The 56965-nt window shown below is 72.2% G+C and carries 50 protein-coding genes and 1 pseudogene (1 of these 51 cut by a window edge); 36 read left to right on the top strand and 15 right to left on the bottom strand.

Features of this window, described 5'->3' with window-relative positions:
- The 4 genes from ACZ3I3_RS39660 to ACZ3I3_RS39645 all read left to right on the top strand — a co-directional run.
- Positions 1-241, top strand: partial view of an HAD hydrolase-like protein gene (locus ACZ3I3_RS39660; protein WP_467372649.1) — the end only. It extends 791 nt beyond the left edge of the window; 241 of the gene's 1032 nt are visible here — the last part of the coding sequence; the start codon falls outside the window, past its left edge; it ends in the stop codon at positions 239-241.
- A 131-nt stretch (positions 242-372) separates the two neighbouring features.
- Complete coding sequence (locus ACZ3I3_RS39655; protein WP_467372648.1) at positions 373-1416, top strand: FecCD family ABC transporter permease; 1044 nt, start codon at positions 373-375, stop codon at positions 1414-1416.
- Positions 1413-2453, top strand: a complete 1041-nt coding sequence (locus tag ACZ3I3_RS39650) for a FecCD family ABC transporter permease (protein WP_467372647.1) — start codon at positions 1413-1415, stop codon at positions 2451-2453. Before ACZ3I3_RS39655 ends, ACZ3I3_RS39650 begins: the two co-directional genes overlap by 4 nt.
- Positions 2450-3322: an ABC transporter ATP-binding protein gene (locus ACZ3I3_RS39645; protein ID WP_467372646.1), complete on the top strand. Its 873-nt coding sequence runs from the start codon at positions 2450-2452 to the stop codon at positions 3320-3322. The genes ACZ3I3_RS39650 and ACZ3I3_RS39645 overlap by 4 nt, the downstream gene beginning before the upstream one ends.
- On the opposite strand, the gene ACZ3I3_RS39640 is transcribed toward ACZ3I3_RS39645, so the two are convergent.
- Positions 3306-3653: a sterol-binding protein gene (locus ACZ3I3_RS39640; protein WP_467372645.1), complete on the bottom strand. Its 348-nt coding sequence runs from the start codon at positions 3651-3653 to the stop codon at positions 3306-3308. The genes ACZ3I3_RS39645 and ACZ3I3_RS39640 overlap by 17 nt on opposite strands.
- A gap of 42 nt (positions 3654-3695) precedes the next feature.
- Here ACZ3I3_RS39640 and ACZ3I3_RS39635 point away from each other — a divergent pair, with 42 nt between their 5' ends.
- From ACZ3I3_RS39635 to ACZ3I3_RS39615, 5 genes are all read left to right on the top strand, one after another.
- A complete protein-coding gene (locus ACZ3I3_RS39635) occupies positions 3696-3983 on the top strand; it encodes a hypothetical protein (protein ID WP_467372644.1) in 288 nt (95 codons plus the stop codon).
- Positions 3984-3990: 7 nt separating this feature from the next.
- Entirely contained in the window at positions 3991-4806 is an 816-nt protein-coding gene (locus ACZ3I3_RS39630; RefSeq protein ID WP_467372643.1) for a TlyA family RNA methyltransferase, read from the top strand.
- On the top strand, positions 4803-5708 hold the full coding sequence (locus ACZ3I3_RS39625; RefSeq protein ID WP_399412561.1) for an NAD kinase: 906 nt from the start codon (positions 4803-4805) through the stop codon (positions 5706-5708). Before ACZ3I3_RS39630 ends, ACZ3I3_RS39625 begins: the two co-directional genes overlap by 4 nt.
- 160 nt (positions 5709-5868) lie before the next feature.
- Positions 5869-7587: a DNA repair protein RecN gene (gene recN, locus ACZ3I3_RS39620; protein WP_467372654.1), complete on the top strand. Its 1719-nt coding sequence runs from the start codon at positions 5869-5871 to the stop codon at positions 7585-7587.
- Positions 7588-7840: 253 nt separating this feature from the next.
- Entirely contained in the window at positions 7841-8986 is a 1146-nt protein-coding gene (locus ACZ3I3_RS39615; protein ID WP_467372642.1) for a glycosyltransferase family 4 protein, read from the top strand.
- 31 nt (positions 8987-9017) lie between these two features.
- Here the strand turns inward: ACZ3I3_RS39615 and ACZ3I3_RS39610 are convergent, their stop codons facing one another.
- The gene (locus tag ACZ3I3_RS39610) at positions 9018-10661 is read right to left on the bottom strand and encodes a PucR family transcriptional regulator (RefSeq protein ID WP_467372641.1); all 1644 of its coding nucleotides are present in this window, start codon (positions 10659-10661) and stop codon (positions 9018-9020) included.
- Positions 10662-10753: 92 nt separating this feature from the next.
- Between ACZ3I3_RS39610 and ACZ3I3_RS39605 the strand changes: the two genes are divergently transcribed.
- Positions 10754-11710, top strand: a complete 957-nt coding sequence (locus ACZ3I3_RS39605) for an LLM class F420-dependent oxidoreductase (RefSeq protein WP_467372640.1) — start codon at positions 10754-10756, stop codon at positions 11708-11710.
- On the opposite strand, the gene ACZ3I3_RS39600 is transcribed toward ACZ3I3_RS39605, so the two are convergent.
- Positions 11697-13079, bottom strand: coding sequence for an FAD-binding oxidoreductase (locus ACZ3I3_RS39600; RefSeq protein WP_467372639.1), 1383 nt, complete (start codon positions 13077-13079; stop codon positions 11697-11699). The two genes, ACZ3I3_RS39605 and ACZ3I3_RS39600, sit on opposite strands and share 14 nt — an antisense overlap.
- A gap of 90 nt (positions 13080-13169) precedes the next feature.
- Complete coding sequence (locus tag ACZ3I3_RS39595; RefSeq protein ID WP_467372653.1) at positions 13170-14972, bottom strand: glycoside hydrolase family 15 protein; 1803 nt, start codon at positions 14970-14972, stop codon at positions 13170-13172.
- A 518-nt stretch (positions 14973-15490) separates the two neighbouring features.
- Between ACZ3I3_RS39595 and ACZ3I3_RS39590 the strand changes: the two genes are divergently transcribed.
- From ACZ3I3_RS39590 to ACZ3I3_RS39540, 11 genes are all read left to right on the top strand, one after another.
- On the top strand, positions 15491-17149 hold the full coding sequence (locus ACZ3I3_RS39590) for a CTP synthase (RefSeq protein ID WP_467372652.1): 1659 nt from the start codon (positions 15491-15493) through the stop codon (positions 17147-17149).
- A gap of 96 nt (positions 17150-17245) precedes the next feature.
- Complete coding sequence (locus tag ACZ3I3_RS39585) at positions 17246-17872, top strand: NUDIX domain-containing protein (RefSeq protein ID WP_467372638.1); 627 nt, start codon at positions 17246-17248, stop codon at positions 17870-17872.
- Positions 17873-18055: 183 nt separating this feature from the next.
- The gene (locus ACZ3I3_RS39580) at positions 18056-20140 is read left to right on the top strand and encodes a tetratricopeptide repeat protein (protein WP_467372637.1); all 2085 of its coding nucleotides are present in this window, start codon (positions 18056-18058) and stop codon (positions 20138-20140) included.
- A 136-nt stretch (positions 20141-20276) separates the two neighbouring features.
- Positions 20277-21401, top strand: a complete 1125-nt coding sequence (gene ald / locus ACZ3I3_RS39575; protein ID WP_467372636.1) for an alanine dehydrogenase — start codon at positions 20277-20279, stop codon at positions 21399-21401.
- A gap of 415 nt (positions 21402-21816) precedes the next feature.
- A complete protein-coding gene (locus tag ACZ3I3_RS39570; protein WP_082319718.1) occupies positions 21817-22944 on the top strand; it encodes a ParA family protein in 1128 nt (375 codons plus the stop codon).
- Positions 22929-23516 carry a hypothetical protein gene (locus tag ACZ3I3_RS39565; protein WP_397620502.1) on the top strand — a complete coding sequence of 196 codons (588 nt, stop codon included), beginning with the start codon at positions 22929-22931 and terminating at the stop codon, positions 23514-23516. Before ACZ3I3_RS39570 ends, ACZ3I3_RS39565 begins: the two co-directional genes overlap by 16 nt.
- 504 nt (positions 23517-24020) lie before the next feature.
- Positions 24021-25076 (top strand): segregation and condensation protein A, encoded by a 1056-nt coding sequence (locus ACZ3I3_RS39560; protein WP_467372651.1) that lies wholly within the window; start codon positions 24021-24023, stop codon positions 25074-25076.
- Entirely contained in the window at positions 25073-25759 is a 687-nt protein-coding gene (gene scpB, locus ACZ3I3_RS39555; RefSeq protein WP_467372635.1) for an SMC-Scp complex subunit ScpB, read from the top strand. Before ACZ3I3_RS39560 ends, scpB begins: the two co-directional genes overlap by 4 nt.
- Positions 25759-26820 (top strand): pseudouridine synthase, encoded by a 1062-nt coding sequence (locus tag ACZ3I3_RS39550; RefSeq protein ID WP_467372634.1) that lies wholly within the window; start codon positions 25759-25761, stop codon positions 26818-26820. The genes scpB and ACZ3I3_RS39550 overlap by 1 nt, the downstream gene beginning before the upstream one ends.
- Positions 26821-26892: 72 nt before the next feature.
- Positions 26893-27912, top strand: coding sequence for an ADP-ribosylglycohydrolase family protein (locus tag ACZ3I3_RS39545; RefSeq protein WP_467372633.1), 1020 nt, complete (start codon positions 26893-26895; stop codon positions 27910-27912).
- A gap of 3 nt (positions 27913-27915) precedes the next feature.
- Positions 27916-28665: a nucleotidyltransferase domain-containing protein gene (locus ACZ3I3_RS39540; RefSeq protein WP_467372632.1), complete on the top strand. Its 750-nt coding sequence runs from the start codon at positions 27916-27918 to the stop codon at positions 28663-28665.
- Here ACZ3I3_RS39540 and ACZ3I3_RS39535 read toward each other — a convergent pair.
- Both ACZ3I3_RS39535 and ACZ3I3_RS39530 read right to left on the bottom strand, forming a co-directional pair.
- A complete protein-coding gene (locus ACZ3I3_RS39535) occupies positions 28591-29334 on the bottom strand; it encodes a nucleotidyltransferase domain-containing protein (protein ID WP_467372631.1) in 744 nt (247 codons plus the stop codon). The genes ACZ3I3_RS39540 and ACZ3I3_RS39535 overlap by 75 nt on opposite strands.
- A 22-nt stretch (positions 29335-29356) precedes the next feature.
- The gene (locus ACZ3I3_RS39530; RefSeq protein WP_467372630.1) at positions 29357-29785 is read right to left on the bottom strand and encodes a Rieske (2Fe-2S) protein; all 429 of its coding nucleotides are present in this window, start codon (positions 29783-29785) and stop codon (positions 29357-29359) included.
- Positions 29786-29973: 188 nt separating this feature from the next.
- Here ACZ3I3_RS39530 and aroH point away from each other — a divergent pair, with 188 nt between their 5' ends.
- The 5 genes from aroH to der all read left to right on the top strand — a co-directional run bounded on the left by aroH (position 29974) and on the right by der (position 34436).
- Positions 29974-30336 carry a chorismate mutase gene (gene aroH / locus ACZ3I3_RS39525; protein ID WP_467372629.1) on the top strand — a complete coding sequence of 121 codons (363 nt, stop codon included), beginning with the start codon at positions 29974-29976 and terminating at the stop codon, positions 30334-30336.
- Complete coding sequence (locus ACZ3I3_RS39520; RefSeq protein ID WP_467372628.1) at positions 30333-31418, top strand: prephenate dehydrogenase; 1086 nt, start codon at positions 30333-30335, stop codon at positions 31416-31418. Before aroH ends, ACZ3I3_RS39520 begins: the two co-directional genes overlap by 4 nt.
- Before the next feature lie 116 nt (positions 31419-31534).
- Entirely contained in the window at positions 31535-32215 is a 681-nt protein-coding gene (gene cmk / locus ACZ3I3_RS39515; protein WP_467372627.1) for a (d)CMP kinase, read from the top strand.
- Positions 32212-32862 (top strand): lysophospholipid acyltransferase family protein, encoded by a 651-nt coding sequence (locus ACZ3I3_RS39510; protein WP_467372626.1) that lies wholly within the window; start codon positions 32212-32214, stop codon positions 32860-32862. Before cmk ends, ACZ3I3_RS39510 begins: the two co-directional genes overlap by 4 nt.
- Before the next feature lie 80 nt (positions 32863-32942).
- Positions 32943-34436, top strand: a complete 1494-nt coding sequence (der, locus tag ACZ3I3_RS39505; protein WP_467372625.1) for a ribosome biogenesis GTPase Der — start codon at positions 32943-32945, stop codon at positions 34434-34436.
- A 68-nt stretch (positions 34437-34504) separates the two neighbouring features.
- Here the strand turns inward: der and ACZ3I3_RS39500 are convergent, their stop codons facing one another.
- On the bottom strand, positions 34505-34894 hold the full coding sequence (locus tag ACZ3I3_RS39500; RefSeq protein WP_467372624.1) for a hypothetical protein: 390 nt from the start codon (positions 34892-34894) through the stop codon (positions 34505-34507).
- Positions 34895-34979: 85 nt separating this feature from the next.
- Positions 34980-35762, bottom strand: coding sequence for a hypothetical protein (locus ACZ3I3_RS39495; RefSeq protein ID WP_467372623.1), 783 nt, complete (start codon positions 35760-35762; stop codon positions 34980-34982).
- A 544-nt stretch (positions 35763-36306) separates the two neighbouring features.
- Here ACZ3I3_RS39495 and ACZ3I3_RS39490 point away from each other — a divergent pair.
- Entirely contained in the window at positions 36307-36951 is a 645-nt protein-coding gene (locus tag ACZ3I3_RS39490) for a LysM peptidoglycan-binding domain-containing protein (RefSeq protein ID WP_467372622.1), read from the top strand.
- Positions 36952-37059: 108 nt separating this feature from the next.
- On the opposite strand, the gene ACZ3I3_RS39485 is transcribed toward ACZ3I3_RS39490, so the two are convergent.
- From ACZ3I3_RS39485 to ACZ3I3_RS39475, 3 genes are read right to left on the bottom strand one after another with little or no spacing between them, the layout of a single operon-like run.
- A complete protein-coding gene (locus tag ACZ3I3_RS39485; protein WP_467372621.1) occupies positions 37060-37701 on the bottom strand; it encodes an ATP-binding cassette domain-containing protein in 642 nt (213 codons plus the stop codon).
- Positions 37698-40418, bottom strand: a complete 2721-nt coding sequence (locus ACZ3I3_RS39480) for an ABC transporter permease subunit (protein ID WP_467372620.1) — start codon at positions 40416-40418, stop codon at positions 37698-37700. The genes ACZ3I3_RS39485 and ACZ3I3_RS39480 overlap by 4 nt, the downstream gene beginning before the upstream one ends.
- A 9-nt stretch (positions 40419-40427) precedes the next feature.
- Positions 40428-40904 carry a hypothetical protein gene (locus ACZ3I3_RS39475; RefSeq protein WP_467372619.1) on the bottom strand — a complete coding sequence of 159 codons (477 nt, stop codon included), beginning with the start codon at positions 40902-40904 and terminating at the stop codon, positions 40428-40430.
- A 143-nt stretch (positions 40905-41047) separates the two neighbouring features.
- Here ACZ3I3_RS39475 and ACZ3I3_RS39470 point away from each other — a divergent pair, with 143 nt between their 5' ends.
- Genes ACZ3I3_RS39470 through ACZ3I3_RS39460 form a run of 3 tightly spaced genes read left to right on the top strand, consistent with a single transcriptional unit; the run spans position 41048 to position 43952 of the window.
- A complete protein-coding gene (locus tag ACZ3I3_RS39470; RefSeq protein WP_467372618.1) occupies positions 41048-41611 on the top strand; it encodes an MTB12 C-terminal domain-containing protein in 564 nt (187 codons plus the stop codon).
- Complete coding sequence (locus ACZ3I3_RS39465; RefSeq protein ID WP_467372616.1) at positions 41586-42872, top strand: ABC transporter substrate-binding protein; 1287 nt, start codon at positions 41586-41588, stop codon at positions 42870-42872. The genes ACZ3I3_RS39470 and ACZ3I3_RS39465 overlap by 26 nt, the downstream gene beginning before the upstream one ends.
- Positions 42873-42911: 39 nt before the next feature.
- Positions 42912-43952: a helix-turn-helix transcriptional regulator gene (locus ACZ3I3_RS39460; protein ID WP_467372615.1), complete on the top strand. Its 1041-nt coding sequence runs from the start codon at positions 42912-42914 to the stop codon at positions 43950-43952.
- On the opposite strand, the pseudogene ctaD reads toward ACZ3I3_RS39460, so the two are convergent.
- Positions 43951-45522 (bottom strand): annotated as a pseudogene (gene ctaD / locus ACZ3I3_RS39455) (aa3-type cytochrome oxidase subunit I); the annotation flags it as partial. The gene ACZ3I3_RS39460 and the pseudogene ctaD overlap by 2 nt on opposite strands.
- A gap of 430 nt (positions 45523-45952) precedes the next feature.
- Here ctaD and ACZ3I3_RS39450 point away from each other — a divergent pair.
- Entirely contained in the window at positions 45953-46168 is a 216-nt protein-coding gene (locus tag ACZ3I3_RS39450) for an I78 family peptidase inhibitor (RefSeq protein WP_356926717.1), read from the top strand.
- 120 nt (positions 46169-46288) lie between these two features.
- Here the strand turns inward: ACZ3I3_RS39450 and ACZ3I3_RS39445 are convergent, their stop codons facing one another.
- Positions 46289-47281 (bottom strand): phosphatase PAP2 family protein, encoded by a 993-nt coding sequence (locus ACZ3I3_RS39445; protein WP_467372613.1) that lies wholly within the window; start codon positions 47279-47281, stop codon positions 46289-46291.
- Between the two features lie 227 nt (positions 47282-47508).
- On the bottom strand, positions 47509-48678 hold the full coding sequence (locus ACZ3I3_RS39440) for a hypothetical protein (protein WP_467372612.1): 1170 nt from the start codon (positions 48676-48678) through the stop codon (positions 47509-47511).
- Between the two features lie 287 nt (positions 48679-48965).
- On the opposite strand from ACZ3I3_RS39440, the gene ACZ3I3_RS39435 reads away from it, so the two are divergent.
- Complete coding sequence (locus ACZ3I3_RS39435; protein ID WP_467372610.1) at positions 48966-50573, top strand: MFS transporter; 1608 nt, start codon at positions 48966-48968, stop codon at positions 50571-50573.
- A gap of 291 nt (positions 50574-50864) precedes the next feature.
- The gene (locus ACZ3I3_RS39430) at positions 50865-52055 is read left to right on the top strand and encodes an acyl-CoA dehydrogenase family protein (protein ID WP_467372609.1); all 1191 of its coding nucleotides are present in this window, start codon (positions 50865-50867) and stop codon (positions 52053-52055) included.
- Positions 52056-52092: 37 nt separating this feature from the next.
- On the opposite strand, the gene ACZ3I3_RS39425 is transcribed toward ACZ3I3_RS39430, so the two are convergent.
- Positions 52093-52530 (bottom strand): cell division protein SepF, encoded by a 438-nt coding sequence (locus ACZ3I3_RS39425; RefSeq protein WP_114251168.1) that lies wholly within the window; start codon positions 52528-52530, stop codon positions 52093-52095.
- 289 nt (positions 52531-52819) lie between these two features.
- On the opposite strand from ACZ3I3_RS39425, the gene ACZ3I3_RS39420 reads away from it, so the two are divergent.
- From ACZ3I3_RS39420 to ACZ3I3_RS39410, 3 genes are all read left to right on the top strand, one after another.
- A complete protein-coding gene (locus ACZ3I3_RS39420; RefSeq protein ID WP_467372607.1) occupies positions 52820-54067 on the top strand; it encodes a DUF5685 family protein in 1248 nt (415 codons plus the stop codon).
- A gap of 206 nt (positions 54068-54273) precedes the next feature.
- Positions 54274-55179, top strand: coding sequence for a S1 family peptidase (locus ACZ3I3_RS39415; RefSeq protein WP_467372606.1), 906 nt, complete (start codon positions 54274-54276; stop codon positions 55177-55179).
- Positions 55180-55629: 450 nt separating this feature from the next.
- On the top strand, positions 55630-56712 hold the full coding sequence (locus tag ACZ3I3_RS39410) for a S1 family peptidase (RefSeq protein WP_467372605.1): 1083 nt from the start codon (positions 55630-55632) through the stop codon (positions 56710-56712).
- Positions 56713-56965: the final 253 nt, after the last annotated feature.

The raw sequence follows: 56965 nt of genomic DNA, 5'->3' as shown, positions 1-56965 counted from the left end.
GTATGTGGACGCCGATCTGCGCGGGATGCTCAGCGGCCAGCCGGATGTCGCGGAGGCGGGGGACGGCGGGTTCCGGTGCGGTGGCTGGACGGCGACGGCCGGTACGGACCGGCTGGAGCTCGACGGTGACGGCGAGGCGCTGGACGGGTTGCGCGCGTTGTGCGCCGCGGCGTGGACGGTCGCCGGTGACGGGGTGTGCGAGCTGGACGGGGGGAAGTCGCTGGCGAGGCTGGGTCTTTGAGCGCCCGTTGGATCCGTGGTTCCGAGTACGGGTTGGATCCGCGGTGCGCGGGCACGCTCCGGGCGGGTGTCCGTGGCGGCGGCCGGGCGCCGGATCGATCTCGGATGGCAGGGTAGGCTAACCTAACCTGCGTGTTGGTCGACAGTCCCCCCGAACCGCGCGCGGAGACCGCCCCCGCGCCCCCGACCCGACGGGCGATACGGGCCTTCGGGCTCCTCCTGGCCGTCGCGATCCTGGTGCTCGTCGCGCTGGCGAGTATCGCGATCGGAGCGAAAGAGCTGTCCCTCGGGCAGGTCTGGCACGGCTTGTTCGAGGACTCGGGGACGTACGGCGACGTCGTCGTCGCGGAGCGGCTGTCGCGGACGCTGCTCGGGCTGCTCGCCGGCGCCGCCCTCGGTCTGGCCGGAGCGGTTCTCCAGGCGCTCACGCGCAACCCGCTGGCCGACCCCGGCCTGCTCGGCATCAACGCGGGCGCGTCCGCCGCGGTCGTCACGGCCGTCACGTTCCTCGGGGTCACCTCGCTCAGCGGCTACGTCTGGTTCGCGTTCTTCGGCGCGGCCGCGGTCGGGGCGCTGGTGTGGTTCCTCGGGGGCAGCCGGGGCGCGACGCCGGTGCGGCTCGCGCTCGCCGGTACGGCGATCAGTGCCGCGCTCTACGGCTACCTCCAGGCCGTGATGATCATGGACGACGCGGCGCTCGGCAAGATGCGGTTCTGGACGGTCGGTTCGCTGTCCTCGGCGAGCGAGTCGACCATCCGGCAGGTCCTGCCGTTCCTGCTGGCCGGCGTGGTCCTGGCGCTGGCGTTGTCCCGGCCGCTCAACGCCATGGCCATGGGCGACGACACCGCCAAGGCGCTCGGCGCCAACCTGAACCGGACGCGCGCGCTGTCCATGCTGGCCGCGACCGTGCTGTGCGGGGCGGCGACCGCGGCCTGCGGGCCGATCGTGTTCGTAGGGCTGATGGTGCCGCACGTCGTGCGTTCCTTCACCGGGCCCGACCTGCGCTGGATCCTGCCGTACGCGGCGATCCTGTCGCCCGTGCTGCTGCTCGGCGCCGACGTCATCGGCCGGATGGTGGCCCGGCCCGCGGAACTCCAGGTGGGCATCGTCACCGCGATCCTCGGCGGTCCGGTGTTCATCTACCTCGTACGACGGCGGAGGACGGCTCAGCTGTGAAGACCACCAACCGTGCCGTGCGGACCCCGGGCGGGCTGTCCGTACGCCTGGACGTGCGGGCCCTCACCGTCGTGTTCCTGCTGCTGGTCGCGGCGCTCACGGCGAGTGTCGTGCTCATCGGCACCGGCGACTTCCCGATCCCGGCCGCCGACGTGCTGCGGACGCTGTTCGGCGAGGGCAACGCGGGCCAGGAGTTCATCGTCAACGAACTGCGGCTGCCGCGGGTCCTGGTCGGGCTGCTGGTCGGCGCCTCGCTCGGGCTCGGCGGCGCGCTGTTCCAGTCCATCTCCCGCAATCCGCTGGGCAGTCCGGACGTGCTGGGCCTCGGGCAGGGGGCGACGGCCGGCGCGCTCACCGTGATCGTGCTGTTCTCCGGGAGCGCGAACCAGGTCGCCGCCGGCGCGCTGGTGGGCGGCCTGGTGACCGGCCTCGCCATCTACGTGCTCGCCTGGAAGCGGGGCGTGCACGGATACCGGCTGGTGCTGGTCGGCATCGGTGTCTCCGCGATCGTCACGGCGGTCAACGGCTATCTGCTCACCAAGTCCGACATCGTGGACGCGGCCCGCGCGGTCGTGTGGATGACCGGATCCCTCGACGGCCGTGACTGGGCCCAGGTCTGGCCGCTGCTCGGGCTGTGCGCCGTGCTCGTGCCGCTCGTCCTGTGCAACGCGCGCGGGCTGCGGATGATGGAGATGGGCGACGACGTGTCGTACGCCCTCGGGGTGCGGGTCGAGCGTGTACGGCTGCTGCTGATGGTGGCGGCCGTGCTGCTGACCGCGTCCGCGACCGCCGCCGCCGGCCCCGTCAGCTTCGTCGCGCTCACCGCGCCGCAGCTGGCCCGGCGCCTGACCCGCGCGCCCGGCCCGAACCTGCTGGCCTCCCTGTGCATGGGCGCCGCCCTGCTGGTCGTCGCCGACTGGCTCTCGCAGCGGGCGTTCGGCGCCGAGCAGTTGCCCGTGGGCGTGGTCACCGGCGTGCTCGGCGGTGTCTACCTGCTGTGGCTGCTGGTCACCGAACGCAAGGCGGGCCGGATATGAGCAAGAACCGAAGGAGCACCGTGAACCGTCTGTCCGCCGAGAACGTCACCCTCGCCTACGACCAGCGGGTGATCGCCGAGCAACTGTCGGTGGAGATACCCGACAACTCCTTCACCGTGATCGTCGGCCCCAACGCGTGCGGCAAGTCGACGCTCCTGCGGGCGCTGTCGCGGATGCTCAAGCCCAGTGACGGCCGGGTGCTGCTCGACGGGCAGGTCATCCAGTCGATGCCCGCGAAGAAGGTCGCGCGCACGCTCGGTCTGCTGCCCCAGTCGTCCATCGCGCCCGACGGCATCACCGTCGGCGACCTGGTGGGCCGCGGCCGCTACCCGCACCAGGGCATCCTGCGCCAGTGGTCGACCGAGGACGAGCGGGTCGTCCAGGAGTCGATGCGGCAGACCGGCGTCGCCGAGCTCGCCGAGCGGTACGTCGACGAACTGTCGGGCGGTCAGCGCCAGCGCGTGTGGATCGCCATGGCGCTCGCCCAGCAGACACCGCTGCTGCTGCTCGACGAGCCGACGACGTTCCTGGACATCCAGCACCAGATCGACGTCCTGGACCTGTGCGCGGAGCTGCACGAGGAGCAGGGGCGCACCCTCGTCGCCGTGCTCCACGACCTGAACCACGCCGCCCGCTACGCCACGCACCTCATCGCCCTGCGCGAGGGCCGGATCATCGCCGAGGGCGCGCCGAAGGACATCGTCACGGCCGGCCTGGTGGAGGAGGTCTTCGGACTGCGCTGCCAGGTCATCGACGACCCGGAGACGGGCACGCCGCTGGTCGTGCCGGCGGCGCGGAAGGCACGCGTCGGGGCGGCGGCCGGGGCGGGGACCGGGGCCGGGAAGACGGTCGCTACAGAAGCTTCCTGAGCTGGAGCAGGTCCCGCACGCCCGCGGACAGCTTCACCCGGCCCGAGCCCCAGGCCTTGGCGAAGCTCAGCTCGCCGTCGACCAGGGCGACCAGGTCGTCACCGGTCATGGCCAGCCTGATCTCGGCCCTGTCGGGCGGCGGCCCCTGGACCGTGTCGCGCACGACGATCCGCCCGCCCTGCATACGGCCGACGAAGGTGACGTCCAGGTCCGTGATGTGACAGCTCACCGAACGGTCCAGGGCCGCGGCGTCGCGGACGTCCCCTTCGGCGCGCTGCATGTTGTCGGAGAGCTTGTCGAGTGCGCTGCGGCACTCCTCGATCGTGGCCATCGCGGTCGACGGTACCGCAGCGGTTCGCGGTAGCGTCGGGGCATGAACGACGCAGTTCCCGAGACCCCGGCGGTGGCGCAGGACGAGCCCGCTCCCGATCCCGGGTACGACCCCGCTTCCCCGGCCCCGCTGAACGTGCCCCGCACCCCCACGGGCGACGTCGGCGTGGACGCGGTCCTGGACCGGCTCGGCGACGCCGACCACCTCGCCACGGACGGACACCTCGAGGTGTACGAGGATGTACACCGGGGGCTGCGCGACGCGCTCACCGCGCTCGACGCCCGCCCGGGACCTCCGGTGCCCCCATCGACGCACCGACAGGGGAGCTGAACCGAACGTGGCAGGAGTCGCACGCCGCCGTCTCGACGCGGAGCTGGTCCGCCGGAAGCTCGCGCGCTCGCGCGAGCACGCCGGCCAGCTGATCGCCGCCGGGCGGGTCTCCGTCGGCAAGACCGTCGCGACCAAAGCCGCCACGCAGGTGGAGACCGCGGCCGCGATCGTCGTCACGGCCGACGCGAACGATCCCGACTACGTGTCCCGCGGCGGTCACAAGCTCGCCGGCGCGCTGACGGCGTTCCTGCCGCAGGGCCTGGTCGTCGAGGGACGCAGGGCGCTCGACGCCGGCGCGTCCACCGGCGGTTTCACCGATGTCCTGCTGCGGGCGGGCGCCGCCCACGTCGTCGCCGTGGACGTCGGATACGGACAACTCGCCTGGTCTCTTCAGAACGATGAACGCGTCACCGTCAAGGACCGTACGAACGTTCGCGAATTGACACTTGAAGAGATCGATGGGGAGCCTGTGGATCTTGTCGTGGGGGATCTGTCCTTCATCCCGCTCGGGCTGGTCCTGCCAGCCCTGGTGCGGTGCGTGAAGCCGGACGCGGACCTGGTGATGATGGTCAAGCCGCAGTTCGAGGTGGGGAAGGAGCGGCTGGGCAGCGGCGGAGTCGTCCGCAGCCCCCAGCTGCGGGCCGAAGCGGTGACGGGGGTGGCCCAGAAGGCCTGGGGGCTGGGGCTCGGGGTGAAGGGCGTGACGGCCAGTCCGCTGCCCGGGCCGTCGGGGAATGTCGAATACTTTCTGTGGCTGCGGGCCGGGGCACCGGAACTGGACCCGGCCGATGTCGACCGTGCAGTGGCGGAGGGGCCGCGTTGACCGAGAACCTAGCTCGTACAGTTTTCCTGCTCGCCCACACGGGGCGGCCCGCCGCCGTGCGCAGTGCCGAGCTCGTCGTGAAGGGGCTGCTGCGCTCCGGTCTCGGCGTGCGCGTCCTGGAGGCCGAGGCCTGCGACCTGCCGCTGCCGGACGAGGTGGAGCTGGTCAAGGAGGCCACTCCGCAGTGCCTCGACGGGTGTGAGCTGCTCATCGTGCTGGGCGGTGACGGCACGCTGCTGCGCGGTGCGGAGTTCGCGCGGGCGTCGGGCGTGCCGATGCTCGGCGTCAACCTCGGCCGGGTCGGGTTCCTCGCGGAGGCCGAGCGGGACGACCTCGACAAGGTCGTCGACCGGGTGGTGAGCAAGGCGTACGAGGTCGAGGAGCGGATGACCGTCGACGTCGTGGTGCACCGCAACGGGGACATCGTGCACACGGACTGGGCGCTGAACGAGGCGGCCGTGCAGAAGGTGTCCGCCGAGCGGATGCTGGAGGTCGTCCTGGAGATCGACGGGCGGCCGGTGACGGGGTTCGGCTGTGACGGGATCGTGTGCGCGACGCCCACGGGGTCGACGGCGTACGCGTTCTCCGCGGGCGGGCCGGTGGTGTGGCCGGAGGTCGAGGCGCTGTTGATGGTGCCGATCTCGGCCCATGCGTTGTTCGCGAAGCCGTTGGTGACATCGCCGGATTCTGTGTTGGCTGTGGAGGTTCTGCCACACATTCCTCCGGGGGTTCTGTGGTGTGACGGGCGGCGGACGGTGGAGTTGCCGCCCGGGGCGAGGGTGGAGGTGCGGCGGGGGGCTGTGCCGGTGCGGTTGGCTCGGCTGCATCATGCGTCGTTCACCGACCGGCTGGTGGCCAAGTTTGCGCTGCCTGTCTCCGGGTGGCGGGGGGCTCCTCATTAGCGTGGTTGCGCGTCGTCGGCGGGTGCGGGGCGTCTGTGGCTGGTCGCGCAGTTCCCCGCGCCCCTGAAAAGACGGTCTGTGCCACTCTCGTGGGTGACAGGACCGGGCCAGTCGCAATCCTTGGCTCGGACCTCGTAAGGTCGTGTCCGTGTTGGAGGAGATGCGGATACGGTCGCTCGGTGTGATCGACGACGCTGTCGTCGAGCTGTCGCCGGGGTTCACCGCGGTCACCGGTGAGACGGGTGCGGGTAAGACCATGGTGGTCACCAGCCTCGGGTTGCTGCTGGGCGGGCGCGCGGATCCGGCGCTCGTGCGGATCGGGGCCGGGAAGGCCGTCGTGGAGGGGCGGATCACCGTCCCGGACGACGCCACGGCCGCCGTACGCGCCGAGGAGGCCGGGGCCGAGCTCGACGACGGGGCGCTGCTGATCAGCCGTACCGTTTCCGCCGAGGGGCGCTCGCGGGCGCACCTGGGCGGGCGCAGCGTGCCCGTGGGGGTGCTGGCCGAGCTCGCCGACGAGCTGGTGGCCGTGCACGGGCAGACCGACCAGCAGGGGCTGCTCAAGCTGTCCCGGCAGCGGCAGGCGCTCGACCGGTACGCCGGTGACGCGGTCGCCGTGCCGCTGGCCAAGTACGGCGAGGCGTACAAGCGGCTGAGAGCCGTCTCCACCGAGCTCGACGAGATCACCACGCGCGCGCGGGAACGGGCCCAGGAGGCCGACATGCTGCGCTACGGGCTCGACGAGATCGCCGCCGTCGAGCCCCGGGCCGGCGAGGACGTGGAGCTGGCCGAGGAGGCCGAGCGGCTCGGGCACGCCGAGGCGCTGGCGTCCGCCGCGGCGGTCGCGCACGCCGGGCTCGCGGGCAATCCGGAGGACCCGGAGGGCGTCGACGCCGGGACGCTCGTCGCGGGCGCGCAGCGGGCCCTGGACGCCGTACGGTCGCACGACCCGGCGCTGGCCGCGCTCGCCGACCGCATCGGGGAGATCGGGATCCTGCTGCGCGACGCGGCCGGGGACCTGGCCGGGTACGCCGACGACCTGGACGCCGATCCGCTGCGGCTGGCGGCCGTCGAGGAGCGGCGGGCCGCGCTGACCGGGCTGACGCGGAAGTACGGCGAGGACATCGCCGCCGTGCTGGCCTGGGCCGAGCGCAGTGCCGCCAGGCTGACCGAACTCGACGGCGACGACGAGCGGATCGGGGAACTGACCGCTGAGCGGGACGCGCTGCGGGAGGAACTGGGCGGGCTCGCACAGGCGTTGACGGACGCGCGGACGGAGGCCGCCGAGCGGTTCGCCGCGGCCGTGACCGCCGAGCTGGCCTCGCTGGCCATGCCGCACGCGCGCGTGTCCTTCGACATCCGGCAGGCCGAGGACCCGGAGGGTGTCGAGGTCGGGGGCCGTCCGGTCGCCTACGGGCCCGCGGGTGCCGACGAGGTCGAATTGCTGCTGGCTCCGCACCCGGGTGCTCCGGCCCGGCCGATCGCCAAGGGCGCGTCCGGCGGTGAGCTGTCCCGCGTGATGCTGGCCGTGGAGGTCGTGTTCGCGGGGACGGATCCGGTGCCGACGTACCTCTTCGACGAGGTCGACGCCGGTGTCGGCGGCAAGGCGGCGGTCGAGATCGGCCGGCGGCTCGCGCGCCTGGCGAAGACCGCGCAGGTCGTGGTCGTGACCCATCTCCCGCAGGTCGCCGCCTTCGCGGACCGGCAGTTGCTGGTTGAGAAGACGAACGACGGGTCGGTCACCCGTTCCGGTGTGAAGGTGCTGGAAGGGGAGGAGCGGGTCCGGGAGCTGTCCCGGATGCTCGCCGGCCAGGAGGACTCGGAGACGGCACGCGCGCATGCGGAGGAGCTGCTGGCGACGGCTCGGGCGGATCTGTAGCGGGGCGGATCTGTAGGGAAAGAGCGGATCTGTAGTGGAGGAGTGGAGGAAAGGTCGCCCAGTTGACGGGAGATGCGCCGATCTTCACTCGTGTGGGTGACCCGGCCCGGCGCGTCTCCCCGATGCCGCGCCCCACTGTCACGCCGCTGGGCTCCGGGCGTTCCCGGAACCCGCATATGTCCTGGCATCCTTGGCGGAGTACGCGTGGGAATCCTGCGCGGTGACCCCCGACCCGAACCAGGAGCCCGGCCACGTGACCCCCGTGAGCAGCCACTCACCGCATGGCCAGTCGCCGTTGCGCACCGTGCAGGTGCTGGGCGGAGGCAACGCGGCCAGCAGTGCGCATGTGCGCTCCCTGGCCGCCGGGCTCGTCGCGCGGGGCGTGAAGGTCACGGTGTGCGCCCCCTATGAGGCGGACCGCGCCTATGACTTCAGCGGTGTCGGGGCCGACCATGTGCATGTGCCGCGCAGCAGTGACCCGGTGTCGGTGGCGGCCCTGCGGGCGGCCTGCGCCGACGCCGATCTGGTGCACGCGCACGGGCTGCACGCCTCGTTCCGTACCGTGCTCGCCCTCAGCGGGCGGCGGGTGCGCACTCCGCTCGTCGTGACGTGGCACGACCGGGCGCATGCCGACGGGGCCCGCGCCCATCTGCTGCGGGTCCTGGAACGGCGGGTCGTGAAGGCCGCCACCGTGGTGCTGGGGACGACCTCGGCCCTCGTGGACCGGGCGCGGCTCACCGGCGCGCGGGACGCGCGGCTCGCGGCCGTCGCGCTGCCCGGCCCCCGCAGGCCCGTGGAGCCCGACGACCCCGACCGGCTGCGGCCCAAGGTGCGCGCCGAACTCGGCGCCATCGGACGGCCGTTGCTGATCGCCGTCGGCTCCCTGGAGCGGCACCGGGGATACGACGTGCTGCTGGACGCCGCGCGCGCCTGGCGCCGGCTCGATCCCGTTCCCCTGGTCGTGATCGCGGGCGAGGGCCCGCTGCGCGGTGAACTCCAGGAGCGGATCGAGGGCGAGGGGCTGCCCGTCCGGCTCATCGGGCGGCGCGAGGACATCACCGACCTGCTCGCCGCCGCCGACCTCGCCCTGCTGCCGAGCCGGTGGGAGGAGGCACGCTCCGTCCTCGCCCAGGAGGCCCTCCACGCGCGCGTGCCGCTCGTCGCGACCGACGTCGGCGGCATCCCGGAACTCGTCGGCGACGCGGCCGAACTCGTGCCGCGCGGCGACGCGGAGGCGCTCGCCGGCACCGTCGTACGCCTGCTCGGTGACCCCGAGCGCCGGGAGCTGCTGCAGGCCAAGGGCACGCGGCAGGCGGCGACCTGGCCCAGCGAGGACGAGACGGTCGCCCAAGTGCTCAGCGTGTACGACGAGTTGACCCAGCCCCGGCCCCTCGCCTAGGGCGCGCAGGGTCTCAGGGGTCTCAGGGGTCTCAGGGAACGTGCCTGCGGGCCCGCAGGGCCAGGCTCAGTGCCAGCACCGTCTGCGGGTCGTCGAGGTCCGTGCCCAGCAACTCCCCGATGCGCGCCAGGCGGTTGTAGAGCGTCTGCCGGTTGAGGTGGAGCTCCCGGGCCGTCTCCGCCTTGCGTCCCGCGTGGGCGAGGTAGGTCGACAGGGTGGGCAGCAGCGGCGGCCGGGAGCGCCGGTCGTGCTCCAGGAGCGGACCGAGGGCCCGGTCGACGAAGGCGGCCAGGTCCGGATGGTCGCGCAGCCGCCACAGCAGCAGGTCGATGTCCAGCCGGCGGGCGTCGTACCAGGGGCGGTCCGGCAGGCCCTGGGCCGCCGTGGCCGTCTCGGCCGCGTGCCGCAGGCCCGATGCCGCGGCCGTCCAGCCGCCCGGCACTCCCACGACCACCACCGGCGGCTGCCCGCCCGGCCGCAGCATCCCGGCCCGGCCGGCCCCGGCCCGCAGCGCCGCCGCGACCCGTTCCGCGACCGTCGCCCGCTCCGGCTCCGCGCGCAGCCCCAGCAGCACCAGCACCCGGCCCTCCACCGGCCGCACCCCGAGCAGCACCGGCACGCCCACCGAGGACAGTTCCTCGGACACCGCCCGGGCCAGCACGGCCCAGCCTCCCCCCGGGGACAGGGTGTCCCCGAGCCGCATGACGACCGGCAGCAGCGGGCCGTCGCCCGGCCGGAAGCCCAGCACGCGGGCCTGTGCCGGGGCGTCCTGCGCCGTGACCCGGCCCTCGGCGAGGTCCGTGAGGAAGTCGCCGCGCCCGCGTGCCGCCAGCTCCTCCTCCTGCCGCGCCTGCATCAGCACCACGGCCAGGATGCCCGCGGCCCGCTCCGCCGCCATCCGGTGCACCGGCGCCAGGGGAGCCCGTACGGGCAGCAGCACGAGCCGCGCGCGGACGCCCCCGCTGCCGGGCCCGCCGCCCGGCACGTCCACCAGGACCGAGCCCGCGAGCGGCGGCTCGTCCTTGTGCTGGCCGCGCAGCCCCTCCCACACCTGGAGCGGGTCCGCGCCCTCGGGCCCCGCCCCGGCGGCGTACAGCAACTGCCCGTCCGCCGTCTCCAGGAAGACGGGATTGCCGCCGAAGTCGGCCAGGATGCCGAGGACTTGAGGTACCCCACCGCCGCCCAGCAGGGCCTCCGTGCACCGCCGGTGCACCTCCTCGGCCCGCTGGAGCAGCGCGTAGTGGCCGTTGACGATCTCGGTGTGGATCTCCTCCGTGACCGTGACGAACGGCACCTCGCGGTGCAGCTGGACGAGCGGCAGCCCGGCCGAACGGGCCGTGTCGACGAGGGCGGCGGGCAGCCGCGTGAAGCGCGGGCCGAGCTCCACGACCAGAGCGGTGATGCCGCGCTCGGCCAGCGTGCGCACGAACGCCCGCTGTTCGGCCGGGCGGGTGCCGAGGCCGTAGCCCGTGGTCAGCAGCAGCTCGCCGCCCTTGAGCAGCGAGGCGATGTGCGGCACCTCACCGGCGTGCACCCAGCGCACGGTCCGCCCCAGCCGGTCGGCGCCCGCCAGCACCTCGGGCAGCCCGCTGCGCAGACCCGGCAGCTCCAGTGCCCGCTGCACGGTGATCCCGGCGCCCTGGGTGCCGTAGCCGCTGTCCGTCGCCCTGTCCATGAGCCGGACGCTACCCGCGCCGGTGCCTGTCGGACATCTCAGGGACGACCGAGCCCGGATTATGCTGGAGGCGACCGGGTACGGGCGCGGTCATGGACATCAGCGTGGTCGCCGTGGGGCGGGAGGACGACAGTCCGGTCGAGGAGCCGCTGCGGGTGGCGGTGCTCGCCGACCGGCTCGGGTACCGGGAGGTGTGGGCGGGCGAGGGACCGACGTGGGACTCGTTCGTCCTGGCGACGGCGATCGGCGCGGCCACCGAGCAGGCCGCGCTGACGGCCGGTCCCGTGCCGGTGTCGGTGCGCGACCCGCTCACCATCGTGCGGGGCGCCGCGTCCGCCGCGTCCGTCACCGGCCGGCCCGTCGGCGTGGCTCTGGGCACGTCCAGCAAGCGGGTCGTCGAGGGCGTGCACGGCCGGCCGCGGACCCGGCCCGCCGCCGCGCTGGCGGAGTCGGCGGCGGCCGTGCGTGCGCTGATGGACGGCCGGCCGGGCGAGCCGATCGTGCCCGGCAGCGGCTTCCCGCGCCGGCTGCCGCAGCCCGGAGGCCTGCTCACCGTCGCGGCGTTCGGGGAGCGCGCGGTCGCGGCGGCCGTCGAGCACGCCGACCGGATGCTGCTCGACCTCGTCTCCCCCGAGCAGGTCCGCATGCTGCGGGCCCGGATGCTCGCCGCCGCCGAACGGGCCGGGCGTACGCCGCCGAGGCTGGCCGCCTGGCTGCCCGCCGCCGTGGACCCGGAGCCGGAGACGCTCACGCAGGTCCTGCGCAGTGCCGTCGGCTACCTCGCCGTGCCGGGCTACAGCGACATGTTCGTCGAGGCGGGGTTCGCCGAGGTCGTCGAACTGGCCGCCAAGGGAGCCGACCCGGACACCCTGCTGCGGGCCCTGCCGCCCCAGGCAGCGGACACGGTCGCCCTCGTCGGCGACGCCGGCACCGTCCGCGCCCGCATGGACGCCTACGCCGAGGCCGGCCTCGACGAGATCGCCCTCGTCCCGGCCACGGCGGGCGATCCGGCGGGGGAGCGGACGCTCACGGCCCTCAGGCCGGCGTGATGTTGTGGTTGAAGCGGAACACGTTGTCCGGGTCGTAACGCCGCTTCAGCTCCGCCAGCCGCCGGGCGTTCTCGGCGCCCAGCCCCGCGACGACCCGGTCGGTGCCCTCGTCGCCGATGAAGTTCAGGTAGACGGCGCCGGTGCTCCACGGCCGCACGTCGGCGCGCACGTCCCGCACCCACCGCACGCACCGCTCGTCGTCCGCCGGGTCCTCCCAGATGCCGAACGGATGCACCGCCCACGGCGCGTCCCGGTAGGGCACCGGATACTCGCCCGGGCCGTCGGCGATGGCCCCGCCCTGGGGGAACAGCACGTGCTGGGTGCCGGTCGGCACCGGCATGGAATCGGCCCGGGCGCAGAAGACGTCCACGAAGTCGTCCGGCGCGCTCGCCAGGTACTCGGCCGACCAGTAGTTCCGCATCCCCGGCGGGTCGTCGATCATGCACTGGACGTCGGCGTACGGCATCGCGCCGACGATCTCTGCCTCGTGCGGCAGGGCCAGCAGGGGCTGGGCGACCTTGCGCATGTCGTCCTCGCCGCCGGCGTACGTCAGCAGCACACCGCACACGAGCCTGCCCACGAGGTGCTCGGGTACGAACTCCTCCGGCGGACCGGTGAAGTAGAGGACGCCGCCGCCCGCCTCGGCGGGCCCGTGCGCGATCACCTCGCGGAAGGTGCGCACGACCTCCGGCCCGTGCTCGGGCAGGAACAGCACCAGCGCGATGGAGAACTCGGGCAGTTCGTGCAGCCGCAGCGTCATCGCCGTGGCGACGCCGAAGTTCCCGCCGCCGCCGTGCAGGGCCCAGAACAGGTCCGGGTTCTCGTCGGCGCTCGCGCGGACCCGGGTGCCGTCGGCGGTGACGAGTTCGACACCGAGCAGGTTGTCGACGGCGAGCCCGCACCAGCGGTCGAGCCAGCCGGTGCCGCCGCCCAGCACGAAACCGCCGACGCCCGTCGTGGAGGCTCGGCCGCCGGTCGTCGCCAGTCCGTACGGCTCGGTGGCCCGGTCCAGGTGGCTCATCGTGGCCCCGCCCGCGACCCGGACGGCCTGCGCGGCCGGATCCACGGTCACCTCGTGCATCCGGCGCAGATCCACCACCACGCCGCCGTCGCCCACGGCCATGCCCGCCACGCTGTGGCCGCCGCCGCGGACCGCGACCGGCAGATCCAGCTCCCTGGCGAACCGCACGGCCCGCACGACGTCGTCCTCGTCGGCGCACTGCGCGAGCACGGCGGGCCGCCGGTCGATCATGGCGTTGAAGACGGCCCGGGCCTCGTCGTAGCCCGGGTCCTCCGGGGCGAACACCTCGCCGGTCAGATCGTCGCGAAGCGCGGTGAGGGCCGCGTCCGCCTTCGAGAGGGAAGCCATGGCCGCCCCCTTCCGAGAAGGGGCAATCGTCCGCTTCCAGACTAGGCGGCCACGGCCGGCCGGGCCCGCTCAGCCCCCGGCCGGGCCCGCTCAGCCCCCGTACGCCCCCGAAGCCGTCAGGCGCAGTGCCGTGTCGATCAGCGGCACGTGGCTGAACGCCTGCGGGAAGTTGCCCACCTGGCGCTGGAGGTGCGGGTCCCACTCCTCCGCCAGCAGGCCGAGGTCGTTGCGCAGCGACAGCAGCTTCTCGAACAGCTTGCGCGCCTCGTCCACGCGGCCGATCATCGCCAGGTCGTCGGCCATCCAGAACGAGCAGGCGAGGAACGCGCCCTCGTCGCCGGGCAGGCCGTCGACGCCCTCGTTGTCGCCCTGCGTCGGGTAGCGCAGGATGAAGCCGTCGGGCGTGGACAGCTCCCGCTGGATCGCCTCGATGGTGCCGATGACGCGCTTGTCGTCCGGCGGCAGGAAGCCCATCTGCGGGATCAGCAGCAGCGACGCGTCCAGCTCCTTCGAGCCGTACGACTGCGTGAACGTGTTGCGTTCCTTGTCGTAGCCCTTCTCGCAGACATCACGGTGGATGTCGTCGCGCAGTTCCTTCCACCGCTCCAGCGGGCCGTCCGCGTCACCGGACTCGATCAGCTTGATCGTGCGGTCGACGGCGACCCAGGCCATCACCTTGGAGTGCACGAAGTGGCGGCGCGGGCCGCGCACCTCCCAGATGCCCTCGTCCGGGTCCTGCCAGTGGTCCTCCAGGTAGCGGATCAGCTTCAGCTGGAGCAGCGAGGCGTAGTCGTTGCGCGCCAGGCCCGTCATGTGGGCCAGGTGCAGGGCCTCGGTGACCTCGCCGTAGACGTCCAGCTGGAGCTGGTGCGCGGCGCCGTTGCCGACCCGGACCGGGGTGGAGTTCTCGAAGCCCGGCAGCCAGTCCAGCTCCGCCTCGCCGAGCTCGCGCTCACCGGCGATGCCGTACATGATCTGGAGGTTCTCCGGGTCGCCGGCCACGGCCCGCAGCAGCCACTCGCGCCAGGCACGGGCCTCCTCGCGGTAGCCGGTGCGCAGCAGCGAGGACAGCGTGATCGCCGCGTCGCGCAGCCACGTGTAGCGGTAGTCCCAGTTGCGGACACCGCCGATGTCCTCCGGCAGGGAGGTGGTCGGCGCGGCGACGATGCCGCCGGTCGGGGCGTACGTCAGGGCTTTCAGCGTGATCAGCGAGCGGACCACGGCCTCCCGGTAGGGGCCGTGGTACGTGCAGTGGTCGACCCACTCGCGCCAGAAGTCCTCCGTCGCCTCCAGCGACTGCTCCGGCTCGGGCAGCGGCGGTGGCTCCTTGTGCGAGGGCTGCCAGGAGATCGTGAACGCGATCCGGTCACCCGGGGCGACCGTGAAATCCGCGTACGTCGTCAGCGACTTGCCGTACGTCTCGGCGGATGTGTCGAACCACACGGAGTCGGGGCCCGCCACGGCCACCGTGCGCCCGTCGTGCTTGTGCACCCACGGCACCACCCGCCCGTAGGAGAACCGCATCCGCAGCGCCGAGCGCATCGGCACGCGGCCCGAGACGCCCTCCACGATCCGGATCAGCTGCGGGGCGCCGTCACGCGGCGGCATGAAATCGGTCACCCGGACCGTGCCCCGCTGGGTGTCCCACTCGGATTCCAGGATCAGCGAGTCACCGCGGTAGCTGCGCCGGGCCGCGGTGGGCGGCTGCTGGTCGGAGGCGTACGCCGGTCCGAGCCGCCAGAAGCCGTGCTCCTCGGTGCCCAGCAGGCCGGCGAAGATGGCGTGCGAGTCGAAGCGGGGCAGGCACAGCCAGTCCACCGTGCCGTCCCGGCAGACCAGGGCAGCGGTCTGCATGTCTCCGATGAGTGCGTAGTCTTCGATGCGCCCGGCCACGTGCAACTCCAGTCGAACGGCCACGTCACCCCGCAAGGGGGCTGTCGCTAGTGCGGTCAAGGGGGATTTTCAGCAAGTCTTGCAATGCATCGTTGAGCGATGAAGCAAAACAGGTCGCTTGCCGTGATGCAAAGCGCCAATTGTTGCTCAACGAACTGACGAGCTCACGTTGTTCCGGTTCTTACGGGCGGGGGGTGGTGCCGTTGGGCCGGCGGGCTCGGCAGCGAGTGTCCGAGCAGGATACGACGCACGCCGATGTTCCGGGTGCCCGTCCAGGCAAGGCGAGTACGCCGAACGAGTGAGCAAGGGGTGAGAGACCGGTGAGGGTGACCGTCTCCGTGTCGAGATGTGTGCGGAGCGTGGCCGGAAGCCATCGCCCCGCGGCGCTGATACGCTGGTAGCCCGTGGACCGGTGGGCAGCAAACCCCCGAACCGCAGCGACGGCGACCCCCCGGAAATCTCCGGCAGGCAGCCGTACCGCACCCCCAGACCGCGACCACGGGAGCCCCGTCTTGGCCATGCCGCCCGCCGCATTTCGTAATTCGACGACCAAGCACATCTTCGTCACCGGGGGTGTCGCCTCCTCGCTCGGCAAGGGCCTGACGGCCTCCAGCCTCGGCATGCTGCTCAAGGCCCGCGGTCTGCGCGTCGTGATGCAGAAGCTCGACCCGTACCTCAACGTCGACCCGGGCACGATGAACCCCTTCCAGCACGGTGAGGTGTTCGTCACCAACGACGGCGCCGAGACCGACCTGGACATCGGCCACTACGAGCGCTTCCTCGACCGCGACCTGGACGGTTCCGCGAACGTCACCACCGGCCAGGTGTACTCGACCGTGATCGCCAAGGAGCGGCGCGGAGAGTACCTCGGCGACACGGTGCAGGTCATCCCGCACATCACCAACGAGATCAAGCACCGCATCCGCCGCATGGCGACGGACGAGGTCGACGTCGTGATCACCGAGGTCGGCGGCACGGTCGGCGACATCGAGTCGCTGCCGTTCCTGGAGACCGTCCGCCAGGTCCGTCACGAGGTCGGCCGCGACAACGTGTTCGTGGTGCATATCTCGCTCCTGCCGTACATCGGCCCCTCGGGTGAGCTGAAGACGAAGCCCACCCAGCACTCGGTTGCGGCCCTGCGCAACATCGGTATCCAGCCGGACGCGATCGTGCTGCGCTGCGACCGCGAGGTCCCGACCGCGATCAAGCGGAAGATCTCGCTGATGTGCGACGTCGACGAGGCCGCCGTGGTCGCCTGCCCCGACGCCCGCTCGATCTACGACATCCCGAAGACCGTGCACGGCGAGGGCCTGGACGCCTACGTCGTCCGCAAGCTCGACCTGCCGTTCCGCGACGTCGACTGGACGACCTGGGACGACCTGCTCGACCGCGTCCACAACCCCGACCACGAGATCACCCTCGCGCTGGTCGGCAAGTACATCGACCTGCCCGACGCCTACCTGTCGGTCACCGAGGCGCTGCGTGCCGGCGGCTTCGCCAACCGCGCCCGCGTCAAGATCAAGTGGGTCACCTCCGACGACTGCAAGACCCCGGCGGGCGCCGCGGCGCAGCTCGGCGACGTCGACGGCATCTGCATCCCCGGCGGCTTCGGCGACCGCGGTGTGCTCGGCAAGGTTGGCGCGATCAAGTACGCCCGCGAGAACAAGATCCCGCTGCTCGGCCTCTGCCTCGGCCTGCAGTGCATCGTGATCGAGGCCGCGCGCAGCCTGGCCGACATCGGCGACGCCAACTCCACCGAGTTCGACCCTGCCACCTCCCACCCGGTCATCTCCACGATGGCCGAGCAGCTCGACATCGTCGCCGGTGAGGGTGACATGGGCGGCACCATGCGGCTCGGCATGTACCCGGCGAAGCTGGCCGAGGGCTCGATCGTGCGCGAGGTGTACGACGGCAAGGAGTACGTCGAGGAGCGCCACCGGCACCGCTACGAGGTGAACAACGCCTACCGCGCCGAGCTGGAGAAGCGGGCGGGCATCCTGTTCTCCGGCACGTCCCCGGACGGCAAGCTCGTCGAGTACGTCGAGTACCCGCGCGAGGTCCACCCGTACCTGGTCGCCACCCAGGCCCACCCGGAGCTGCGCTCGCGCCCGACGCGCCCGCACCCGCTGTTCGCCGGGCTCGTCAAGGCCGCGGTCGAGCGGAAGACTTCTCAGTAACACACCAGTTGTACGGTGGCCGGGGTGCATCCCTTCAAAGGGTGTGCACCCCGGTTTCTTTTCAGCAGGTCGTGTGGGGTACGTGGAAGGACAGGCATGACGATCAAGGACACCCCGGAGGAATGGGAGATCCGGGCGACGGACACCCCCTTCGTGGGCAACAAGACCTCCGTCCGCACCGACGACGTGGTCATGCCCGACGGCACCGTGGTCGGCCGCGACTACCAGGTCCACCCCGGTTCCGTGGCCGTCCTCGCCCTCGACGAGGCCGACCGCGTCCTGGTCCTGCGCCAGTACCGCCACCCCGTGCGCCACAAGCTGTGGGAGATCCCGGCCGGTCTGCTCGACGTACCCGGCGAGAACCCGCTGCACGCCGCGCAGCGCGAGCTGTACGAGGAGGCGCACGTCAAGGCCGAGGACTGGCGGGTGCTGACCGACGTCTACACCACCCCCGGCGGCTGCGACGAGGCCGTCCGGATCTTCCTCGCGCGCGGTCTGTCCGAGGCGGAGGGCGAGCGTTTCGCCGTCGAGGAGGAAGAGGCCGACATGGAGCTCGACCGGGTGCCGGTCGACGACCTCGTCCGGGGCGTGCTGGCCGGGGAGCTGCACAACAACTGCCTCGTCGTGGGCGTCCTCTCCATGGTGGCCGCGCGCGCCGGCGACGGTCTGGACGCCCTGCGCCCGGCCCAGGCACCGTGGCCGGCGCGTCCCTTCGAGGCCTGAAGGAGGCCCGCACCCCGCCCTGCATCCCGTGCGGTGTGAAGATCGGCTGATCCGATCGGGGGATGTGCCCGCCGTGCCCGTCGTGCTCCGGCCGGGGCGTTGCAGAGCGTGAACTAGGCTCTGTTCACGCCCGGACCGGAGTCCCGGCGGGCTTGTGCGTGTGGTGGGACGGGAGTGTGGCCCGTGACGGATCAGGTCGTGGAGACAGGCGACGTGCGGCTGACCGGACACGTGTGCGGCGAGAGCCGATTCCTGGGCCGCACACGGGAGTTGAAGGAACTGCGCGCCGACATCGAGCGCGCCGGACTCGACACCCTCGCCGGCCGCAAGCCCCCACGCGCGCGCGTGCTGCTCATCGCCGGCCGGCCCGGCTCGGGGCGCACCGCCCTCGCCGAGGAACTCGTCCGGCAGATCGCGGACCGTTACCCCGACGGGGTACTGCGCGCCCGCCTGAGCGAGCCCGACGGCACCCCCGTACCGGTCGGGCGCACCGCCCGGGACCTGCTCGCCGCCCTCGACCAGGAGGCCCCGGCCGGCGCCTGCGAGGACGACCTCACGGAGGCCCTGCGCACCGCCCTGGCCGACCGCCGGGCGCTGCTGCTGCTGGACGACGCGGCCGACGCCGAGCAGGTCGACGCCCTGCTGCCCGACACCCCGGAGTGCCTGGTCGTCGCGGTCTCCGAGGGCCCGCTGACCGGCATCTCGGACGTCCGCCCCTGCACCCTGGGCGGCCTGGACGCCAAGTCCGGGGTGGAGCTGCTGTCCCGGCACACCGGCTCGGTCCGCATCACCGTCGACCCCCGGGCCGCCGAGGGCCTCGCCGAGGAGTGCCAGGGGCAGCCGGCCGCGCTCATGCTGGCGGGCGGCTGGCTCGCCGCCCGCCCGAAGGCGGCCGTCTCCGACCTCGCCAAGCAGCTGCGCGCCGAGGACGGCGAGGGCACCGCGCTGAACCGGGTCTTCCGCCTCGCTCACGCCGCCCTGCCCGCAACGGCCGCCCGGATGCTGCGCCTGCTCGCCCTCGCCCCGGCCGGACTGGTCGATCCGCAGACCGCCTCCGCGCTCGTCGGCTGCTCGGTCGACAGCGCCCGCACCACCCTCGACGACTTCGTCGCCCTCGGTTTCCTGCACGCGGTGGACTCACCGCTGCCGCAGTACGAGGTGCCGGGCTGCCTGCACGACCGGCTCCGCGTCCTCGCCGAGCACCACGAGCGCCCGGCCGAGCTCCAGCTGGCCCGCGCCCGCATGCTGGAGCGGACGGTACGGCGGCTCCAGGCCTGCCGGGCGATCACCGAGACCGACAGCCCCCAGGCCCGCCAGAAGCTCCTCGACCTGCCGCGTGCCCTGCGCTTTCCCACGCCCCGGGCGGCGGCCGACTGGCTGCGCGTGACCCGGCCCGCCCTGCTGGCCTCGGCCCGGCTCGCGGTCGCCGACGGGCAGCTGGACACCCTGGCCCGGCGGCTGATGTCCCAGCTGGTGCGGGCCATGGTGGCGCATGTCGGCACGCAGGCGGCGGCGCCCGACCTGTACGACATCCACAGCCTGGTCCTCGACGTGGCCGAGCGCCGGAACCTGCCGAGGGAGCGGGCCGCCGCCCTGCTCAACCTCGGCGACCTCGACGCCCGGACCGGCCGCACGGCCGACGCGCTGGCCCGCTACCGGGCCGCGCTGGACGCCGGACGCGAGGTGAACGATCCGTATGCGACCGGCCGCGCGATGGAATCCGTAGGCGGTGCGCATCTGGAGCTCGGTGACTTCGACCGGGCCGCCGACTGGTTCGGCCGGGCCCTGGTCGAGCGGCTCGCCCGGGACGAGCGCGCCGAGGCCGCCCGGCTGTATGGGCGGATCGCCGCCGCCCACACCTTCGCCGGCCGCTACGGCGAGGCCCTGCGGAACTGGCGCGCGGCGATCGCCGGGCACCGCAAAAACGGTGACGTGGCCGCCCAGGCGCGGGCGCTGAGCGAGTTGGCGCGGGTCCAGGAGTATGCGGGCCGGCCCGAGGAGTCGCTGCGTACCTGCCGGGAGGCCGTGGAATGGGCGCGGCGGGCCGAGGACACGCGGCTGCAGGCCGCGCTGCACCTGAGGGTCGCCGACACCCTCGAACACCTCGGCGACCCCGCGTCGGCCCGGCTGCACCGGGGCGCCGCGGAGCGGATCCTCGGCGAGGACCAGGAGGACCAGGAGGGGCCCGTGACCGCCTCCGATGGCGACTCACAGCGGAAACCGGAGCCTGACACCTGCGAAATCCGTGGCACATCGACCGAAGATTGATGCAATGAAAGGCTAGACAGCGGGAACACCTTCATTAGACTGGCTCTGCCGCACGTTCTCCTGCGGTCTCTCCCGGTGTGCCCGTGCGCGCCCGGGTATGTCTAGTAATACGCCCATACCCTCTGAGCCAAGGACCGTGATCGACGTGAAGGTCGGCATCCCCCGCGAGGTCAAGAACAACGAGTTCCGGGTGGCCATCACCCCCGCCGGCGTGCACGAGCTGGTGCGTCATGGCCACCAGGTCGTCATCGAGCGCGGCGCCGGCGTCGGCTCCTCGATCACGGACGAGGAGTACGTCGCCGCCGGTGCGCGGATCCTGGACACCGCCGACGAGGTCTGGGCCGCCGCCGACCTGCTGCTGAAGGTCAAGGAGCCCATCGCCGAGGAGTACCACCGCCTCCGCAAGGACCAGACGCTCTTCACCTACCTGCACCTGGCCGCCTCCAAGGAGTGCACGGACGCCCTGCTGGAGTCCGGCACCACCGCGATCGCCTACGAGACCGTCGAGCTGCCCAGCCGCGCGCTGCCGCTGCTCGCCCCGATGTCCGAGGTCGCGGGCCGGCTGGCCCCGCAGGTCGGCGCCTATCACCTGATGCGCGCCAACGGCGGCCGCGGCGTGCTGCCCGGCGGCGTCCCGGGTGTGCCGGCCGGCCGGGCCGTCGTCATCGGCGGCGGCGTCTCCGGCTGGCAGGCGGCGCAGATCGCCATCGGCCTGGGCTTCCACGTGACCCTGCTCGACAAGGACGTGAACAAGCTCCGCGAGGCGGACAAGATCTTCGGCACGAAGATCCAGACCGTCGTCTCCAACGCCCTGGAGCTGGAGAAGGCCTGCCTGGAGGCCGACCTCGTCATCGGCGCGGTGCTGGTCCCCGGCGCCAAGGCCCCGAAGCTGGTCACCAACGAGCTCGTCTCGCGGATGAAGCCCGGAAGTGTCCTTGTCGACATCGCGATCGACCAGGGCGGCTGCTTCGAGGACTCCCGTCCGACCACCCACGCCGAGCCGACCTTCCGGGTCCACAACTCGGTCTTCTACTGCGTCGCCAACATGCCCGGCGCGGTGCCGAACACCTCCACCTACGCGCTGACCAACGCCACGCTGCCCTACATCGTGGAACTCGCCGACCACGGCTGGGCGGACGCGCTGCGCCGCGACCCGGCACTGGCCAAGGGCCTCAACACCCACGACGGCAAGGTCGTTTACAAGGAGGTCGCCGAGGCGCACGACGTCGAGCACGTCGAGTTGTCCTCGCTGCTCGGCTGAGCCCCGCGCGGGCCGCCGAGTCGACCAAGTCACCAACACGTAAAGGCGATACGTCAACACAGGTCGTCAACGCCGCGCACCCGGCCGGACCTTGCCCGACAAGGTCCGGCCGGATGTGTGTATGGTCACTTCGCGATTCTCGAGCAACTCGCCTCGAACGTAACCCTTCAACCGATTCGCACACCGGTGAAACCTGCCGTGCGACGGCCGTACGCCCTTGACAGCGGGATGTTTCATTGCCGACACATCGGGCCGGGTCCGGCGGATTGTGTTGCTGCGGACGCCCGACACGCCATAGAGTCGCCAACCGTCGGCATGGTGCCACGCTGACCTGTCTAGAAGTTTCCTGGTCACCAAGGAGGTAAGACGACTTGTGAATGAGTCGACATTTACTCCCGGGGGTGGTCAACCAGGAATGCCTGCACGGGGCCAGGGTCCCGCGGGGTTCGCTGCTGTCGGCTCCGTCGCTGTGCGCACCTTCGCAGCCCACCAGAGTCAGCAGGCGACTCACACTGCACACCAGAAGATGGATGGCCATCACGTGAACGCCATGGCCGGCGACGGAAGTGGCGCGCCCCACAACCACTTCGCCGACTACGACGAACTGCCCGAGGGGCACTTCTACGACCCCGACGCGGAGTACGAGCCCGATCCGGAGTACGCGGCCACTCTCGCGCCCGACGCGGCCAGACAGCGCCGGGAGCGCATCGGCCCGACCGGACGCCCGTTGCCGTACTTCCCGATCCCGGGCCCGCTGACCGACCACGGACCCGCGAAGATCATCGCGATGTGCAACCAGAAGGGCGGCGTCGGCAAGACCACGTCGACCATCAACCTGGGTGCCGCGCTCGCGGAGTACGGACGCCGGGTCCTGCTCGTGGACTTCGACCCGCAGGGCGCGCTGTCGGTCGGACTCGGCGTCAACCCGATGGAACTCGACCTCACCGTCTACAACCTGCTCATGGAGCGGGGGATGGCGGCCGACGAGGTGCTGCTGAAGACGGCGGTCCCCAACATGGACCTGCTGCCCAGCAACATCGACCTGTCGGCGGCCGAGGTCCAGCTCGTCTCCGAGGTCGCCCGCGAGTCCACCCTGCAGCGCGCGCTGAAGCCGCTGCTGGACGACTACGACTTCATCGTCATCGACTGCCAGCCCTCGCTCGGCCTGCTCACGGTCAACGCCCTGACGGCCGCGCACAAGGTGATCGTGCCGCTGGAGTGCGAGTTCTTCGCCCTCCGTGGTGTGGCCCTGCTGACCGAGACCATCGAGAAGGTCCAGGAGCGGCTCAACCCCGACCTGGAGCTCGACGGGATCCTCGCCACGATGTACGACTCGCGCACGGTGCACAGCCGTGAGGTGCTCGCGCGGGTCGTCGAGGCCTTCGACGATCACGTCTACCACACGGTCATCGGGCGCACGGTCCGGTTCCCGGAGACCACGGTCGCCGGTGAGCCGATCACCACGTACGCCTCCAACTCCGTCGGTGCCGCCGCCTACCGCCAGCTCGCCAGGGAGGTGCTCGCCCGGTGTCACGCCGAGTGAGTCTGCCGGGGGCCGACGAACTCTTCCGTACGACAGGGGGGATGGCGCTTCAGTCGTCCCAGCCCAGGCGCCAGGCCAACGGCGACGCCCGGGTGCCCGCTCCGGCGGGGGAGGGCGACGCGGTGGCGGCAGCGGCCACGGCCGCGGAGGACGTGCCGCAGTCGGTGCCCGCGCAGGGCGGTGACGGCGAGGGCGCGGAGCATGTCGCGGCGGACGCGGAGTCGGCCGAGGCCGGGGAGTCCCGCAGCCGCTCCGGCTCCGCCCGTCGGCAGGCGGCGCAGGAAGGTTCTGCCGCGGGTGCGGCCGGTGCCGCCGCCGCGGCACCACGCAAGCGCGGGCGGGCCGCCGCACGCCGTCCCAGCGGCCGTGAGCGGCACGACGAGAAGATCACGGTCTACGTGTCGGCCGAGGAGCTCATGGACCTGGAGCACGCCCGTCTCGTGCTCCGCGGCGAGCACGGCCTGGCCGTCGACCGCGGCCGTATCGTCCGCGAGGCGGTCGCCGTGGTCCTCGCCGACCTGGAGACCCGCGGGGACGCCAGCATCCTCGTACGACGGCTGCGCGGGCGCTAGCGGTAGCCTGCGGGGGCCATGACCTCGAACGCCTCCCCACCACCCCCCGGCGGCCCGTCCGGGCGCCGGCGTGCGCTGGGACGGGGGCCGGTGGCTCCGCCGGTCGAGCCGGTGGACGTGGCCGAGCCCGGTGAGTTGGCTGCGGGTGCCGGCGAGTCCGGCGTGACCTCCGGGGACACGGAGGGTGCCGGGTCCGACGGGACTCGCGAGGAGATCGAGACCGGTTCGGACGTCCGGGTCGAGGAGGAAGCGGCCGACGGGCAGGCGTTGCTTGCCGAGGTGCCGCCCGGCGGTGTGGAACGGCAGATCCCTGCCGAGCCGTGGACGGCGGGCGGGACGACTCGCCCGGGGCGTGCGGCCGGGCCCGCCCCGGCGGAGTCCGCGGCTGCCGCTGCCACCGTGGCGGGCCGTGAGGGCGTTTCCCCGGAACGGGACGACGCGCCGGGGTCCGGGCCCGAGGCCGGTCATCCGGCGGCGGACCGTGAGCGTCCCGCCCCCGGGCCGGTGGCTGCGACCGAGACCGCGGCCCCGGTCGCCGAGTCCGGAGAGACCGGGTCCCCGAGCGAAGCGCTCGCGTCCGCTCCTGCGGCCGATACCGACGCCGAGGTCGCCGTTCCGGAGCCAGGAGCCGGGGCTGTTCCTCCGCACGCCCTGGCCGAGGCAGGGGCGGCCCCCGGAGCGCAGGCCCCGCAGGGGCGGAGCGCGTCGGGGGGCACCTCCCAGCCCTCGACCGACGGTTCCGGCAGCGACGACGGGGTCTTCAAAGTCCGGCTCGCCAACTTCGAGGGGCCCTTCGACCTGCTGCTGCAGTTGATCTCCCGGCACAAGCTGGACGTCACCGAGGTCGCGCTGTCGAAGGTGACCGACGAGTTCATGGCGTACATCCGGGCGATGGGGCCGGACTGGGACCTGGACGAGACGACCGAGTTCCTCGTCGTCGCGGCCACGCTGCTCGATCTGAAGGCGGCACGGCTGCTGCCCGCCGCCGAGGTCGAGGACGAGGCCGACCTCGCGCTGCTCGAGGCCCGGGACCTGCTGTTCGCCCGGCTGCTGCAGTACCGCGCGTACAAGCAGATCGCCGACATCTTCAGCGGGCGGCTCGACGACGAGGCCCGGCGCTATCCGCGTACCGTCGGGCTCGAACCCCACCATGCCGAGCTGCTGCCCGAGGTGGTCATCAACATCGGCGCGGAAGGGTTCGCCAAGCTCGCCGTGAAGGCGATGCAGCCCAAGCCCAAGCCGCAGGTGTACGTCGACCACATCCACGCCCCGCTGGTCAGCGTGCAGGAGCAGGCGGGGATCGTCGTCGCCCGGCTCAAGGAGCTCGGCGAGGCCCGCTTCCGGGAACTCGTGGCGGACACCGACGACACCCTGACCGTCGTGGCCCGGTTCCTGGCGCTGCTGGAGCTGTACCGGGAGAAAGCCGTCGAGCTGGAGCAGGAGACCGCGCTCGGCGAGCTCCTCGTGCGGTGGACCGGCGGGGACGGGGACGAGACACCGACCGTCACCGACGAGTTCGACCGGCCGCCCGAGCCGCCGAAGGAGGAGAAGAAGGCATGAGCCAGGAAGCCACCGAGGCCCCGGCGGGGCTGGGTGCCGTCGCCGGCCTCGATCTCAAGCCCGCTCTGGAGGCCGTCCTGATGGTCGTGGACGAGCCCGCGACCGAGGAGCACCTCGCGAAGATACTGGAGCGGCCCAAGCGCCAGATCGCGGACGCCCTGCGGGAGTTGGCCGACGAGTACACCGTCCAACGGCGCGGCTTCGAACTGCGGTTCGTGGCGGGCGGCTGGCGGTTCTACACCCGCGCCGAGTACGCCCCGGCCGTCGAGCGTTTCGTGCTGGACGGCCAGCAGGCCCGCCTCACCCAGGCCGCCCTGGAGACCCTGGCCGTCGTCGCCTACCGGCAGCCGGTCAGCCGCAGCCGGGTCTCCGCCGTACGCGGAGTCAACTGCGACGGCGTCATGCGCACCCTCCTCCAGCGGGGTCTGATCGAGGAGGCGGGCACGGAACCCGAAACAGGTGCGATCCTGTACACGACGACGAACTACTTTCTGGAGCGGATGGGCCTGCGCGGTCTGGACGAGCTCCCGGAACTCGCGCCCTTCCTCCCGGAGGCGGAGGCGATCGAGGCCGAGACCCAGGAAGGCGTACCGTCGTTCGACCCGGACGCGCCTGATGACGACGTGCCGGGCCGCCCGGTCACCCCGGGTACCGACGACGAAGACGACCAGACGGAAATTTGATGCGAAGCAGCGGCAGCGGCAAGAGCGGCGGACGCGGTAACCACCGCGGCGCCGGTAACAACAGGGACCAGAAGCAGGGGCAGGGCCGCCCCCGCAAGCCCCGCCCCGAGGAGCGCCGCTACGACGTGGGCCCCGGAGCGACCAAGGACGGCCCCAAGGCCGGACGCGGCGGCGCCGCGCGCGGCGGAGCCAAGGGCGGGCCCAAGCAGCCCCAGAAGGGCGGTCGTACGGCCCCGGCGCGCCCCCGCGAGTACGAGGCGAAGATCGAGGAGCGCAACCGCGACCGGTACGCCGAGAAGAAGGACGTCAAGCTCCCGAAGACCTTCCCGGGTGCCGAGCAGGAGGGCGAGCGCATCCAGAAGGTCCTCGCCCGCGCGGGCTTCGGCTCCCGGCGCGCCTGCGAGGAGCTGATCGACGAGGCCCGCGTCGAGGTCAACGGCGAGATCGTGCTGGAGCAGGGACGGCGGGTCGACCCGGAGAAGGACGAGATCAAGGTCGACGGCCTGACCGTCGCCACGCAGAGCTACCAGTTCTTCGCGCTGAACAAGCCCGCCGGGGTCGTCTCCACCATGGAGGACCCGGAGGGGCGGCAGTGCCTTGGTGACTACGTCACCAACCGCGAGACCCGGCTCTTCCACGTCGGGCGGCTCGACACCGAGACCGAGGGTGTCATCCTGCTCACCAACCACGGCGAGCTGGCGCACCGGCTGACCCACCCCAGGTACGGCGTGAAGAAGACCTACCTCGCGCACATCGTGGGCCCGATCCCGCGCGACCTGGGCAAGCAGCTCAAGGACGGCATCCAGCTGGAGGACGGCTACGCGCGCGCGGACCACTTCCGGGTCGTCCAGCAGACCGGCAAGAACTACCTCGTCGAGGTCACCCTGCACGAGGGCCGCAAGCACATCGTGCGCCGGATGCTCGCGGAGGCCGGTTTCCCGGTCGACAAGCTGGTGCGCACCGCCTTCGGGCCGATCACCCTCGGCGACCAGAAGTCCGGCTGGCTGCGGCGGCTGTCCAACACGGAGGTCGGCATGCTGATGCAGGAAGTCGATCTCTAGGCTTACGCGGACAGCCCGGGTGCCGCGAGTTCCCCGTGCCTTTCAGGGCGCGGGGACGGAAGGACTTCTGACATGGCCACGCTCGTCTACAAGCAAGCCGCCACCGGAGCGCTCACCGGCCTCGCCCTGGGGGACGCGCTGGGGTATCCGACCGAGTTCAGCGATGTGCCGTCGATCGTCGCCAAGCACGGACCGTGGCGCGAGCTGGCCTTGCCGAAGAGGGCTCTTGTCTCCGACGACACGCAGATGACGCTGGCACTCGGACGGGCGGTGCGGACGGCGATGGACCGGGGTCTGCTCACGCCGTTGCGACTGGCCCGTCCTCTGCGTGAGGAGTTCGTGGACTGGTACCAGTCGCCGGAGAACAACCGGGCTCCGGGGCGCACCTGCCTGAAGGCCTGCTCGCTGCTGAAGGACGAATCCCGCCCCTGGCAGGACGCCAGTCAGATCCACTCCAAGGGCTGCGGCGCCAACATGCGGGTCGCGCCCCTCGGGCTGGTCCCCGGCCTGAGCGACGAACAGCGCGCAGGCGCCGCCCAGTTGCAGTCCGCGCTGACCCACGGTCACCCGACGGCGCTGGCGGCCTCCGACCTCACCGCCCACGCCGTACGGCTGCTCGCACAGGGCGCCGAGCCGGCCGGGCTGATCGGTCTGCTCCGTACGTACGCCCTGGACAACCGCAGCCACTACCACGAGCGCTGGCTCGGCGACCTGTGGAGCCGGGCCCAGGACCCGAGCCCCGAGCAGTTCATCGCGCGCGGCTGGGACGAGTGCCTGGCGATCCTCGACCGGCTCCAGCAGGCCGTGGGCACCGTCTCGCCGGAGGACGACCCGTGCCTGGCCACCGGCGAGGGCTGGATCGCCGAGGAGGCCCTGGCGACCGGGCTGCTGTGCTTCCTGCTCTTCCCCGACGAGCCGCTCACGGCCCTGCGCCGCGCCGCCTGCACCGCCGGCGACTCGGACTCCATCGCCTGCCTGGCGGGCGCCTTCGCCGGCGCGTACCTGGGCGCGGAGTGCTGGCCGGGCGAGTGGGCCGACCGGATCGAGTACCGGAGCGACCTGCTGACCCTCGGCGCGCTCTGGGACGCGTGACGGATGACCGACCTCCTGGACACAGACCTGACGCCCGTGGTGGCCGAACAGCCCGACCCGGTGCTGTTCGCGACCGTCTCCGGCGCCCACCTCTACGGCTTCCCGTCCCGCGACTCGGACGTGGACCTGCGAGGCGCGCACCTGCTGCCGGCCGCTGAGCTGGTGGGTCTGCGCGAGCCGGAGGAGACCCGGTCGCGGATGTGGGTGCGGGACGGTGTCGAGATGGACCTCGTCACGCACGACCTGCGCAAGTTCGTACGCCTGATGCTGCGCCGCAACGGCTACGTGCTGGAGCAGCTGCTCTCGCCGCTCGTCGTGCACACGACCGGCACGCACCAGGAGCTGGTCGCCCTCGCCCCGGGCGTCCTCACCAGCCACCACGCCCACCACTACCGTGGCTTCGGGGCCACGCAGTGGCGGCTGTTCGAGAAGAGCGGCGAGCTCAAGCCGCTGCTCTACACCTTCCGCGTCCTGCTGACCGGTATCCATCTGATGCGCAGCGGCGAGGTGCAGGCGCATCTGCCGACGCTGCTCGGCGACATCGACGCCCCTGCCTATGTGCCGGACCTCATCGCGGCGAAGGCCGAGCGGGAACACGGGCCGGCCGAGGTCGACCACGCGCGCGTGCGGTCGGACGTCGAGCGGTTGCGAGGCGCGCTCGACGAGGCCCAGCAGGCCTCAGCCCTGCCGCCGGCCCCGGTCGTCCATGACGCCCTGCACGACCTCGTCGTACGGGTCCGCCTGCAGGACTGAGGCGCGGCGGGCTCGGGCGAGGAAGTCCTCCACGCGTCGCCGGTCGGGCGCGGCCGGGAGCGGGCTGCGGCGGACGGCCTCCTCGGCCTCCCGCTCCAGACGGGCCATCCGCGTCTCGACCTCCGGCCAGGAGACCTCGCCGCGCTTCACCGCGAGGAGGGGCTCCCGCTGGTCGCGGACGTCGATCGTGAGCATGCCCGTGCGCAGCAGGTCGCGGGCGCTGGTCAGCAGGCGGAGCAGGTGCATGGCGTGCTTCCAGCGGGGGGCGCCGTGGCTGCGGACGTGGGCTTCGAGCTTGCGGCGCTGGCTCTGCGCGTAGCGCGCGAACGTGTCGTGGACCTGCCGGGAGAGGAACGCTCCGCGCAGGGCGAGCAGCTCGCGGCCGGTGTCGTCGGCGTGCTCCACGAGCGGGGAGTGCAGGCACTCCAGGATGTTGGGGTTGGCGCGCAGGGCCAGCTCGCAGAAGCGTTCCAGCTCCCAGCTGAACTGCTCCTCGGCCGGGCCCTCGACGTGCGTCGGCGGCTTGTCGAAGCGCCAGAACAGAGGCGTGGGAGCCAGGAACACGCCACGGCGGTCGGTGTCGCTGTCGTCCGTCGCCAGCCCGAAAGCGCGCGAACCCATCACACAGGAGTAGATCGTGTGGTCGCGTACCAGGGCCTCGGGCTGCATGCCCGGGAGCGTACGCGGCCCCTCACGTCAGGCGAACCGAGTTTCCCTCCACGGTGATCTGCTCGGCGGGCAGCGGCCGTGTCGCCGGGCCGTGCGCCACCGAGCCGTCGGCGATGCGGAACTTGCTGCCGTGACAGACGCAGTTGATGGTGCCGTCGGAGACGGACGCCACCGTGCAGCGCTGGTGGGTGCAGATCGCCGAGAAGGCCTTGAACTGCCCCTGCTCGGGCTGGGTCACCACGACTTCTTCTTCCTTGAAGATCTTGCCGCCGCCGACGGGGATCTCGTCCGTGGCGGCCAGCTCCTGACCGGCCGCCTCCCGGCCGGTGGGCGAGCTCGTCGACGCGGAGCCGTTGTCGTCGCCGCCCCCGCCGCAGGCCGCGACGAGCACCGCCGCGCCCGTAGCGCCCGTCGCGAGGAGAACCGTGCGACGTGTGGTCTCGTAAGTCATGTCGTCACTCCGAAGGTGCTAAATGGGAGTAATTCGGAATTCTATGAATCTTTGCATCGAAAATACCCAAGGAGTGGTAAGCCCGGTGTCTCATCGGATGGGCGCCGCGCACCCCTGCCGCGCGGGCTGACTAGGCTTGACGCACAGCGCGACACACAGCGACACGCACGTCAGCAAGGAGCATCGCCGTGGCGGTACGAGCGGTCCGGGGCGCCGTCCAACTCGAACGGGACGAGGCCGGGCACATGGACGAGCAGGTCGGAGCCCTGCTCACGGCCATCCTGGAGCGCAACGACCTCACCGCCGAGGACCTGATCAGCATCTGGTTCACGGCCACGCCCGACCTGCACAGCGATTTCCCGGCGGCCGCCGCCCGCAAGCTCGGCATCGTCGACGTCCCGCTGATCTGCGCCCAGGAACTGGACATCGAGGGCGCCATGCCGCGTGTCGTCCGGGTCCTCGCGCACATCGAATCCGACAAGCCCCGCGCCGAGATCGCGCACGTCTACCTCGGCGCCGCGGGCGCCCTGCGCAAGGACATCGCCCAGTGAGGACCGCACTCGTCATCGGCACCGGGCTCATCGGCACGTCCGCCGCCCTCGCCCTGTCCCAGCGGGGCGTCACCGTGCACCTCGCCGACCACGACCCGGAGCAGGCCCGTACGGCCGCAGCGCTCGGCGCCGGCACGGACGAGGCGCCGGACCGACCCGTCGACCTCGCGATCGTCGCCGCCCCGCCCGCCCACGTGGCGGACGTGCTCGCCGACGCCATGCGCCGCGGTGTGGCGCGCGGCTACCTCGACGTCGCCAGTGTCAAGGGCGGGCCGCGCCGCGAACTGGAGACCCGCGGCCTCGACCTGACGGCGTACCTGGGCACGCACCCCATGTCGGGCCGGGAGAAGTCCGGCCCGCTCGCCGCCACCGGCGACCTCTTCGAGGGCCGCCCCTGGGTGCTCACCCCGACCCGGGACACCGACACCGAGGTGCTGAACCTCGCCCTGGAGCTGGTCTCGCACTGCCGTGCCGTGCCGGTCGTGATGGACGCCGACGCCCACGACCGTGCCGTCGCCCTCGTCTCCCACATGCCCCACCTGGTCTCCAGCCTGGTCGCCGCGCGCCTCGAGCACGCCGAGGAGGCCGCCGTACGGCTGTGCGGGCAGGGCATCCGGGACGTGACGCGGATCGCCGCCTCCGACCCCGGGATGTGGATCGACATCCTCTCCGCGAACCCGGGGCCGGTCGCCGACCTGCTGACGGACGTCGCCGCCGACCTGGAGGAGACCGTGCGGGCCCTGCGTGCCCTCCAGTCCTCCGACGACGACAAGCGCCGTGACGGCACCACCGGCATCGAGGACGTCCTGCGGCGCGGCAACGCCGGGCAGGTCCGCGTGCCCGGCAAGCACGGATCCGCTCCGCGGCTCTACGAGACCGTGGCCGTGCTCATCGACGACCAGCCCGGACAGCTGGCCCGGATCTTCGCGGACGCGGGCAGGGCCGGCGTCAACATCGAGGACGTGCGCATCGAGCACGCGACCGGGCAGCAGGCCGGTCTCGTGCAGCTGATGGTGGAGCCGAAGGCGGCACCCGTGCTGAGTGCCGCGCTGCGGGACCGTGGCTGGGCGATCCGGCAGTAGTGCATCCTGGATGTGGCTGAGCGACGCGCGGCCGGACGAGTGACCCGCACCCAGTAACCTTGTGCGGGGCCCTCGCGCCCCCACCCCCGCCAGCCCGGTTCAGGAAGGTCCCCACAGTGGAAAGCGCCACGCCAGTGATTGTCGCCATCGACGGCCCCGCCGGCACGGGCAAGTCGAGCACCTCGAAGGCCGTGGCGGCACAGCTCGGACTGAGCTACCTGGACACCGGCGCCCAGTACCGGGCGATCACCTGGTGGATGGTGACCAACGGCATCGACATCGACGACCCCGCCGCCATCGCCGCGGCGGCCGGCAAGCCGGAGATCGTCTCCGGCACCGACCCGCAGGGCCCCACCATCACCGTCGACGGCGTCGACGTGGCCGGCCCGATCCGCACCCAGGAGGTCTCCTCCAAGGTCAGCGCGGTCAGCGCGGTGCCCGAGGTGCGCGCCCGGATCACCGAGCTCCAGCGTTCGATCGCGGCCTCCGCGGCGAACGGCGTCGTGGTCGAGGGCCGCGACATCGGCACGACCGTGCTGCCGGACGCCGATCTGAAGATCTTCCTCACCGCCTCCCCGGAGGCGCGTGCCGCCCGCCGCAGCGGCGAGCTGAAGGGCGCCGACGTGCACTCCACCCGCGAGGCCCTGATCAAGCGGGACGCGGCCGACTCCAGCCGCAAGACCTCGCCGCTCGCCAAGGCGGACGACGCGGTCGAGGTGGACACCACCGAACTCACGCTGGCCCAGGTCATCGAGTGCGTCGTCACCCTCGTCGAGGAGAAGCGGGCCGGGAAGTGACCGACCAGCTGCCTTCCCTGCGGGGCGCCGACGTCGGGCGGCGCATCGGCGTCGGCCTGATGTACGGGCTGTGGAAGCCGCGCGTGCTCGGCTCCTGGCGGGTGCCCACGACCGGCCCGGTGATCCTCGCCGTCAACCACTCCCACGTCATCGACGGCCCGATGGTCATGGGCGTGGCGCCCCGGCCGACGCACTTCCTGATCAAGAAGGAAGCGTTCATCGGCCCGCTCGACCCCTTCCTGACCGGCATCGGCCAGGTGAAGGTGGACCGCGACACCACCGACCGCACGGCGATCACCCGGGCGCTGGGCGTGCTGGAGAACGGCGGCGTGCTCGGCATCTTCCCGGAGGGCACCCGGGGCGAGGGCGACTTCGCCTCGCTGCGCGCCGGGCTCGCGTACTTCGCGGTGCGCAGCGGTGCCCCGATCGTGCCGGTCGCCGTGCTGGGAAGTTCCGACCGGCGGGGACGGTTGATAAAGGGGCTGCCTCCGCTGCGGTCCCGCGTCGACGTCGTCTTCGGGGAGCCCTTCGAGGCGGGCGACGGCAGCGGGCGCCGCACGCGCACGGCGCTGGACGAGGCGACCGGGCGCATCCAGAAGCAGCTCGCCGCCCACCTGGAAAACGCCAGGCGCTTCACCGGGCGCTAGGCAACACTGAGTAGTGGATCAGCCCGCGGGACAGCGGGTACTCCACCGACCACCACGATGAACGACGAGGTACGGACTTCATGAACGACCACACCCAGCCCGACGGCTCGGACGCCTACGAAGGCGCGCCCGAGCACGACCACGGGGCGCTCGGCGACGCCGAGTACGCGGAGTTCATGGAGCTCGCCGTGGAGGAGGGCTTCGACCTCGAGGACGTCGAGGGCGCGATCGAGGAGGCCGGGCACGGCCCGCTGCCCGTCCTCGCCGTGGTCGGCCGCCCCAATGTCGGCAAGTCGACCCTGGTGAACCGCATCATCGGCCGCCGCGAGGCCGTCGTCGAGGACAAGCCCGGTGTCACCCGCGACCGTGTGACCTACGAGGCCGAGTGGGCGGGCCGCCGCTTCAAGGTCGTCGACACCGGCGGCTGGGAGCAGGACGTCCTCGGCATCGACGCCTCCGTCGCCGCCCAGGCCGAGTACGCCATCGAGGCGGCCGACGCCGTCGTCTTCGTCGTCGACGCCAAGGTCGGCGCCACCGACACCGACGAGGCCGTCGTCCGGCTGCTGCGCAAGGCCGGCAAGCCGGTCGTGCTGTGCGCCAACAAGGTGGACGGCCCGAGCGGCGAGGCCGACGCGGCCTACCTGTGGTCGCTGGGCCTGGGGGAGCCGTACCCGGTCTCCGCGCTGCACGGCCGGGGCACCGGCGACATGCTCGACCAGGTCCTGGAAGTGCTGCCGGAGGCGCCGCGCGAGACGTTCGGCGGGGGCGGCATCGGCGGGCCGCGCCGCATCGCCCTGATCGGCCGCCCGAACGTGGGCAAGTCCTCGCTGCTGAACAAGGTGGCCGGCGAGGAGCGCGTCGTCGTCAACGAAATCGCCGGCACCACCCGGGACCCGGTCGACGAGCTGATCGAACTCGGCGGCGTCACCTGGAAGTTCGTCGACACGGCGGGCATCCGCAAGCGCGTCCACCTCCAGCAGGGCGCCGACTACTACGCCTCGCTGCGCACCGCCGCCGCCGTCGAGAAGGCGGAGGTCGCGGTCATCCTCATCGACGCCTCCGAGTCCATCTCGGTGCAGGACCAGCGGATCGTCACCATGGCCGTCGAGGCGGGCCGTGCGATCGTCCTCGCCTTCAACAAGTGGGACACCCTCGACGAGGAGCGCCGCTACTACCTGGAGCGGGAGATCGAGACGGAGCTGGGCCAGGTCGCGTGGGCCCCGCGCGTCAACGTCTCGGCGCGCACCGGCCGCCACATGGAGAAGCTGGTCCCGGCGATCGAGACGGCCCTGGCGGGCTGGGAGACCCGGGTCCCGACCGGCAGGCTGAACGCGTTCCTCGGCGAGCTGGTCGCCGCCCACCCGCACCCGATCCGGGGCGGCAAGCAGCCGCGCATCCTGTTCGGCACGCAGGCGGGCACCAAGCCGCCGCGGTTCGTGTTCTTCGCCTCCGGCTTCATCGAGGCGGGCTACCGGCGCTTCATCGAGCGCCGCCTGCGCGAGGAGTTCGCCTTCGAGGGGACGCCGATCCACATCTCGGTGCGGGTCCGCGAGAAGCGCGGCAAGAAGAAGTAGCAGGACAAGGGCGAAAAGCGGAAGGGCGGTCCCGGCCGGGACCGCCCTTCCGCTGTGCGGTGCTCGCTTCAGACGCCGCTGCGCCGGCCCGGCGGCAGCGCGGCCGGCACGTGGTGCATCCCCGTGCCGTGCGAGCCGATGGTCCCGACGCGCTGCCACTGCGGCTGCTGTCCGGCGGCATGTCGGGCGCTCTGGGCGCCCGCGCTGTAGGCGCTGTAGGAGTTGCTGTGGGAACTGCCGTACGAACCCGTGCTGTGCGGGAGGTTCCCGAAGGCGGTGAAGCCGAGTTTCTCCTCGCCGCTGCGGTCGCCGGGAAGTGCGCGGAAGGACTTGACGTACTCGGCGTAGAGCGCGTCGTAGATCGGCGTGGCCGATGGGCCGCCCTGGGAGTCCTGAGCCGACCGTGCGGAGGGGATCGACGAGTAGGACTGGCGGCGGGGAACGTCATATGCGTGCACGTATGTCCAAACGACCCCGCGGGTCAAGGGATGCGGCCCCGGTACGGCTTTCGCAGGGGTGCGGTCTGCCCGGGTGACGCGCCGCTCAGGTGCCGGCCAGCGGCAGCGCGGCGGCCACGAGCTTTCCGGTCGCCGCCGCCTTGTCCAGCGCGTCCCGCAGCAGGTCCTCGCGCGGCTGCCGGCCGATCGAGCCGACCGGCGCGGCGAACATCAGCACCTGCTGGTGCTTGTTGGCGGCCGCGCGCCAGCCCTCGGTGACCTGGAGCGGCTGGTGCGCCTGCCACCAGGCCACCGGCTGGCCGCCGTTGCTGCCGGGCTGGAGCACCGCGTGCAGCTGGCCCACGGCGAGCAGCACCGACCAGCCGTGCAGCACCGGCGGTACGGCGGACAGCTCGGTCAGCGGCATGAAGCCCTGCTCGATGAGCAGCGGCAGGAAGTCGTCGCCGGAGCCCGTGGTGCCCGGTCGGGCGATGGGCGCGGTCGGCTCCACCACCAGGGCCGGGTGCAGCTCCCCGGCGATCAGCACGAGTCCGCTGGTCACGCCGAGCACCGCCTGCTCGGGCACCACCTTGTCGGGCTCCAGGTCGACGGTGTCGCCGGTGATGGACTTCACGGCGCCCCGGAGCTGTTCCTCGGTGACCTGGACGACCTGCGAGGGCAGACAGCCGGCGTGGGCGAAGGCGAGGACGGCGGTCTCGTCCCCGATGAACAGGACGGTGCTGGTGCGCTCCTGCTCGGAGTCGCCCGGAGTGCGGCAGGACGTGCAGTCGTAACTGCCCGGGGCGGTCTCTCCGGCGAGCAGGCGGTCGGCTTCTTCGTCGCCGATCTCGGCGCGTACCTCGTCGCTGACGTCGAGCATGCGCGGCACGGGTGGCTCCCTCGGGGATGCGGTGCGTGGCAGGACCGGGTGGCTCCCGGCCCGTGGTCCGGGTGGGTCCCGGCTCATGAAGATGACAACGGGCGATCTGTGGCGGGAGTCACGCCCCAGAGCGAACGGAATCGAACCAACCGGCGCGCAGGGTCACGCTCGGCGCGGAATCGCGCACTCATCGTCAACTCGGCGGTTTGTAGAGGAGGTTGAGAGGGTGAAGTGGGTCACAGTCCGTCGGGCGCGTGGGTCGACATATCAGGAAATCCGGGAATGAAGTGGGTGTCCGGAAATAGCCGTTACCCGAGGTATCGGGGAACTGGCCTGGCACGACGGGCAACCGGTTGATGACGGCCCGTCAACTCCTTAGATTCCTCGGCCGTGTGCAGCGAGCACCGCTCGGGTACGTCCGCCGGCCGCGTGATTCTCCGGAACCACGCGCAGCACCACACCGGCGGACGGGGCGAGCGCGACCCACGTGCCCCATGGCGCGGGGAGTGGCGTTCCGCCTTGGGGGACCCCGGGTGTTTCGAGAGGGAACTACATGTCCGAATGTGCCGATACCACGCGCGACAACGCTCGGAAGAACCAGGTTCGTACGACGGCGGTCCTCGCCGGCGCGGCACTGCTCGCGCCCCTCGGACTGCTCGCCGCGACCGGAAACGCCGCGGCGGCTGACAGCGGAGTGTGGGACCGCATCGCCCAGTGTGAGAGCGGCGGCAACTGGCACATCAACACCGGCAACGGCTACTACGGCGGACTCCAGTTCGCCCCCTCCACCTGGCGCGCCTACGGCGGCACGGCCTACGCGCCCACCGCCGACCGGGCGAGCAAGTCCCAGCAGATCGCCGTCGCCACCAAGGTCCAGCGCGCGCAGGGATGGGGCGCCTGGCCGACCTGCTCGGCACGCGCCGGGGCGAGCGGCAGCGCACCCGCGGCGTCCGCTGCGGCCGACCCGGTCACCTCCGTCAAGCCCGCTCCGGCGAAGCCCTCGAAGACGCCGGCGCGTTCCACGGCACACCCCGACCGCGGCTCCTCCCGCGGCGACTACACCGTCCGCGCGGGCGACACCCTGAGCGGCGTCGCCGCCCGGCACGGGACCACCTGGCAGCACCTCTACGCCGCCAACAAGGCCGCCATCGGCGGTGATCCCGACATCATCGTGCCCGGCCTGCGCCTCGAACTCTGAGCCGCTCCCCCTCGCCGGGACACGGGCCCCGTCCGGTCGGCCGACCGGACGGGGCCTTCGCGCGCCGGGTCGGCGGGGGAGCCCGCTGGTCAGTAGGGGAGCTCGCGGTCAGTGGGGGAGCTCGCCCGCCTCGCCGGCGAACACGACCGCCCCGCGGCGCAGTTCGTAGACGATCGCGGACCGCTCCCGCAGGGCGGGCGGCAGGCGCTGCTCGGCGACCACCACGCACGCGTCGAGCGCGCTCAGCAGCTCGTAGGTACGGGCCGCGACCGAGGGCGACATGCCCTGGGCGGGCTCGTCGACGAGCACCACACGTGCGCGTGCCAGCAGCGCCCTGGACAGGGCGAGCATGCGCTGCTCCCCGCCGGAGAGGGTGCCGGCCCGCCGCTCCAGCAGGGACCGCAGCTGCGGATAGGCGTCGAGGGCCGGGTCGTGGTCGGGGGCGGCGAGGTCGAGGTTCTCGCGCACGGTGAGCGAGCCGAACACGGCCTGCCGCTCCGGGACCAGGCACAGCCCGCGCCGGGCCCTCTCGTACGCGGGTACGCGCGTCACGTCGGCGCCGTCCCACACCACCGCTCCGCCCGACAGGGGCACCGCTCCGGCCAGGGCGCGCAGGGCCGTGCTGCGGCCGGAGCCGTTGCGGCCCAGCAGGACGGTCAGGCCCGGGCCGGGGGCGGCGAGGGTGACGCCGTGCAGGGCCTCCAGCGGGCCGTAGCGCACGCGCGCGTGGCGCAGGGAGACGGTGGTCATCGCCCGGCCGCCGTTCCCAGGGCGTCCAGGACCTGCCCGGGCGGTCCGGAGGCGACGATCCGGCCCGCCGTCATCACGTGCACGACGTCGGCGAGGCCGGCGACCAGGTCCAGGTCGTGCTCGACGACGAGCAGGGCCGTGCCGTCGGCGGCCAGGGCCCTCAGGACCCGGGTGAGGGCGGCCACTTCGGTGGTGTCGAGGCCGGCGGCGGGCTCGTCGAGCAGCAGGACGCGCGGGGCGCCCGCGAGGGCCCGGGCCAGTTCGACGCGGCGCAGCGTCCCCGTGGGCAGCCCGGCGGCGGGCAGCGCCCGCAACGGCCCGTCGAGACCGAGCAGCCTCAGCGTCCGTTCCACGGCGCCCGGGTCGCTCACCCGGCCCTGCTCGGCGCCCACCCGGACGTTCTCGGCCACGGTCAGCGACGGGAAGACGGCCAGCTGCTGGAAGGTCCGCGCGACGCCGAGCCGGGTGCGGGCGTGTGAGGGCAGGGCGGTGATGTCCCGCCCGCCCAGCCGTACCTCGCCGCGCGCGGGCCGCAGCGTCCCGGCCAGACAGTGGAACAGGGTGCTCTTTCCGGCCCCGTTGGGGCCCACGACCGCGGTGATCCGCCCGGGGAAGACGTCCAGGTCGACCCCGTCGAGCGCGGTGAAGCCGCCGTAGTGGGCGTGGAGACGGCGGGCGGTGAGGAGGGGGGAGGCGGGAGCCGACGGTGTCGAGGTGCCCCGGGAGGCCGGTGGCCGGCTGCTCCGGTCGTGTGCCGGACGTGCCGTCGCCCCTGTTGTCGCTGGCGCTGTCGCTGGCGCTGGCGCTGTCGCTGTCGCTGTCGCGCCCGCCGGCACCGGCGCCGTCCGGGCCGCCCGCCGCTCCAGCGGGCGCAGCCGCCCGCGCGCCCGGGCTCCCGCCGGTGTGAGGGCCGGGACGCGGCGTAGGCGCAGGCGTTCCGCCGCTGTGCGCAGGGCCTCGTACGGGCCGCCCGGGAAGCGGCCCACGAGGACCGCCAGGACGCCGATCAGGGCCGCCGCCACACCGCCGCGCGTGCCCGCGTCCAGGCCGACCAGGAGGGCCGCGGCGCCGAGGGCACCGAGAGTGCTGTCGGCGCCCAGCACCACGACCGCAGCGAACCACAGCAGACCGCGCACGGGGTCGTAGGCGGCGGGGTCGAAGGCGCGCAGGCCCATGCCGAGCATGCCGCCGCCCAGCGCGGCGAGCGCGGCGCCCGCGACGAAGGCGAGCAGCTTGAGGGACGGCACCCGCACGCCCGCCGCCTGCGCCCCCGCCTCGTGGTCCCGCATGGCCGCGAGGGCCCGGCCGGTCCGCCCCCGGCGCAGCGCGTGCGCCGCCAGCAGCGCGAGCACCAGCAGGAGCAGCTCCAGGAGGTAGTACGCGCGGTCCTCCTCGAAACCCGCCGGGCGGCCCAGCGACAGGCCCGCCGTGGCGTACGGCTGGTCGAAGACGAAGCGGCTCACGCCCACGCCGACGGCGAACGTCGCCAGCGCCAGCGCCAGGCCCCGGCGGCCGATCGCCGGCCAGCCCGTGAGCAGGCCGAGCGGTGCCACCAGGACGACCGCCACCGCGAGGGCCACCAGCTCCGGCACGGCCGGCAGGCCCGGGAAGCGGCCCGCCGCCAGCAGCGCGGTGAACAGGGCGCCCAGACCCGCGTACGCCGCCTGCCCCAGCGAGATCTGACCGCCGCGGCCGGTGACCACCACCAGGGACAACAGGACGACGGCCAGCGCCGGCACCTGGATCGACGTGTGCAGATCCCGGCCGGCCAGGCCCAGCGGCAGCAGGAACAGCACGGCCGCCACGATCCACGCGCCGGGCGGAGTCGGAACCCGGGCGGTGGCCGTGCGCGGCAGCGCGTCACGCGTGCCCACGCCCGGCAGGACCAGGGCCGCGACCAGCAGGGCGACGACGAACAGGTTCGTGCCGGCGGCCTGGAGCAGCGGCGCCTCCCACCCGGACGGGTGCAGCCGCGTGAGCTGGCTCTGCGCCACCCCGACGCCCAGCGCCACCACCACCGCCACCGGCAGGCTCCGCATCCGTGCGGCGACCGCGACCGCCACGACCTCCATCACGAGCAGCGACAGCCCGTACGGGTCGAGACGCACGTACGGCGCCAGCAGCACGCCGGTCAGGCCCGCCGTGAAGGAGCCGAACGCCCAGCCCGCCGCTGCCACCCGGTCCGCGTCGATGCCGCCCAGCACGGCGAGCTGCCGGTCGTCGACCACGGCCCGCAGCTCCCGTCCGAACCGTGTCCAGCGGACCACCGCCGCGACCCCCGCGGCCAGCACCAGCACCACCGCCAGCTGCCCCCACGGCTCGTCCGCCACCAGCTCCGGCGCGTCGTCCCGCGCCCCCTGCCCCCACAGCAGCGCCGCCCCGCCCACCAGCAGCACGAACACCCCGATGGACGCCACCAGCGTCTGCGCCGGGTCACCGCCGAGAACCGCCAGGGGCCGGAAGACGAACCGTTCCAGCACGACCCCCAGCCCCGGCGCCAGCACCAGCAGCGTCACCGCGGCCGCGAGCCACAGCGGCCAGCCCCACTCGACCACGCACTGCCGCAGCACGTAGGCGCACACCATCGCGATCGCGCCGTGCGCGAAGTTCAGCACGCCGGTCGCGCGGTACGTCACGATCAGGCCGATCCCGGTCAGCGCCGCCGCGCTGCCCACCGCCAGGCCGGCCAGGGTGAGGTCGTACGTCAGCGAGGACATCGCCCGGTCTCAGTCGGTCTCTTCGGCGGGCTCGCAGATCGGGCACGGGCCCAGCTCGCCGCTCGCCACCAGCTTGGCGTCCACCGGAACCGCCTCCGCCTTCCCCGCCACCAGCGGGCAGTCCGCGCGGTGCCACAGCGTGCCGCCCGGCACCATCAGCAGCTCGCCGCTGACCGCGAGGGGCGCGAGCGCGGCCTGCCCGGTCGCGTCCACCTCGTCCGGCTCGGCCGCCACCAGCAGGCCGTACAGCTCCTCCACGCGCGCGGCGGCGATCGAGTCCCGGCCGTGGGCCAGCAGCACCGCCCCGGAGACGATCAGCGCCGCGCCGGGGACCGTGCAGGAAGCGAGGTAGGGCAGCTGCCGTTCGGCGAAGCGCTCCCCGGAGACGCCGTACCAGCCGACGACGCACAGCACCGCCCCGGCGGCCAACGCCGCCCAGCCGGCCCAGAGGACGGGATGCACGGTCCGCAGTCGGCTTGTCCGCATCGCTGGCTCCCACACGTCGGTTGTCCGGGCACGCGCCTGGCCGCCTGTTCAAGTCCGCCGCTCGCTTGCACTATGCCCCTTGGAAGCTGACCCTGAAAGCACCGGGCGCACATGGCCCGGACCGACACCCGGTGGTGAGCCAGATGGTTCTCGGCAGCGACCTCAGGCGGGGGAACGAGACACGGGGCCCACGAGCCGCGGGACGGGGTACGGCGATCACGGCCGCCCTGATCCTGGCTCTCGCCCCGGCCCTCGCGGCATGCACAGACGACAACGGCGGCGGCAGCGGGAACACGCCGCCCACACCGACCGCGGAGCGGACCACGAGCGCTCCGGCCAGCGCGCCGGCGGACCGGGCCGCGGCCGAGACGGAGATCAGGCAGAACTGGGAGAAGTTCTTCGACCCGAAGACCCCGACCGAGGACAAGCAGGCCCTCCTGGAGAACGGCGACCGGATGCGCCCCGTCCTCGAGGCCTTCAGCGGTGACGAGCGCGGCGGACAGGTCCAGGCGAAGGTCACCAAGATCGAGTTCACCTCGGCGACCGAGGCGGACGTGACGTACACACTCACCCTGAGGGGCGCGACCGTCCTGCCGGACGCCTCCGGGACGGCCGTCGAGGAGAACGGCACCTGGAAGCTGTCCGCCAAGACGCTGTGCGCGCTGGTGCAACTGAGCGGCAATGCGTCGCCGGTCCCGGGCTGCTGAGGCCCTCGCCGCGGCGCTGCTGCTCGCCCTGAGCGCGGCCTGCGGCAGCCGGCTCCCCGAGAGCGACTTCGAGCACGACGACCGCACCCCCGCGCCGCGCGACGCCGCGCCCCTGCGGGTCGGCATCATCACCAGCGCCACCAGCCCCGTCGGCGGCGCCGCCTTCACCGGCCCGCGCGACGGGGCCAAGGCCTGGTTCGACCGGCTCAACGCGCGCGGGGGCGTCGGCGGCCGCCGCGTGGAGGTGCGCCTGTGCGACGACGGCGGCAGCGGCGTCGGCAACAACGAGTGCGTGCACCGGCTGGTCGAGGAGGACGAGGTCGTCGCCCTGGTCGCCACCACCGCCCTGGACTACGCGGGCGCCTCCCGCGTCTCCCGCGCGCGCGTGCCCGACATCGGCGGCCAGCCCCTCGGCAGCGCCTACGACACCTACCCGCACCTCTACGGCATCTACGGCAGCCTCGCGCCGCGCAACGGCACCACCGGCTGGGACGGCAAGCTGTACGGCGGCACCGAGGTCTACCGCTACTTCAAGCGCGAGCACGGCGCCCGGACCGCCGCCGTCGTCTCCTACAACCAGTCCGCGTCCGCCGCCTACGCCCGGCTCGTCGAACGGGGCCTGCGCGCCGAGGGCTACAAGGTCGTCACCGAGCAGGTCGACTTCGCCCTGCCCAACTTCCGCGCCGTCGCGGCCGACCTGAAGGAACAGGGCGCCGACCTCGTCTTCGACGCCATCGACAGCCACGGCAACGCCCGGCTGTGCCAGGCCATGGACGAGGTCGGCGCCCGTGTCACCGCCAAGGTGACCAACGTGCAGAACTGGACGTCCACCGTCGCCGAGGCCTACAAGGACGCCCCGCGCTGCCGCAACGCCCTCTGGGCGACCGGCTCCAGCCGCAACTTCGACGACACCGGCCACCCGGCCGTACGGGAGTTCCGCGAGGCGACGAAGGGCCTGAAGACGCACTCGCAGTGGCAGCTGGAGGGCTGGGCGGCCGCACGCTGGTTCACGGACGCCGCGCGGTCCTGCGTGAAGACGGGCATCACGCGCGCGTGCGTCGACGCCTCCATGAACCGCAGCCAGGGATACACCGCGGGCGGACTGCTCCTGCCCGTCCGGTTCGAGCGGCGCCCCGAGCCGCCCAGGACCAGCCGGACCTGCCTGTCGGTGGCCCGCTGGCAGGACGGCAGGGGCTGGGTCGGCCAGGGGGACATGAACCGCACCTGCTTCGACGTCCCCCAGCTGGCGTACGAGCCTTGAGGACAGTGGCTGTCCGCAAGGGCTGGCAGACTCGTCCCCATGTTGGAGACCTCGGCCCGCCTGCTGCGTCTGCTGTCCCTGCTCCAGGCCCACCGCGAGTGGTCCGGCCCCGACCTGGCCGGGCGGCTCGGCGTCAGCGCCCGCACCCTGCGCCGGGACGTGGACCGGCTGCGCGAACTCGGCTACCCGGTCAACGCCAGCCCCGGCACGGGCGGCGGCTACCAGCTGGGCGCGGGCGCCGAGCTGCCGCCGCTGCTCCTGGACGACGACGAGGCCGTCGCCGTGGCGATCGGACTGCGCACGGCGGCCGGGCAGGGCATCGAGGGCATCGGCGAGACCTCCGTACGGGCCCTCGCCAAACTGGAACAGGTGCTGCCGAACCGGCTTCGCCGCCGCGTGGGCGCCCTCAACGCCTTCACCGTGCCGATGCTGCGCGGCCCCCTGCCCGACGCCGTCGACCCGGCCGTGCTGACGGAGCTCGCCCACCTGTGCCGGGACGCCGAGCGCCTGCGCTTCGAGTACCGCGGCCACGACGGCACCACCACCCGCCGCAGTGTCGAACCGCACCGCCTGGTGTGCACCGAGCGCCGCTGGTACCTCGTCGCCTGGGACCTCGACCGGGAGGACTGGCGCACGTTCCGCGCGGACCGCATCACGCCCAGGCCGCCGCACGGCCCGCGCTTCGAGCCGCGCGAGGCGCCGGCCGAGGATCTCGCCGCCTACGTCTCCCAGGGCGTCTCCACCCGCGCGTACGCCACCCACGCCGTCGTACGGCTCCTGGCGCCCCTGGAGGAGGCCGCGGCGCACATCTCGCCCAGCGCCGGGGTGCTGGAGGCGGAGGGCCCGGACACCTGCCTGCTGCGCTGCGGCGCCGGGAGCCTCGACGTGATGGTGATCCACGTGATGATGCTGGGCTTCGAGTTCGAGGTGCTCGAACCCGACGGGCTGATCGAGGCGATCAGGAAGGTTCGCGACCGGCTTGATGGGGCTTTGGCTCGGGCTGCGCAGTCACCGCCGCGTACCGCGGATGGTGCAGGTCGAACGCCGGCGACTCCGAGCGGATCCGGGGCAGCACCGTGAAGTTGTGCCGGGGCGGCGGGCAGGACGTCGCCCACTCCAGGGAACGGCCGTAGCCCCAGGGGTCGTCGACCTCGACCTTCTCGCCGTACTTGGTGGTCTTCCACACGTTGTAGAGGAACGGCAGCGTCGACATGCCGAGCAGGAACGCGCCGATGGTCGAGACGGTGTTGAGCGCGGTGAACCCGTCCGCGGCGAGGTAGTCGGCGTACCGGCGGGGCATGCCCTCGGCGCCCAGCCAGTGCTGCACCAGGAACGTGGTGTGGAAGCCGACGAAGAGCGCCCAGAACTGGATCTTGCCGAGCCGCTCGTCGAGCATCTTCCCGGTGAACTTCGGCCACCAGAAGAAGAAGCCGGCGAAGATCGCGAAGACGACGGTGCCGAAGACCACGTAGTGGAAGTGCGCCACCACGAAGTACGTGTCCGTCACATGGAAGTCCAGCGGCGGCGATGCCAGGATCACCCCGGTCAGCCCGCCGAACAGGAACGTCACCAGGAAGCCCGTCGCCCACAGCATCGGCGTCTCGAAGGACAGCGAGCCCTTGATCATCGTGCCGGTCCAGTTGAAGAACTTCACGCCCGTCGGCACCGCGATCAGGAAGCTCATGAAGGAGAAGAACGGCAGCAGCACCGCGCCCGTGGCGAACATGTGGTGCGCCCACACCACCATCGACAGGCCGGTGATCGCCATCGTCGCGCCGACCAGCGTCAGGTAGCCGAACAGCGGCTTGCGGCTGAAGACCGGGATGATCTCCGAGATGATCCCGAAGAACGGCAGCGCGATGATGTACACCTCGGGATGGCCGAAGAACCAGAACAGGTGCTGCCACAGGATGGCCCCGCCGTTGGTCGCGTCGAAGACCTGCGAGCCGAACCGCCGGTCCGCCTCCAGCACCAGCAGCGCCGCCGCGAGCACCGGGAACGCCATCAGGATCAGGATCGACGTGAACAGCGTGTTCCAGGTGAAGAGCGGCATCCGGAACATCGTCATGCCGGGGGCGCGCATCCCGATGATGGTGGTGATGAAGTTGACCGCGCCGAGGATCGTGCCGAAGCCGGACAGTGCCAGCCCCATGATCCACAGGTCGGCCCCGATGCCGGGCGTGCGCTCCGCGCTGTTGAGCGGGGCGTAGGCGAACCAGCCGAAGTCGGCCGGTCCGGTGGGTACCAGCAGTGAGCCGAGCACGATCAGCCCGCCGAACAGGAACAGCCAGTACGAGAGCATGTTCAGCCGTGGGAAGGCCACGTCGGGTGCGCCGATCTGCAACGGCATCAGCTCGTTCGCGAAGCCCGCGAAGGTCGGCGTCGCGAACAGCAGCAGCATGATCGTGCCGTGCAGCGTGAACGCCTGGTTGAACTGCTCGTTGGTGATGATCTGCAGTCCGGGGCGGGCCAGCTCGGCGCGCATCAGCAGCGCCATCACTCCGGCGATCAGGAAGAACACGAACGACGTGATCAGGTAGAGGTGACCGATCTTCTTGTGGTCCGTCGTGGTCAGCCAGTCCACCACCACCCGCCCGTGCTTCTTCCTCGGCACGGGCCGAACCGTCGCCTGTACGGTCTGCGTCCCCATCGCTCGCTCGCCCCTTCGCTCATCGCGTACCGGGCCCGCCGAAGCCCGCGCCACACGTGCCCGCGAGCTCACGCCATGATGCTCGCGTCACCGAGCGCTCCGACAGGGGGCGTACCGGCCTTTGCGTGCCGAAGCCATGCATTTCCTGTGCGGCGGCGGCTGAGCCGGCCGGGTGCGGCGCCGGAATGGAATGGGGCCCCGAGATCACTTCTCCCGGAACTTTCCGCCGGGCTTTTCCATGGGCTCATGTGACACGCGGAAATTGCGATCGAATACCTGCGGAAGGCCTAGGAAACCGCTCGTCCGTGTGACGGACAGCTCCCGAAACAGCTGTCGTGATCTTGTGACAGAAGTGTGACAGGGGAGGGACGGGGACCGGGGGCACAGGCCCGGACTTCCGCGGTCGCCGGGCACGGCATAGCGTGGCGGCATGGCACCGATTCCGACACCTTCCGCGGAACCCGACGACAGCCCGGACACCTATGTCGGCCTGGACGCCGACCGGGCCGAGCACCTCGCGCGTGAGCGCGGCTGGCCGACGGTGCGCACGCTGCCGCCGGGGGCGATCATCACGATGGAGTACCGCGTGGGCCGGCTGAACTTCGAGGTGAGGGGCGGCCGGGTGGCGCGGGCCTGGAAGGGCTGAGACACAGGCCTGAGACACCGCGAAGGCCCCGGTTCCGGAGCGGAACCGGGGCCTTCGCCGTGCCCGGACGGGGTGTGCGCACCGGCCCGCCGCCCCGGCCTGGTCGTGGCCGGCCGCGCGTCAGGGGCGGGCCGAGGAGGAGGCCGAGCCGCGTGGGTGCCGCTCCGTGTGCGGCGGGCGGCGGCTGCCGGCGGGGGTGGTCGGAGTGCGCTCCGCGCGGGTCGTGTGCGGGCCCGGCGCCAGATAGACCGGGGCCCGGGGCGAGCGGGCCGTGACGTCGTCCCGGTCGGAGGGCAGCGGCGTGACCACCACGTGCGGCGCGCTGACCGGGGCGGCGGCCGTCGCCGCACGCTTCCGGCGGGCCCGCCAGCGGTCGCGCAGGTCGAAGATCCTGTCCTCGGAACGGGCGATCAGCGGCTCGAACCACGGCAGGCCGAGCAGGATCAGCAGCCCCGCGACCCAGCCCAGCAGCACATCGCTCAGCCAGTGCGTACCGAGGTAGACGGTGGCCATCCCGACGCCGAGCGAGGTCACCGCGGACACGGCGGACAGCCAGCGCTGCGCTCTCGCGGTGGAGGCCAGGTAGGCCAGGATTCCCCAGGTCACCACGGCGTTGGCGGTGTGACCGCTCGGAAATATATCGCCGCCGCGCCACATCTCGTTCGAGCCGATCACGGTCGCGTAGTGCGGTCCCAGGCGGCCCATGCCGTACTTGGCGGCGCCGACCGTGATGTTCAGCAGGAGCAGTGAGACGCCGAGGGCGAGGAGCGGGCGCAGGGTGTGCTGCCGCCAGGAGCGCCAGCCCAGCCAGGCCGCGACCATCACGGCGGTCGGGCCGCGCTGGCCGAGCACCACGTAGTAGTCGACGAACCAGTGGATCTCCGACCACTGCTGGTACGGCCGGAAGAACATGACCTGCCAGTCGAGCCGCACCAGCCAGGACGTGATGATCACGGCCCACACGATCGCGCCGTAGAAGGCCAGGGTCGCCGCAAAGAGCACGATGCGGTGCCTGCTCATCTTCGGCACATCGATGTGGGCCGGTCGTTCCGGCTCACGGTCCAGGCGGGCGAACACCCGGTCCAGACGGGTGAGCTTCGGTTCGGTACGCACCCAATCGACGTTACAGCGAGTGAGCTCGGATCCCCGTCGAATCAACGGCTTTGTGATGACGATGTGATGTGGGATTCCTCTCAGGAGGAGGTTTATTTCCAGCGAATCCGTAATCGCCGGGCCCTGCGGCCTTCAATTCCTTTGATCATTCCGGAAGCGCGTTTTATTGAGCTTTTGAATTCGTTCACCGGGGCATGGCGTGCAATTCTCCGGACGCTCACAGCGGGTCAGGGAGGACCGGAGCCGTTCAGCCAGAACGCCCCGTACACCGCCGAGGCGACCGCCACCGACCCGAGCACCAGCGCTGACCTGCGGATACGCAGCCGGGCCAGGGCGAGCGCGAGGGGCAGCAGCAGCGGGAAGGCGGGCATCAGCAGGCGCGGTTTCGAGCCGAAGTAGCTCGACGCGCACAGGGCGAGCGCGGTGACCACCCCGGTGTAGACCAGCAGCGGCAGTGGCTGGCGCCCACGTACTCCGGCCACATACAGCCAGACGACTGACGCGACCCCGGCGATCAGTCCGGCACCGGCCAGGGCCGAGGGAAACGACGTGAACTTTTCGGCGACGAACCGGGCGAAGGCGTAACCCCCGTCGAAGCCGTTGCGCCATCCCGCCTGCACGTCGAGGTAGCCGAGCGGACCCTTGCCGGTGCGGTGGCCGACCCACAGCACGTATCCGGCGGTGCCGAGGGGAGCGAGCAGCATGCCGAGGACGCGGCGGGCACGAGGGCCGGGTTCGGGGGCGTCGCCGGCCCGCCGCTCCCGGGCGAAGGAGGCGATCGCCGCCACCCACACCGCGGCCACCACGGCCAACCCGACCGGGCGGGTCAGTCCCGCCAGCAGGGCCAGCGTGCCAGCGGTCACCCAGCGGCCCGTCAGGACCGCGTACAGCGACCACGCGGCGAGCGCCGTGAACAGCGACTCGCTGTACGCCATCGACTGCACGATCCCGACCGGGAGCACGGCCCACAGCAGCACCGCGCACACCCCGGCCCGGCGGCCGTACACATGGTCCGCGACCGCGAAGATCCCCCAGGCCGCGGCGACCGAGGTGACCAGGCCGACCAGGAAACCGCCGTCCGCGTACGACAGCGGGGACACCGCCGCCACCAGCCGCTCCAGCCAGGGCAGCAGAGGGAAGAACGCGAGGTTCGAGTGCACGTCCCCGTTCGCCAGACGTACCTCGTAGCCGTAGCCGAGTTCGGCGACCCTGGTGTACCAGAGCGCGTCCCAGCGAGCGGTCAGCAGCGTGTACGCGCTCTTGTCGCGCGCCGCGCTCCACAGGGCCAGGGCGACGAGGCCCAGGGCACGGACGGCCGCGTACCCGAGCAGCGCCGGGGCCGCCCGGCGCAGCGCCCCGGCGCGGGACGGGGCCGCGCGCGTCTCAAGATCGGTCACGGGCCCGATTATCGACCCGCGCCGGAACCGGCCGGCCGCCCGGGGGCGTGGTCGGCACAGAGGGGGGTGGCGAGGGGAGTGGCGAGGGGAGTGGCGTACGCCACATCTTTCCGCCGGACGTGTGAGAGGTCCGCCACTCGGCTCCCGCGCGGACTCGCGTACTCTGACGTGTCACTCGCTTTTCGTTTGCGCGGGCCGGAGACCACCGCTCCTCTCCGGCCGAGTCGCGGGGGCGTCCCCCACCCCGTGAGCCCGCCGATCGCGAGGAACATCTGGGAGGTACGTACATGTCCGGGACGACCACGGCCGCTGCGCTGCGCCGTCGGGCGGCCGGGGCCGGTGCCAACCGCTGGGTGGTTCTGGTCGTCCTCTGCGTCAGCCTGCTGCTGGTCGCCGTCGACGCCACCGTGCTGCACGTGGCGGTCCCCGCCGTCACCGAGGACCTGAAGCCCGGCGGGATCGAGCTGCTCTGGATCGTCGACGTCTATCCGCTCGTCTGCGCCTCGCTGCTGATCCTCTTCGGCACGCTGGGCGACCGCGTCGGCCGACGAAGGGTCCTGCTCCTCGGGTACGCGCTGTTCGGCGTCGCCTCCGGCATGGCGGCCCTGGCGGACAACGCCCAGGTACTGATCGTGGCGCGGGCGCTGCTCGGCGTGGGCGGCGCGATGATCATGCCCGCGACCCTGTCGATCCTGCGGCAGGTCTTCCCGGACCGGCGCGAGCGGGCGCTCGCGATCGGCATCTGGAGCGCCGTGGCCGCGGTGGGCGCGGCGGTCGGGCCGCTGCTCGGCGGCTTCCTGCTGGAGCACTTCTGGTGGGGCTCGGTCTTCCTCGTCAACATCCCGTTGATGCTGGTCAGCCTCCCGGTGGGACGACTGCTGCTGCCCGAGTCCAAGGGCGACGGCGAAGGACCCTGGGACGTGGTCGGCGCGCTGATGGCGGCGATCGGGCTGTTCGGGATGGTGCTGGGCGTCAAGCGGCTCGGCGGCGGTGAGTCGGTGGGGAGCCTGCTCACCGTGCTGCCGCTGGTGGTGGGCGCGGCGCTGCTGGTCGCGTTCGTACGGCGGCAGCGGCGGCGGAAGCATCCCCTGGTCGACCTCGGGATGTTCGCGCGGCCGGCGTTCAGCACGGCCGTCGGGTGCATCGTGCTGGCGATGCTCGCGCTGGTCGGACTCGAACTGATCGCGGCGCAGTACCTGCAGCTGGTGCTCGGGCTGTCGCCGCTGGAGACGGGGCTGCGGCTGCTGCCGCTGACGTTCGCCGCGATGGCGGCCGGGCTGGCCGGGGCGCGGATGCTGCGGCGGTTCGGGCCGCGGCGGATGGTGTGCTTCGGGTTCTGTCTGACGGCCTTCGCGGTGGTGCTGCTGACGGCGCTGGGACGGACGGACGACTGCGCGCTGATGCTGACCGGTTTCGTGCTGCTCGGCTTCGGGCTGGAGACGACGCTGTTCGGGGCGTACGAGTCGATGCTGAGCGAGGCGCCGCAGGACCAGGCCGGTGGGGCGGCGGCGATCGGCGAGACGTCGTACCAGCTGGGGGCGGGGATCGGGATCGCCCTGCTCGGCACGGTGATGAACGCGGCGTACGCGCCCGGGTTGTCGGGTGTGCCGGGGGTGCCGGAGTCGGCGTCCTCCTCGGCGGGGCATTCGCTGGGGGAGGCGTACGAGGTTGCTGCGCAGCTGGGCGGGGTTGCCGGGGTGGCCCTGCGCCATGCCGCCCGGGACGCGTTTGTGCACGGGCTGCATGTGACGTTGCTGGTGAGCGCGGGGCTGTTGCTGCTGGGGGCGGGGATGGCGTTGCGGTTGCCGCGGGTCATGCAGTGTGAGGGGGAGGGTGACGGTGCGGTGGAGTTGCCCGCGCCGAGGGACGCTGCGGAGTCGCGCGTCTCGGTGTGACGTCTTTTTTGCCCACCCACGCGCCACCCGTAGCTGTCGGCCGGAGGGTGGAGGTCGCCTGTGGGGGTCCGGCGCCGTCGGCGGCTTGCGGTGGCAGGGGGCGCCTGTGGTGAGGGGATGGCTGGGCGGCCGGGTAGAAACTGCCGGATGACGCCACGGCCGCCGACGGCGCCGCACCACCACTGGCGACCTCCACCTTTTCAGTTGGCGGCTTCGGGTGGTGCGTGGGTGGGCGGGGGTCGTAGCGTCTTGGCTAGCAGTGCTAGTTAAAGAGTTTCGGAGGGTGTTCGCATGTCCGAGTCGTCCAAGCTTCCTCCCTTCGACCCAGCCGACCCCCTCGGGCTGGACGAACTCCTGGCGCCGGAGGATCTCGGGATCAGGGACACCGTGCGGGCCTGGGCCGCGGACCGGGTGCTGCCGTATGTCGCCGACTGGTACGAGAAGGGGGAGCTGCCGGGGATCCGGGAACTCGCCCGCGAGCTGGGAGAGCTCGGTGCCCTGGGGATGTCCCTGGAGGGGTACGGGTGCGCCGGCGCGTCCGCCGTGCAGTACGGGCTCGCCTGCCTGGAGCTGGAGGCCGCCGACTCCGGGATCCGGAGCCTCGTCTCCGTGCAGGGCTCCCTCGCCATGTACGCCGTCCACCGCTTCGGCAGCGAGGCGCAGAAGCAGCAGTGGCTGCCCCGCATGGCCTCCGGCGAGGTCATCGGCTGCTTCGGACTGACCGAGCCCGACCACGGATCCGACCCGGCCTCCATGCGGACGTACGCCAAGCGCGACGGTACCGACTGGGTCCTCAACGGTCGCAAGATGTGGATCACCAACGGTTCGGTCGCCGGCGTCGCCGTCGTGTGGGCGCAGACCGACGACGGGATCCGCGGGTTCGTCGTGCCGACGGACAGCGCCGGGTTCTCCGCCCCCGAGATCAAGCACAAGTGGTCCCTCAGGGCCTCCGTCACCAGTGAACTCGTCCTCGACGACGTACGGCTGCCCGCCGACGCCGTACTGCCGGAAGGCGCCGGCCTGCGCGGACCGCTCAGCTGTCTGTCGCACGCGCGGTACGGAATCGTCTGGGGCGCCATGGGTGCGGCCCGCAGTTGCTTCGAGGCCGCGGTCGACTACGCGAAGTCGCGGGAGCAGTTCGGACGGCCCATCGGCGGCTTCCAGCTCACCCAGGCCAAACTCGCCGACATGGCGGTCGAACTGCACAAGGGAATTCTGCTCGCCCATCACCTGGGACGGCGTATGGACGCCGGCCGCCTGCGTCCCGAGCAGGTCAGCTTCGGCAAGCTCAACAACGTACGAGAAGCGATCGAGATCTGCCGCACGGCCCGCACCATTCTCGGCGCCAACGGGATCTCGCTCGAATACCCCGTCATGCGGCACGCGACCAACCTCGAGTCGGTGCTCACCTACGAGGGCACCGTCGAGATGCACCAGCTCGTGCTGGGCAAGGCGCTCACCGGACTCGACGCCTTCCGGTGAACCCCGCGCGGGGGCAGGGCCGGTGAGCGGCCCTGCCTCAGCTCTGGTTGAAGAAGCCGTCCGTGCGGTGCGCGGCCGGGTCGCCGTTCACGATCTCCGTGTTGGCGGGGGTCAGCAGGAACACACGGGTCGACACCCGCTCGATCGAACCGCGCAGGCCGAAGATCAGCCCGGCCGCGAAGTCGACCACGCGCTTGGCGTCGCCGGCGTCCATGGCCGTGAGGTTCATGATGACCGGCACGCCCTCGCGGAACAGCTCGCCGATGGCGCGCGCGTCCCGGAAGCTGTCCGGGGTCACGGTGCCGATGCGGCGCCCCTTCTCCTCGGCGACGTCCGAGGCCACCTTGACGCGCGGATCGGTGACCCAGGCCTCCCCGGGCTCGGTCCCGTCGGAGTAGTCGTCGTCGTAGTAACGCTCGTCTTCGTTGTCGTCGACGAGGCCAAGCCAGGCACTTGCCTTGCGTACCGATCCCATGGACGCCTCCTCTCACAGCGGTCTTTCTGCTTTCCGCATCCCTATGGTCGTCCATGATGCGGATGGCGCGCCAAGTGGATAGACGCCGCACGGGGGGTTTGTGACGGTACTGGTGCACAGCGAATCCGTCGAGAGTCCGTGTTTCCCAAGGGCCTTGTCGTAAACGACTGCTGACTGTGAGTGAAATATGATTCTTCACGGCGTACGGGTGATGAGCGGTGCGTACGGGTGAACGTGATGGCCGATACCATGCGGCGCCAAACGTCGTACGGAACACGGGGGGACAACGATGTTCGGAATGGTCAGGCCCTGTCGGCACCGGCTCGGGGAGAGCCTCACGGCCCAGTGGATGGCGCATTTGTGTGGGCTGTGTCTCGCGCTGCGCCGGGACCACGGGCAGCTCGCGCGCATCGTGACGAATTACGACGGGCTGCTCGTCTCCGTGTTGACGGAGGCTCAGGCGGGCCCGGCGAGCGGCAGGTCGGGCGGCGCGACGAACGGTGTGGGCCGACGTACGGCGGGGCCGTGTCCGCTGCGCGGGATGCGTACCGCGTCCGTCGCGCACGGTGAGGGAGCGCGGCTCGCGGCGGCCGTGTCGCTGGTGCTCGCCTCCGCCAAGGTGCGCGACCACGTCGCCGACGGCGACGGGCTGCTGGCCCGCGCGCCGGTCGCGCGCGCCGCGCGCCGGATCGCCGCGGGCTGGGACCGCGCCGGGGCGCGCACCGGCTCCGCCGTCGGGTTCGACACGGCCGTCCTGGTCGACGCCGTGGACCGGCAGAGCGGCATCGAGACGCTCGCCGGGCCCGGTACGCCGATCCTGACGGTCACCGAACCGACCGAGACCGCGACCGCCGCCGCCTTCGCGCACACGGCGGTCCTCGCCGGCCGGCCGCACAACGCCGGGCCGCTCGCCGAGGCAGGACGGCTCTTCGGGCGGCTGGCCCACCTCCTGGACGCCGTGGAGGACCTGCACGCTGACGCTGCGTCAGGTGCCTGGAACCCGATCGCCGCGACCGGCACCTCCCTCACGGAGGCCCGGCGGCTCGCCGACGACGCGGTGCACGGGGTGCGGCTCGCGCTGCGCGACGCCGAGTTCGCCGACGCGAAGCTCGTGCATCTGCTGTTCGTGCACGAACTGCGGCGCTCGGTGGACCGGGCGTTCGGCACGGTGCCGGCGTGCGCGTCACACCAGGGCGGGCCGTACGGGCAGCAGCCGCCTCAGGGGCCGCACGGCCAGGGGGCGCACGGGCCGTACGGGTCGCATGGCTCTGGACGGAACCCGTACGCGGGTGGTGGCGGGAACCCGTTCGCAGGTGGGGGAGGGTACGGCGGTGGTGGGCTCGGCGGTGGTGCGCCGGTGCCCCAGCCGCCCCAGGGACGGCGCGGGTTCTGGGCCGGCTGCGGGATGTTCTGGCTGCTGTGCTGCACCTGCAAGCTGTGCTGTGCCAAGGAGTACGAGGGGCCGTGGTCCCGCAAGAAGCGCGAGGGCTGCTGCCGCGATTGCGACTGCGACGGATGCGACTGCTGCTGCCCCTGAGATCGCTGACCCCGCCGTGGCCGGTGGTTCAGAAGGGCACGGCCGAAAGGCCCTCTTGCGCCTACCGGCCGTTCGGCCGAATACTCCCCAACAGCGCTTGTCAGGGGCACGGCGGATTCGGAATCCGGCCTGCCTCGCCCCGGACTGCGCCTCACGGGCCCGAAACCCCACGAGGGCCCCCGACTTCCTTTGTGGAGGAACGAAAAGTGAGGATCAAGCGCACCACCCCCCGCAGCGGCATTTCGAGACGGACCCGGCTGATCGCCGTTTCCACCGGCCTCGTCGCCGCCGCAGCGATCGCGATCCCCAGCGCGAACGCGTCCGACACCCCCGCCACCTTCAGCGCCACCGAGCTCAAGAGCGCCAGCAGCTCGCTGCTGAAGGCCGACGTCCCGGGCACCGCCTGGGCCGTCGACAGCAAGACCAACCGCGTGCTCCTGACCGTCGACAGCACGGTCAGCCAGGCGGAGATAGCGAAGATCAAGCAGCAGGCCGGCGCCAACGCCGACGCGCTCACGATCAAGCGCACCCCCGGCAAGTTCAACAAGCTGATCCAGGGCGGCGACGCCATCTATGCGAGTAGCTGGCGCTGCTCCCTCGGCTTCAACGTCCGTGCCAGCAACGGCACCGAATACTTCCTGACCGCCGGTCACTGCACCGACGGCGCGGGCACCTGGTACTCCAACTCCGGCCGCACCACGGTCATCGGCTCGACCGCCGGCTCCAGCTTCCCGGGCAACGACTACGGCCTCGTCCGCTACAGCGGCTCCGTCAGCCGTCCCGGCACCGCGAACGGCGTGGACATCACGCGCGCGGCCACCCCGAGCGTGGGCACCACCGTCATCCGCGACGGCTCCACGACCGGTACGCGCAGCGGCCGTGTCACCGCCCTCAACGCCACCGTCAACTACGGCGGCGGGGACATCGTCTCCGGCCTGATCCAGACCACCGTCTGCGCGGAGCCCGGTGACTCCGGCGGTTCGCTCTACGGCAGCAACGGTGTCGCCTACGGCCTGACCTCCGGCGGCAGCGGTAACTGCTCCTCCGGTGGTACGACGTTCTTCCAGCCCGTCACGGAGGCCCTGAGCGCCTACGGGGTCAGCGTGTACTAAGCCCTCTCGGCAGGTTCCCGGCAGTCCCTGGCGGCCTCCGGCAGCTCTCGGTAGGTCCCGGTGGGTCCAGGTGGGACCCGGCAGGCTCCCGGCGGCAGTTCGGCACTTCGAAGCCCCCGCACGCATCGCGTGCGGGGGCTTTCGTGTGGTGCGCGGGCGCCTCTCCGAACCCGCTGACGGAGGGGCGAAATTCGGCCACGCGTGAACCCCGCAGAGTGCCCGCACATTACTCACGCGTAATGTTTGCACTGTGAACACAGGGGAGTTGGGTCCGATTTGACCGTGGACGGTCAAAATGAGGGGGCGTGCGAAGCGCTGTCTACGCGCGTCTCGAACTCACCCTTGTGTGCTCCCCGTTGTCCTCGGAATAGTGGGCGCTCGTCAACAAAGCCTTCCGGTTCGCGAGGTCCCCACAACCTCTCGGGCCGACCCCCCACAGGAGGACGTGAGTTGAAGCACCGACGCATACCCAAGCGGCGTGCAGCCGTGGCAGGTGCGGGCATCGCCGCACTGGTCGCCGCGGGAGTCACCTTCCAGACTGCGAACGCGAGCGAGACCCCGGAGGCCTCCGCGCCCCGGACCCTGTCGGTCACGGCGGCCGGAAAGCTCGCCTCGACGCTGGCCGAGGACCTCGGCGCCGACGCGGCGGGCACGTACTACGACACGAAGAGCAAGAAGCTCGTGGTGAACGTGCTCGACGAGGCCGCGGCCAAGGCCGTCGAGAAGGCGGGAGCCAAGGCGAGAGTCGTGGCGAACTCTCTCGCCGAACTGAAGAGCGCCCGCGGCGCGCTGAAGCAGGACGCGACCATCCCGGGCACCTCCTGGGTGACCGACCCGACGAGCAACAAGGTCGTCGTCACCGCCGACCGTACGGTGTCCAAGGCCGAGTGGACGAAGCTGACAAAGGTCGTCGACGGGCTCGGGGCGAAGGCCGAACTCAAGCGGACGAAGGGCGAGTACAAGCCCTTCATCGCCGGTGGCGACGCGATCACCGGCGGCAGCGGCCGCTGCTCGCTCGGCTTCAACGTGGTCAAGGGCGGCGAGCCGTTCTTCCTGACCGCCGGGCACTGCACCGAGGGCATCTCGACGTGGTCGGACTCCAGCGGCAAGGAGATCGGCACCAACGCGGACTCCAGCTTCCCGGACAACGACTACGGGCTGGTCAAGTACACCGCGGAGGTGGATCACCCGAGTGAGGTGAACCTCTACAACGGCTCGACGCAGAAGATCACGGGTGCCGCCGAGGCGACGGTCGGCATGGAGGTCACGCGGAGCGGTTCGACGACCCAGGTGCACGACGGGAAGGTCACGGGGCTGGACGCCACCGTGAACTACGGCAACGGCGACATCGTGAACGGTCTGGTCCAGACCGACGTGTGCGCGGAGCCCGGTGACAGTGGTGGCGCGCTCTTCTCGGGCAGCAACGCGATCGGGCTGACGTCCGGTGGCAGTGGTGACTGCACGTCCGGTGGGGAGACCTTCTTCCAGCCGGTGACGGAGGCGCTGTCGGCGACCGGGACCGAGATCGGCTGAGTTCCGGTCCCAGGCTTGTGAAGTCCCGCCCCTTGTGTGAGGGGCGGGGCTTTTGCGTGTGCCGCCGGCGGTTGGGCGGGGTGCCTGGCGGCGGCCTGCGCGGGTGTGGTGGGGGTGCGCGTCGCGCCTACGCGCCGGGTGGTGGGTCGGGGCCGCGTCGGGGGGTGTCCGTCCTCGGAACGGCGCGATGGGGTCGGACACCGACTAACTCGCGTTGACGCGCCAACCGCTGCGGGCGGACACCCCCCGACAC

It is taken from the genome of Streptomyces sp. NPDC016851 (assembly GCF_055562795.1).
Note: the sequence above shows the minus strand (reverse complement) of the source record. Positions and strands in the feature narration are given on the sequence as shown.

Bases quoted from the DNA above. Each gene is read 5' to 3' on its own strand.
- ACZ3I3_RS39645 (WP_467372646.1), top strand. From the start codon at position 2,450: ATGAGCAAGAACCGAAGGAGCACCGTGAACCGTCTGTCCGCCGAGAAC.
- ACZ3I3_RS39640 (WP_467372645.1), bottom strand. From the start codon at position 3,653: ATGGCCACGATCGAGGAGTGCCGCAGCGCACTCGACAAGCTCTCCGAC.
- ACZ3I3_RS39635 (WP_467372644.1), top strand. From the start codon at position 3,696: ATGAACGACGCAGTTCCCGAGACCCCGGCGGTGGCGCAGGACGAGCCC.
- recN (WP_467372654.1), top strand. From the start codon at position 5,869: ATGCGGATACGGTCGCTCGGTGTGATCGACGACGCTGTCGTCGAGCTG.
- ACZ3I3_RS39610 (WP_467372641.1), bottom strand. From the start codon at position 10,661: ATGGACAGGGCGACGGACAGCGGCTACGGCACCCAGGGCGCCGGGATC.
- ACZ3I3_RS39605 (WP_467372640.1), top strand. From the start codon at position 10,754: ATGGACATCAGCGTGGTCGCCGTGGGGCGGGAGGACGACAGTCCGGTC.
- ACZ3I3_RS39600 (WP_467372639.1), bottom strand. From the start codon at position 13,079: ATGGCTTCCCTCTCGAAGGCGGACGCGGCCCTCACCGCGCTTCGCGAC.
- ACZ3I3_RS39590 (WP_467372652.1), top strand. From the start codon at position 15,491: ATGCCGCCCGCCGCATTTCGTAATTCGACGACCAAGCACATCTTCGTC.
- ACZ3I3_RS39585 (WP_467372638.1), top strand. From the start codon at position 17,246: ATGACGATCAAGGACACCCCGGAGGAATGGGAGATCCGGGCGACGGAC.
- ACZ3I3_RS39570 (WP_082319718.1), top strand. From the start codon at position 21,817: ATGCCTGCACGGGGCCAGGGTCCCGCGGGGTTCGCTGCTGTCGGCTCC.
- scpB (WP_467372635.1), top strand. From the start codon at position 25,073: ATGAGCCAGGAAGCCACCGAGGCCCCGGCGGGGCTGGGTGCCGTCGCC.
- ACZ3I3_RS39550 (WP_467372634.1), top strand. From the start codon at position 25,759: ATGCGAAGCAGCGGCAGCGGCAAGAGCGGCGGACGCGGTAACCACCGC.
- ACZ3I3_RS39545 (WP_467372633.1), top strand. From the start codon at position 26,893: ATGGCCACGCTCGTCTACAAGCAAGCCGCCACCGGAGCGCTCACCGGC.
- ACZ3I3_RS39540 (WP_467372632.1), top strand. From the start codon at position 27,916: ATGACCGACCTCCTGGACACAGACCTGACGCCCGTGGTGGCCGAACAG.
- ACZ3I3_RS39535 (WP_467372631.1), bottom strand. From the start codon at position 29,334: ATGCAGCCCGAGGCCCTGGTACGCGACCACACGATCTACTCCTGTGTG.
- ACZ3I3_RS39530 (WP_467372630.1), bottom strand. From the start codon at position 29,785: ATGACTTACGAGACCACACGTCGCACGGTTCTCCTCGCGACGGGCGCT.
- der (WP_467372625.1), top strand. From the start codon at position 32,943: ATGAACGACCACACCCAGCCCGACGGCTCGGACGCCTACGAAGGCGCG.
- ACZ3I3_RS39490 (WP_467372622.1), top strand. From the start codon at position 36,307: ATGTCCGAATGTGCCGATACCACGCGCGACAACGCTCGGAAGAACCAG.
- ACZ3I3_RS39485 (WP_467372621.1), bottom strand. From the start codon at position 37,701: ATGACCACCGTCTCCCTGCGCCACGCGCGCGTGCGCTACGGCCCGCTG.
- ACZ3I3_RS39480 (WP_467372620.1), bottom strand. From the start codon at position 40,418: ATGTCCTCGCTGACGTACGACCTCACCCTGGCCGGCCTGGCGGTGGGC.
- ACZ3I3_RS39475 (WP_467372619.1), bottom strand. From the start codon at position 40,904: ATGCGGACAAGCCGACTGCGGACCGTGCATCCCGTCCTCTGGGCCGGC.
- ACZ3I3_RS39470 (WP_467372618.1), top strand. From the start codon at position 41,048: ATGGTTCTCGGCAGCGACCTCAGGCGGGGGAACGAGACACGGGGCCCA.
- ACZ3I3_RS39465 (WP_467372616.1), top strand. From the start codon at position 41,586: ATGCGTCGCCGGTCCCGGGCTGCTGAGGCCCTCGCCGCGGCGCTGCTG.
- ACZ3I3_RS39460 (WP_467372615.1), top strand. From the start codon at position 42,912: ATGTTGGAGACCTCGGCCCGCCTGCTGCGTCTGCTGTCCCTGCTCCAG.
- ACZ3I3_RS39450 (WP_356926717.1), top strand. From the start codon at position 45,953: ATGGCACCGATTCCGACACCTTCCGCGGAACCCGACGACAGCCCGGAC.
- ACZ3I3_RS39435 (WP_467372610.1), top strand. From the start codon at position 48,966: ATGTCCGGGACGACCACGGCCGCTGCGCTGCGCCGTCGGGCGGCCGGG.
- ACZ3I3_RS39430 (WP_467372609.1), top strand. From the start codon at position 50,865: ATGTCCGAGTCGTCCAAGCTTCCTCCCTTCGACCCAGCCGACCCCCTC.
- ACZ3I3_RS39425 (WP_114251168.1), bottom strand. From the start codon at position 52,530: ATGGGATCGGTACGCAAGGCAAGTGCCTGGCTTGGCCTCGTCGACGAC.
- ACZ3I3_RS39420 (WP_467372607.1), top strand. From the start codon at position 52,820: ATGTTCGGAATGGTCAGGCCCTGTCGGCACCGGCTCGGGGAGAGCCTC.